Raw genomic sequence first — 55053 nt, forward strand, 5'->3', positions numbered from 1 at the left:
TCGTCAGGCAGCCGGTCGTCCCAGCCGCCGAGCCCTGCGAAATCGCGGAACAGCGGCACGTCGTGCAGCGCGTCTTCCATCGCCGGGTCGCTCAGGTTGAACCACTGCTGCATGAAGTGGATGCGCAACATCGCCTCGACGGGAAACGGCGGACGACCGCGACGGCCTTCGGGCATGTACGGCGACACCAGCGCGACCAGATCCGTCCACGGCACCACGCGCTCCATCTCGCTCAGAAACTCCCGCCGTCGCGTCCGCTTCGTCGACTGACCCAGACCCAGGCTCTGCTGCTTCATGGCCGGCATCGTCTCATCGGCTCACAGCGGGACCAAGCACATGGGCGACGGACTTTTGCAGACCGTCCCTAAGCGCCTGCGATCACCATGGGATCAAACCACAAGCCCTGCAAATCGTGGGATGGACAAGCTTCCGGCAGCATTGGCAGCAGACTTGACCGACCGCCACGCCGCGCCTACCCCCGCCGCGCCGCGTGGTAAGCCCCCGTCCCCCGCTTCACCACCCGATCCCCCACCCCGACCTCGCCCGGCGCCATCACCTCCGCCCCGCGTGTCTGCGCATACAACGGCGCAAAGTCGATGCGCGCCAGATCCAGCAGCGCGTCCAGGCTGTCGATGACGAAGTAGGTTTCCTGGAAGTCGTCGATGCGATAGTGGGTGCGCATCACCCGCGCCACGTCGAAGCCCAGGCGGTTGGGCGACGGGTCGTCCAGGCAGAAGCGGCTTTCGGTGGCCGACGAGGCGATGCCCGCGCCATAGATGCGCAGACCGTCGGCCTGCCGCACCAGGCCGAACTCCACCGTGTACCAGTACACCCGCGCCAGCATGTCCAGCACGCCCAGGCGCTGCGCCCGCAGGCCGCCTTCGCCGTAGGCCTGGATGAAGTCGGCCATGGCCGGGTGCATCAGCAGCGGCACATGGCCGAACACGTCGTGGAAGACATCGGGCTCTTCCAGGTAGTCCAGCTGGTGCGGCGCGCGGATGAACTGCCCGGCCGGGAAGCGCCGATTCGCCAGGTGCTCGAAGAACACCGCATCCGGCACCAGGCCGGGCACGGCCACCACCTGCCAGCCGGTGCGGCGCATCAGCGCGTCTGACAGGCGGCGGAAGTCGGGGATTTCATCGGCACCGATCGGCAGCGCCGCCATGCCCTGCACAAAGGCATCGCAGGCGCGGCCGGGCAGCAGCTTGGTCTGGCGTTCGAACAGCGTCTTCCAGGTGGCGTGCTGGGCCGGGGTGTAGGCGGCCCAGTCCTGGTCGATGGTCCAGTCGGCGCGGGCCGGAGCGGCGCCGTCACCGGCGGCCAGGCCGTGCTTGGGGGAGTCAGCAGCGGGCCCGGCCATGCTGCCTCACACCACCACCGGCTCCGGCTCCAGGCGGATGCCGAAGCGGCCGTACACACTCTCCTGGATGGCGCGGGCCAGCGTCATCACCTCGGCACCGGTGGCGCCGCCGCAGTTCACCAGCACCAGGGCCTGGCGCTCGTACACGCCGGCATTGCCCACGCGCTTGCCCTTCCAGCCGCAGGCGTCGATCAGCCAGCCCGCCGCCAGCTTGAAGCGGCCGTCGGCCAGCGGGTAGTGCACGATGTGCGGGTCGCGTCCGATGATGTCGCGGCACTGCTCGGCGCTGACCACCGGGTTCTTGAAGAAGCTGCCGGCATTGCCGATGGCCCGCCAGTCGGGCAGCTTGGCGCTGCGGATGGCGCACACCCAATCAAACACGGTGCGCGCGTCGGGCGTGTGGTTGCCGGTCTCGGCCATGCGGCGCTCGATGTCCAGGTAGCCCAGCACCGGCTGCCAGGGCTTGGGCAGGCGCAGGCGCACCCGGGTGATCACGCTCTTGCCTTCCAACCCGCCCTGCGCTGCCGGCTGCTTGAACACGCTGTGCCGGTAGCCGAAGTGGCAGCGCGCGGCATCCAGCGTCACGCTGCGGCCGGTCACCAGGTCCACCGCGTCCAGGCTGTCGAAGCGGTCGGCCAGCTCCAGGCCGTAGGCGCCGATGTTCTGCACCGGCGCCGCGCCCACGGTACCCGGGATCAGCGCCAGGTTCTCCAGCCCGGGCAGGCCCTGGTCCAGCGTCCAGGCCACGGCATCGTGCCAGGTCTCGCCGGCGCCGAATTCCACGATCCAGGCATCCTCCCGCTCGGCCACCAGACGCCGGCCGGGCACGGCCACGCGCAGCACGACGGCGGCCGGGTCGCGGGTCAGCACCAGGTTGCTGCCACCGCCCAGCACCAGCTTGGGCGCGCGGCCCAGTTCGGGGTGATCGAGCACGCGGCGCACGTCGGCATCGCCGTGGATGGTGACCAGGGTGTGCGCCACCGCCGGCAGGCCGAAGGTGTTCAGCGCGCGCAGGTTGGCCAGGCGGGCGATCTCCAGCGTGGGTGGCGAGGACGGCATGGCCGGATTCTGACCGACAGCCGCCACCTCCGGGCTGCACGACGGAACTGGGCCGCCGTGGTCGGGTTGTTCGGCGGCTGAGCGGGGGCTCGGGTGTCGGACACTCTCGCATCAGCCGTGTCCGCACCACCCTACAGGATTCCGCCATGTCCCAGCTGCCGCCCGCTTCCGCACCGCTGCTCCCGGCCCGCCAGGGCCTGCCCTCGCCGACGCGCCGCCGCACGCTGCGGCTGGGCCTGGCCGCCGCCACGCTGCTGGCCACCGGCGGCGCCCGCGCGTTGGCGGCGCCCAAGGGCAAGGTGGTGCTGTCGGTGGTGGGCACGCTCAGCCAGGCCAATGCCGGTGCGCGCGCCGATTTCGACATGGCCATGCTCGAGGCCCTGCCGCAGCACAGCTTCACCACCAGCACGCCCTGGTTCAAGGAGCCCAAGCGCTTCAGTGGTCCGCTGCTGCGTGATGTGCTGGCCGCCGCCGGCGCCAAGGGCACGGCCCTGCGCGCGGTGGCGCTGAACGACTACAAGGTGGAGATCCCGGTGGAAGACGCGCTGCGCCACAAGGTGCTGCTGGCCACCCGGCTCGATGGCCAGCCGATGCCGGTGCGCGAGAAGGGCCCGCTGTTCATCATCTACCCCTACGACGAAAGCGCCGATCTGCGCAGCGAGCGCTACTACAGCCGCTCGGCCTGGCAGCTGCGCACGCTGGAAGTGCGCTGAGCAGTCCCCACCCCTTGCCGATGCAGCCACCGCGCCCGCCACGCCCGCCCCGCCAGGACTGGCAGCGCCCCAGCGGCTGGCTGCTGGCCACCGGCGTGGGCCTGGTGCTGGCGCTGGCGGCCATCGGCTGGGTGCAGTGGCGCCAGGTGTCGCTGCTCAGCGGCACGGTGCGCTACGAGGGCGACAACCTGGTCTGGAGCTTCTTCCAGGTCGAAAGTGAATTCCTGCAGTTGCGTGACCTGCTGCGCGAGGCCCAGCTGGAGCCCGGCGACACCGTGCGCGAGCCGGTCACCGAGCGGGTGCGCCAGCGCTTCGAGCTGTTTGCCAGCCGGCTGCCGCTGGTGCAGCCGCAGCGGGTGGCGCATCTGGTGGACTTCGGCCAGGAGCATGTGCTGACCATGGCCGCGCTGGATGCCTTCGTGCGCAAGCACGATCCGGTGCTGGGCGAGGCCGCCACCCGGCCGCTGACGCAGCAGGCCGCGGTGGCCGCGCTGGCCGATCTGTCGACGCTGTTCGCGCCCATCCACGACCTGACGCTGCGCGCCAACCAGCGCATCGCCGAGAACGTGGGCGACCGCAACGACGCGGTGCGCGACCAGGCCCGCCTCAGCATGGGCTTGACGGCCTTCCAGAGCGTGCTGACGCTCACCTTCGCGCTGCTGACGGCACGGCAGTTCCGCAGCCTGCTGCGCCGCCGGCGCGAGCTGCAGCAGGTGGCCAACAACCTGCAGGAAGCCCGCGCCGAGGCCGAGGCCGCCAGCCAGGCCAAGAGTGCCTTCCTGGCCAACATGAGCCATGAGCTGCGCACCCCGTTCAACGGCGTGCTGGGCATGCTGGCCCTGCTCGACAGCGACCGGCTCGACGCCGAGCAGGCCGACTACCTGCGCACCGCCCGCGAATCGGCCACCCACCTGCTGGACCTGCTGAACGACATCCTCGACATCAGCAAGCTCGAAAGCGGCCGGCTCGACATCGTGCCCCACGCGCTGGACTTCCACCGCCTGCTGCGTGATGTGCAATCGCTGATGGCGCTGTCGGCCGAGGCCAAGGGCCTGGACCTGCGGGTGCATGTGGCGCCCGAGGCGCCCGAATGGGTGATGGCCGACGGCAAGCGGCTCAAGCAGATCCTGTTCAACCTGATGTCCAACGCGGTGAAGTTCACCGACGAAGGAGAGGTCTCGCTGACCGTCAGCACCCGGCCGGCACCGGCCGATGCGCTGGGCGATGCGCCGATGCACGAGCTGCGCTTCGTGGTGCGCGACACCGGCATCGGCATGAGCGAGGCGATGCGGGCGCGGCTGTTCCAGCGTTTCAGCCAGGGCGACGACAGCACCTCGCGCCGCTTCGGCGGCACCGGCCTGGGGCTGGAGATCTCGCGCAGCCTGGCCCGCATGATGGGCGGCGACATCACCGTCGACAGCAAGCCGGGCCAGGGCTCGGTGTTCACCCTCAGCCTGGACCTGCCCGGCGCACGGCCCGACCGGCTGGAGGCGCTGACCGCCCCAGGCGAGCTGCTGCCGATCGAACCCGCCGACGGCGGCGATGCCGGCGAAGGGCTGGACCTGCTGGTGGCCGACGACCACCCGGTGAACCGCAAGTTCCTGGCCATCCTGCTGCGCCGCATGGGCCACCGGGTGCGCCTGGCCAGCAACGGCGCCGAGGCCGTGGCCATGGTGACGGCACAGGTGCCCGACCTGGTCTTCATGGATGTGCACATGCCGGTGCAGGACGGCCTGCAGGCCACCCGCGCGCTGCGCACCGGGCCGGCGCCGATGAACAAGGTGCCCATCGTGGCGCTGACCGCCGACGCCTTTGCCGACACGCGCCAGCGCGTGCTCGAGGCCGGCATGAACAATTTCCTGTCCAAACCGGTGCAGCCGGACGATATCGAGGCATTGCTCAGCGCCTTGTTCGGCGCGCGTGCCCAAGGGCCGCGTGCCGGCGCAGGCGAATTCGACGACTCTGGCCTGGCGCCGCTGGCGTTGGACAACCCACCCGCCACCGCCTCTGCCCCCGTGCCTGCCACCAACCTGCCGCCCCCCCCAGCCGCTGCCCCGGCAGCGGCGCGGCGGCGATTCCGCGCCAGCGACGTGGCGCTGCACCTGGACATGGCGGTGATCGGCGACCTGTGCGTCGGCGTCACCCTGTCGGGTTACCAATCGGTGCTGGCCGGCTTCTTCAGCGATGAATCCGGCAGCTCGGCCAACCTGCTGGCCGCGCTGGACCGTGGCGAAACCGCGGTGCTCAAGAGCCTGGCCCATGCGGTCAAGGGTGCGTCAGCCAGCCTGGGCCTGCGCGCGGTGAATGCGCTGGCCCTGAAGATCGAAGCCGAGGGTGCCGGCTACGGCCCCGACGACTGCGCCGCCGCCGCCGCCCAGCTGCGCGAGTTGCTCGACACCGGCCGTGCGCTGCTGCAGCGCATGGGCTTCGCCGGCACCGCGCTGTAGCCCCGGGCGGCCGCCTGCCGGCCACCCCTGCGTGGCAAAATCCAGGCCGTTGCCCGCCTCCCAGAGCCCTGCCATGCCCAGCTTCGACACCGTGCTTGAACCCAACCTGGTGGAGCTGCGCAACGCGGTGGACCAGAGCAACAAGGAGATCGGCACCCGCTTTGATTTCAAGGGCTCGGCGGCCAAGATCGAGAGCGTGGAGGCCGGCAAGGACCGCAGCCTGCAACTGCATGCCGACAGCGATTTCCAGATCGCCCAGGTGCGCGACATCCTCACCAGCAAGCTGACCAAGCGCGGCGTGGACATCCGCTTCCTCGACTTCAGCGCCAAGATCGAGAAGATGGGTGGCGACAAGGTGCGGCAGACGGTCACCGTCAAGCAGGGCATCGACAGCGAGACGGCCAAGAAGATCCAGGGCATCGTCAAGCAGAGCAAGCTGAAGGTGCAGGCCGCCATCCAGGGCGACAGCGTGCGCATCACCGGCGGCAAGCGTGACGACCTGCAGGCCGCCATTGCACTGCTGAAGAAGGACGTCACCGACGTGCCGCTGGCGTTCAACAACTTCCGCGATTGATGCGCCGCGCGGCCGTCACCCTGGTGCTGGCGGCCATGGCCGCCGGTGCGGCCGCCCAGTCGGTCAGCCTGCAGGGCAGCATGGGGGCCCACAAGGCACTGCTGGTCATCGACGGCCAGCCGCAGATGCTGGCCGTGGGCGCCAGCGCCCGTGGCGTGACACTGCGGCGCCTGGGCGACGGTGAAGCCGAGGTGGAGGTGGGCGGCCAGGTGCGGCTGCTGCGCCTGGGCGCGGCGCCCTCCCGGGTGGGCACGGGCGGCGGCACGGCCGAGGGCAGCGGCAGCATCGTGCTGCCGATGGGCAGCGGCGGACACTTCAGCGCAGCCGGCACCATCAACGGCAAGCAGGTGACCTTCCTCGTCGACACCGGCGCCACCAGCGTGGCGCTGAGCCAGTCGGAAGCCAACCGCATCGGCTTGGACTGGAAGCGCGGCCGCCCGGGCTTGACCCACACGGCCAACGGCACAGTGCCGGTCTACGCGGTGAACCTGACCTCGGTGCGGGTGGGCGACGTGGAGATCGCCAACGTGGCCGGCGTGGTGGTGCCGTCGGACATGCCGGTGGTGCTGCTGGGCAACAGCTTCCTCAACCGCTTCAACATGCGCCGCGACAACGACGTGATGCGGCTGGAGAAGAAGCCCTGAGCTTCGCTTTGGGCTCGTTGCGGAAATTGGTTTCTGCGCGATCGCGCTGAAGATGGCGAACCGGCAAGTTCCGCTTCGAGCCCGAAGCTGCCAACCATCCCAGACCGAGCAGCAATTTGCTTTAGTTGTCAATTAAACAGCTGGCAACTATGATTCCCGGATGCGACGCCTCTGGGACATCTCTCCGCCTGTGCAGCCGGGCTCGCCGGTGTTTCCGGGTGATGCGCCTTATCAGCAAACCTGGGGTGCCACGCTGTCGGCCGATTGCCCTGTGAACGTGGCCACGCTGACGCTCAGCCCGCACACCGGGGCCCATGCCGATGCGCCGCTGCACTACAGCGCCGATGGCGCCGCCGTCGGCGCGCTGGATCTGGCACCCTTCCTTGGTCACTGCCGCGTCATCCATGCCATCGGCTGCGGGCCGCTGGTCACCTGGCAGCACCTGCAGCATGCGCTGCACCAGCTGCCGCCGCGGGTGCTGGTGCGCACCTATGCCCGCCAGCCCACAGATTGGGACGGCGCGCTCAGTGCCTATGCGCCCGACACCGTCAGCCGGCTGGCCGATGCCGGCGTGCAGTTGATCGGCATCGACACCGCCAGCATCGACCCCGCCGACAGCAAGGCCCTGCCCAGCCATCAGGTGATCCGCGCCCGCGGCCTGCGGGTGCTGGAGAACCTGGTGCTCGACGACGTGCCCGAGGGCGACTACGAGCTGATCGCCCTGCCGCTGAAGCTGATGACGGCCGATGCGTCACCCGTGCGTGCCGTGCTGCGCGCCCTCTGAAAGATGCCACCGATGACCACCCGACACGATGCCCTGGCGCTGGACGCCGATGACGCCCTGGCCCCGCTGCGCCAGCTTTTCCAGATCCCCGACGGACTGGTCTACCTGGATGGCAACTCGCTGGGCGTGCTGCCCCGCGCCACCGCCACCCGTGTGGCCCAGGTGGTGTCGCAGGAATGGGGCGAGGGCCTGATCGGCAGCTGGAACGCCGCCGGCTGGATGGCGCTGCCGCAGCAAATCGGCGACAAGATCGCGCCACTGGTGGGCGTGGGCGCCGGCGAGTTGGTGGTGGCCGATTCGACCAGCGTCAACCTGTTCAAGGTGCTGTCGGCCGCGCTGGCGCTGCAGCGCGCGGCCGATCCGGCGCGGACCGTGGTCGTCAGTGAACGCAGCAACTTCCCCACCGACCTCTACATCGCCGAAAGCCTGGGCCGCCAGCACGGCTGCACCCTGCACCTGGTCGACCGGCCCGAGGACATCCCCGCCGCCCTCGGCCCCAGCACCGCGGTGCTGATGCTCACCCAGGTCAACTACCGCAACGGCCGGCTGCATGACATGGCTGCGCTCAGCGCCGCCGCCCATGCCGCTGGCGCGCTGACGGTGTGGGACCTGGCCCACTCCGCCGGCGCGGTGCCGGTGGCACTGGCCGCCGACGGCGCTGACTTTGCGGTGGGCTGTGGCTACAAGTACCTCAACGGCGGCCCCGGCGCGCCGGCCTTCTGCTGGGCCCATCCGCGCCATGCCAGCCAGGCCTGGCAGCCGCTGGCCGGCTGGCACGGCCATGCCGCGCCGTTCGCCTTCGAGCCGGGCTACCAGCCGGCGCCGGGCATCACCCGCTACCTCTGCGGCACGCCGCCGGTGCTGGCCATGGCCGCGCTGGAATGCGGCGTCGACACCCTGCTGGCAGCCCGGCCGCTGGGCGGCATGGCGGCCATCCGCGCCAAGTCGCTGGCGTTGACACGGCTGTTCATCGACCTGGTGCAGCAGCGCTGCGGTGGGCACGGCCTGCAGTTCGCCTCGCCCGATGTCGATGCCCAGCGCGGCAGTCAGGTCTGCCTGGCCTTCTCGGCTGACAGCGCCGCCGGCCAGGCCGGCGCCGCATTTGCGGTGGTGCAGGCGCTGATCGCCCGCCGCGTGGTGGGCGATTTCCGCGCCGGCGATGCGAAGGACGGCCTGCCCGACATCCTGCGCTTCGGCGTCACCCCGCTGTACACCCGCTTTGCCGATGTGTGGGATGCGGTGGAACAGCTGCGCCAGGTGCTGGAGACCGGCGAGTGGCGCGAGGCCCGCTTCAACCAGCGCGGGGTGGTGACATGAGCGGTTGCCCGTTCGGCCATGGCGCCGATGGCGACGCCGCCGCGCCCACGCCGGCGCCGCCGGCCGCCGACCTGCAACGGCACGAGGGCGCGCAGCTCGACTTCAGCGCCGACATGAGCTACGGCGACTACCTGCACCTGGACGCGGTGCTCAGCGCCCAGCACCCGCTGTCGCCGGCACACGACGAGATGCTGTTCATCGTGCAGCACCAGACCAGCGAGCTGTGGATGAAGCTGATGTTGCACGAGCTGCGCGCCGCCGTCGCCGCCATCGCTGCCGACCAGCTGCCCACCGCCTTCAAGATGCTGGCGCGGGTCAGCCGCATCATGGAACAGCTGGTGCATGCCTGGGATGTGCTGGCCACGATGACGCCGCCCGAGTACAGCGCCATCCGGCCCTACCTGGCGCGGTCCAGCGGCTTCCAGAGCTGGCAGTACCGCTGCATCGAGTTCCTGCTCGGCAACAAGAACGCCGCGATGCTGCAACCCCATGCCCACAGCCCGCAGCGTCTGGCCGAAGTGGAGGCCGCCTGGCGCGCGCCGTCGCTCTACGACGAGGCGCTGCGCCTGATGGCCCGCCGCGGCCTGGCGGTGCCCGCCAGCCACACCGACCGCGACTGGACGCGCCCGTATGCCGCCAGCGACGCGGTCGAGCAGGCTTGGCTGGTGGCCTACCGGGCCCCCGAGGCCCACTGGGACCTGTACCAGCTGGGCGAGGAGCTCACCGACCTGGAAGACGCCTTCCGGCTCTGGCGCTTTCGCCACCTCACCACCGTCACCCGCATCATCGGCATGAAGACCGGCACCGGCGGCACCAGCGGCGCCGGCTACCTGCGCCGCATGCTCGACGTGGAACTGTTCCCCGAGCTCTGGAAGCTGCGCACCGACCTGTGAGGCCGGCACGGCCGCAGATGCCGTGCAAAAGCCCGGCTGATCCAGCGTTCATTTTGATCATTTCAGACCGGCCCGCGCCCTGCGGCCCGGCCGGCGGTGCGACACTGGCGGTTGTGTCTGCCCCACCCGCGCCGCCGCCCCGCCGGCGCCCGCCCGCGATGATGCGCACCCTGACTGCCCGCCTGTTCCACCCGTTGCCCATGCTGGCGGCCACGCTGGCCCTGGCCGCCGTGGCACCAGCGGCACTGGCCGGCCCGGTGCTCGACCGCATCCAGGCGGCCGGCGCGCTGAAGGTCTGCATCTGGCCCGACTACTATGGCATCACCTGGCGCAACCCGCGCACCCAGCAGCTGACCGGCATCGACATCGAGCTGTCGGCCGAGCTGGCGCGGGACATGAAGCTGAAGCTGGAGTACGTCGAGTCTTCCTTCCCCAAGCTGATCGAGGACCTGATCAGCGACCGCTGCGACATCGCCATGCATGCGGTGGCCGTGCTGCCGGCGCGCGCCGAGAAGCTGAAGTTCTCGCAGCCCTACCTGCAGAGCGACATCTACGGCATCACCACCCGCAGCCACCGCATCAAGACCTTCGAGGACATCGACCAGCCGGGCATGCAGGTGGCGGTGCAGGCCGGCACCTTCATGGAGCCGGTGATGGCCGCCGCGCTGAAGCAGGCCAAGCTGGTGGTGGTGAAGCCGCCGCAGACCCGCGAGCAGGAGCTGGAAGCCGGCCGCGTGGATGTGTTCATGACCGACTTCCCGTACAGCCGGCGCCTGCTCGACAACGCCGACTGGGCCCGCCTGGTGTCGCCCACCAAGGCCTTCCATGCCCTGCCCTATGCCTATGCGGTGAAACCGGGCGACGAAGCCTGGCTGCGGCGGGTGGACGAGTTCGTCGCCAACATCAAGCGCGACGGCCGGCTGGAGGCCGCCGCCCGGCGCCACGGGCTGACCGAGATCGTGGTGCGCAAGTAGCGCGCCGCCGGTGCCGCGATGACGCCTGGCGCCACCGCCAGCCCGAGCGCCCCGCTGCCGGCGTGGCTGCACAGCCGCTGGCTGCTGGGCGCCAGCGGCGCGGTGGCCGGCCTGGTGGTGGCCGCGGCGCTGGGCTTCATGGCCTACGAACGGCGCGAGCTGGAGGAGAACACCACCGAACAGGGCGCCCTGTACGCCCGGGTGCTGGAGGACCACGCCAACCGCACCTTCAATGCCGTCGACCTGGCCATGGGCGCCACGCTGGAGGCCGCCCGCCTGCAGCGCCAGCAAGGCCAGGGCATGCAGCTGTCGCCGCTGCTGCAGCAGTCGATCCAGGCCCTGCCCTTCCTGCGCAGCATCAGCCTGCTCGATGCCCAGGGCCGCGTGGTGGCCAGCTCGGCGCCGGGCAACCTGGGGCTGCAACTGCAGCGCAGCCGGCTGCTGACGGCGCCGGCCACCAGCGGCCTGGGGCCACTGCTGCCGGGGCGTGACCTGGCCGAGCTGGTCGCCCTGCCAGCCGACACCGAACTGGCCCGCCACAGCGGCGCCCGACTGATCCCGCTGCTGCTGCCGCTGCGGCCCGACGCCGACAGCGACTGGCTGGTGGCCGCCATCAACCCCGACTACTTCGCCAACCAGTACGACCTGCTGCTGCAGGGCACGCCGCTGAGCGCCTCGCTGCTGTCCTACGGCGGCCAGCTGCTGGTGCCCTCGGCCGCCAGCCGGCGCGCGCCGGGCAGCTGGCTGAAACAGGATCCGCTGTTCACCCAGGCACTGCCCGCCGGTCGCGAGCACGGCCTGCGGCTGGGCCCGGGCCTGGATAGCGCGCCGATGTACCTGGCCTGGCGCACCGCCCGCCGCCAGCCGCTGGTGGTGGTGGTGGAGACACCCGCGGCGGTGCCGCAGGCCCAGCTGCGCGAGATCGGCCTGAACGTGGCCGGCGGCTCGCTGCTGCTGCTGCTGGGGCTGGGCGCCGTCACCTTCGTGGCCTGGCGCAGCCTGCGCAGCCACGAGGCGGTGCGCATCGACCTGCAGGCCGCCCGCGGCAGCCTGGCGGCGCAGGACGCCTTCACCGACCGGCTGTTCCAGGTCAGCCCGATCCCGATGGTGGTGAAGGACGCCCGCGGCCGCTTCCTGCGCGTCAACCAGGCCTGGGAGGCACTGACCGGCATCTCAGCCGAGCGCGCCATCGGCCAGAACCTGGGCCGGCTGTACCCGCCGCAGCTGGCCGCCCCGCACGAGGCGCAGGAGCAACTGGCCATCGCCGCGCACCAGACCGTGGCCTACGAGGAGCAGATCCTCGACAACGACGGCCTGCCCCGCGACGTGATGCTGCGGGTGACGCCCTTCGTCGACGCCGGCGGCGAGGTGGCCGGCGTGATCATCTGCCTGATGGATGTGACCGAGTTCCGCGAGGTGGCCCAGCGCACCACCGAGGCCAAGGAGGCCGCCGAACGCAGCAACGCCGCCAAGAGCGAGTTCCTGGCCAACATCAGCCATGAGCTGCGCACGCCGCTGCAGTCCATCCTGGGCTTCTCCGAGCTGGGCGAGGCGCGCGGCAGTGCACAACCGCGGCTGCAGGGCATGTTCGCCAGCATCCACAGTGCCGGCCAGCGCATGCTGGTGCTGGTGAACAACCTGCTGGACCTGTCGCGGCTGGAATCCACCGTGGGCGAGATCCAGCGTGTCGCGCAGGACATCACCCCGGCGCTGCGTGCGGTGGCCGACGAGCTGCAGGGCCTGGCCCAGGCCCGCACGCTGCGGCTGCAGCTGCCGCCGCCCGGCGCGCCAGGGCTGTGGGCCGCGGCCGATGCCTTTCGCCTGCAGCAGGTGCTGCGCAATGTGCTGGCCAACGCCATCCGGTTCGCGCCCGAGGGCAGCACCATCCACATCGACTGGCAGGCCGAGCCGGGCGGCACGCACCGCATCAGCGTGCGCGACCAGGGCCCCGGCATCCCGCAGGCCGAGCTGGACAGCATCTTCGAGGCCTTCGTGCAGAGCAGCCGCACCAAAGACGGATCGGGCGGCACCGGCCTGGGCCTGGCGATCTGCCGAAAGATCATGGACGGCCACGGCGGCCGCATCAGCGCCCGCAACCACCCCGGCGGCGGCGCGGTGTTCGAGCTGGAGCTGCCGGCACTGACCGAGCCGGAGGCGCTGGCCGCCCAGGCCATGGCGCGGGCCAGGGCGCCGGCCTGAAGCCAGGCTGCGCCGGCTTCAGCTGGCTTCGCGCAGGATGGCTTCGGCGCGCAGCAGCACCGGCTTGTCGACCATCTTGCCGTCCACCGCCACCGCGGCGCCGCCGGCCGCGGCTGCGGCGGCCAGCACCCGCTGGGCCCAGGCACGCTCGACATCGCTGGGGGCCATGCCGGCGTTCACCGCGCCCACCTGCTTCGGGTGGATGCACAGCTTGCCGGCAAAGCCCAGGCGGCGGGCGCGGGCCACGTCCTGCTGCAGCCGGTCGGCATCGTCGATGGCGGTGCTGACGCCATCCACCGGCGCACCGATGCCGGCCAGCCGCGAGGCCAGCACCAGCTGCAGGCGGAACGGCAGCAGTTCCTCCTCGGTGGCATCCTTCAGGCCCAGGTCCACCTGCAGGTCGATCGAGCCGAAGGCCAGGCGCCAGACGCCCGGGGCGCGGGCGATGGCATCCAGGTTGGCGATGCCCGCCGCGCTTTCCACCAGCGGCAGCAGGCCGCGGGCACCGGCGGCACGCACCTGGGCCAGGGTATCGGGCCGCTCGGCCTTGGGCAGCATCACACCGGCCACGCCGGGGGCACCGCACAGCGCCAGGTCGGCCTGGAACCACGGCGTCTCGGCGCTGTTGATGCGGACGATCACCGCATGCTCCGGTCGGAGCCACGCCGCCAGCGTGGCGCGGGCGGACTCCTTGTCGGGCGGCGCCACCGCGTCTTCCAGGTCGATGATCACCGCGCTGGCGCCGGCGGCCAGGGCCTTGTCGAAACGGTCGGCCCGATGGCCGGGCACGAACAGCAGGCTGCGCTGCAGCGGCGCGCCGCTCATGCCAGGAAGCGCGGCACGGTCGTGGCCTGCGCCAGGCCCCAGACCTGCTGGATCACCGTCTGCATCTCGGCCGCAGTCGCACCGCCGCGGTAGGCGGCCAGGCGCTGGGCCTTGTCTTCCAGCTCGGCTCGGCTCAGGGTGTTGCCGGGGTCGCCCTTGGGCTCGTCCACCCGGGCGGCCAGCTGGCGGCCGTCGGTGGTGGTGACCTGCACCTTGCCGATCCAGCGCGCCGGGTAGGCGGTGTCCACCTCGGCATCCAGCACCATGCTGACCTTGTCGCGGAAGGCCACCACCGGCGCGGCCTTGTAGTCGGCATCGAACTCGGTCAGGCCGGCAAAGCCCTTCACCGCCACCAGGCCCAGCACCGTGCCCATCGAGAACTTGGCCTGGTGCACCGTCTGCGGGTCGACCACCGGGCCCAGCACGTCGATGGCGCCCTGGTGCACCTGCGTCACCACCTTGGCCACCTGGTCGGCGGCGATGCGGTGCTCGCGCATCAGGGTCTGCAGCGCATCGGCCGCCGGGTGGGTGTGGCGGCAACTGGCGTGGTACTTGAACGAGGTCTCGGCCAGCGCCCAGCGCTGCCCCAAGCCATCGGCCAGCTTGGCGGCATCGCTGTCGCTGCTCATGCCGGCGGCCATGCCCTGCTTGCCGTCGAAGATGGCCTGCGCGCCGGTGAAGCCGTCGGCCGCGAGGTAGGCCGCGGTCAGCCCGGCGCCGGCGGCGTGCGCGGTGTGCAACTGCTTGCTGTCGGCCGCGGTGCGCAAGAACTCCCACAGCCCCGCCGCCTGCGTGCCGGCCGAGCCGAAGGCATGGCGCATCTGGGTGGCGTCCAGCTTCAGCAGCCAACCGACCGCCGCCGCGGCGGCGATGGTGCCGGCCGTGCCGGTGGTGTGGAAGATCCGGTAGTGCGAGCGGCCAAGGAACTCACCCACCCGGATGCCGACCTCGTAGCCCACCACGCTGGCGGTCAGCAGATCGGCCCCGCTGGCGCCGATGGCCTGGGCCACGGCGAGCGCCGGCGGAAACACCACCGCCGCCGGGTGGAACACGCTGCCGTTGTGCACGTCGTCCTGCTCGGCGAAGTGCGAGGCCGCGGCGTTGGCCACCGCCGCCACCAGCGGGCTGCTGCTGCTGCGGTCGATCAGGATCTGGCTGGGCCCGCTGTCCGGCCCCATGCGGCGCATGAAGCGGGTGATGCTCTCCACCGGCCGCGCACCCTTGCCAGCCAGCGCCGAGGCGAACCAATCGAGGTACAGGTCTTCGGCCCGGCGCAGCACCGGCGCGGGGATGTCGCTGAACTTCAGGCTGGCGGCGAACTGCGCCAGCTGGGCGGTGGTGTCGGTGGTCATGCGGTGTCTCCTCAGACGGTGCCGGCGCCTGCCAGGGCGTCGATCTGTTGTTCGGTGTAGCCCAGGCCGACCAGAACGCTGCGCGTGTGCTGGCCCAGGGCGGGAACTGCATCCATGCGGGCGTCGGTGCAGCCGGGCGGCAGGAGCGCCGGCACCGGGCCGGCGGGCGTGGCCACCTCGGTCCAGCGGCCGCGCGCCTGCAGCTGCGGATGGGCCCAGACATCGGCCATGGTGTTGACCTGGGCATTGGCGATGCCGGCGGCATCCAGCCGCTCGACCACCTGGGCGGCCGTCAGCGGCGCAAAGGTCTGCTCGATCAGCGCGCGCAGCTCGGCCCGTGCCGCGGTGCGCTTGGCGTTGGCGTTGAAGCGCTCATCCGTCGCCAGTGCGGGCTGCTGCAGCACCTGCTGGCAGAAGCTGACCCATTCCCGCTCGTTCTGCAGGCCCAGCATCACTGTCTTGCCGTCGCCGGTGGCGAACGGGCCGTAGGGGTAGATGGTGGCGTGCGCCGCGCCGGCGCGCGGCGGCGGCGTGGCGCCGTCGTACGCGTAGTACAGCGGGTAGGTCATCCACTCGGTCATTGCCTCGAGCATGCTCACGTCGATGTGGCGGCCCTTGCCCGTGCGGCCACGCTGCAGCAGCGCGGTCAGGATGTTGGTGTAGGCGTACATGCCGGCGGCGATGTCGGCGATGCTGCAGCCGGCCTTGCTGGGTTCATCCGGTGTGCCGGTGATCGAGACAAAGCCCGACTCGCTCTGGATCAGCAGGTCGTACGCCTTCTTGTCGCGGTAGGGGCCGTCTTCCCCGTAGCCCGAGATGTCGCAGACGATCAGCTTGGGGTAGCGCTGGCTGAGCACCGCATAGGACAGCCCCATGCGCGCCGCCGCACCCGGCGCCAGGTTCTGAACCAGCACGTCGGCCTCGGCCAGCAGCTTGTCCAGGATCTCGGGCGCGGCCTCAGCCTTCAGGTCCAGGCTCAGGCTTTCCTTGCTGCGGTTGGTCCAGACGAAGTGGCTGGCCAGCCCGTTGACCCGCGTGTCGTAGGCGCGGGCGAAGTCACCGACACCCGGCCGCTCGACCTTGATCACCCGCGCGCCCTGGTCGGCCAGCTGGCGGGTGCAGAACGGCGCAGCGATCGCGTGTTCCAGCGTGACGACGGTGATGCCTTCCAGGGGCAATGGGCCGGCCATCAGAAGCTCCGCGGCAGGCCCAGCACATGCTCGGCCACGTAGCTCAGGATCAGGTTGGTGCTGATCGGCGCCACCTGGTACAGCCGGGTCTCGCGGAACTTGCGCTCCACGTCGTATTCGCAGGCGAAGCCGAAGCCGCCGTGGAACTGGATGGCCGCATTGGCCGCCTCCCAGCTGGCCTTGGCCGCCAGGTACTTGGCCATGTTGGCCTCGGCGCCGCAGGGCAGGTGCGCGTCGAACAAATCGCAGGCCTTCCAGCGCATCAGGTTGGCGGCTTCCACCTCGATGTAGGCCTCGGCGATGGGGAACTGCACGCCCTGGTTCTGGCCGATCGGCCGGCCGAACACCACCCGCTCGCTGACGTACTTGCTGACCCGGTCGATGAACCAGTAGCCATCGCCGATGCACTCGGCGGCGATCAGCGTGCGCTCGGCGTTCAGGCCGTCCAGGATGTACTTGAAGCCCTGGCCCTCCTCGCCGATCAGGTTCTCGGCCGGGATCTCCAGGTTCTCGAAGAACAGCTCGTTGGTCTCGTGGTTGACCATGTTCGGGATCGGCCGCACATCCAGGCCCTTGCCGATGGAATCACGCAGGTCGACGATGAAGATCGACATGCCCTCGCTCTTCTTCTTCACGTCCGACAGCGGCGTGGTGCGGGCCAGCAGGATCATCAGGTCACTGTGCTGGATGCGGCTGATCCACACCTTCTGGCCATTGACCACGTAGCGGTCGCCCTTCTTCAGCGCCGTGGTCTTGATCTTGGTGGTGTCGGTGCCGGTGGTGGGCTCGGTCACGCCCATGCTCTGCAGGCGCAAGGCGCCGGTGGCAATCTGCGGCAGATACAGCTCCTTCTGCGCCTTGGAGCCGTGGCGCAGCAGGGTGCCCATGTTGTACATCTGGCCATGGCAGGCGCCGGAGTTGCCGCCGCAGCGGTTGATCTCCTCCATGATCACGCTGGCCTCGGCCAGGCCCAGGCCCGAGCCGCCGTACTCCTGCGGGATCAGCGCGGCCATCCAGCCGGCCTTGGTCAGCGCGTCGACGAAGGCCTCGGGGTAGGCGCGGCGGCTGTCGACCTCGCGGTGGTAGCTGTCGGGAAACTCGGCGCACAGGGCGCGCACGGCGTCGCGGATCTCGGTGTAGCTGCGGTCTTGCGGGGCGGTGGTCGTCATGGCGGTGGGCAGGCTGGACAGACCTGCACTGTGCCGCCATCACCGGCGGCGCGCCATTCTCATTTGCGCAACCGGGGCTTCCGGTGGGCGGAAGCGCGCCGGCGCGCGGGCGCGCGACTCAACGGCGGCGTCGCGCCGCCAGCGCCAGGCCGCCCAGACCGACCAGCATCAGCAGCAGCGCCTGCGGCTCGGGCACCACGCTGGCCGGCAGCACTGCACCCGAGGCGGCGGCGAAATTGGCCGCCAAGGCCTGACCATGGGCATCGAAGGCCTGCAGCCCCACCAGGGTCCAGGTGTGGGAGAAGTCAGCCACAGCACCAGCGGCATAGGCGTTGATCGTCCAGCCGATCTGGTAGGTGGCCCGGCTGCCGAAGATCACCGGCAGTTCCCAGCTGGCCATGGCATCCACGGTGGTGTCGCGGAAGGCACGGTGCCGCAGCAGGGTGACGACTTCGGGCGCGCCGAAGAAGTCCGTCGTCAGCGGCAGGAACGACAGGTTGGTGGAGCCATACACCGGATCGGACTTGGCATGGTAGGCGGCAAAGTAGAGGTCGGTCTGGGCCGACATCTGCCCATCGAAGGCCACGCTGAAGCGCACCGTGCCCGCGGTGCCGGCCAGCCTGGTGTCGGTCGGTGTGGCGAGCAGCGCGTCCTGGATGATGTTGCCGGCGTGGTAGTCGCCAGCCGGCGCCGTGCTGGCCACGCGGATGGCCGCCTTCATCGAGGTGAAGGTGGTGGTGGCCTGGGCGCTGGCCTCGGCGGTGTCGCAGGACTTGCTGCCCCCCGGACTCTGCCCGCTGCTGGAACTGCTGGGGTCGCAGTCTGCAAAGGTGTAGACGTAGCTGCCCCAGTTCAGGGCCTGTGCCTGGGCAGCCACCGTGCTGCCTGCCAGCACCGCTGCCGCCGCAGCGGCGCGCAGGATCATCCATCGTTTCATCGGTTCAGCCTTGGTTGGGATCGGTCGTGTCGCGGCGCGGCCCGGTGTCTCCGGGCCGCCGCCCTTGTGCGGGGTGCACACGCCACTGCGCACCATGTTGGCAGCGTGACCCACGGGCACCATCGGCCATACGGCCGACCCCCCTCCATCCCGGGGGCTGCCGCCCTGGGTCAGTCCGCCAGGCCGCGCTTCAGCGCCTGCAGCAGCGCGGCGGCCTGCACCGGCTTGTGCAGCAGCACGGTACCGGGCTGCGCCTGGGCCGCCAGATCGGCCGCGCCGGTGTCGCCGGTGAGCAGCAGCGCGGGCACCGGGCCGCAGTGCGCACGCAGCTGCGCAATGGCCTGCAGACCGTCGCCGTCAGGCAGGCGCCAGTCGGTCAGCAGCAGTTCGGGACTCTGGGCCGGAACCTGCAGTTGCCGGTGCAGCGCGGCCAGGCTGTCCAGGGCACACACCTGCGCACCCCAGGCCGCCAGGCGGCTGGCCAGGGCGTCGCGCACCACCGGGTCATCGTCCAGCAGCCACAGTTGGCGACCCGCCAGCGGCTGGCCGGCCGGGGCTGGCAGGTCGGGCGGGGCCGAGGCCAGACCAGGCGCCAGCGGCAGCGTGATGCTGAAGGCGCTACCCCGCCCAGGCACCGAGCGCAGCGCCAGCGGATGGCCCAGCAGGTCGACTGCGCGGCGCACGATGGCCAGGCCCAGGCCCTGGCCCTGGCTGCGGTCACGCCCGGGGTTGTGCAACTGCACGAAAGGCTCGAACACCCGCTGCTGCTGGTCGGCCGGGATGCCGATGCCGGTGTCCAACACCTGCAAGCGCACACCCGCCGCACCCTGGCGGCGCGCGGCCACCAGCACACCGCCGCGGCGGGTGTGGCGCAGCGCATTGCCCACCAGATTGCGCAGCACCTGGTCGAGCAGCAGCGGGTCGCTGTCGACCGCCAGATCGGTGGACCGCAGGCGCAGCTGCAGGCCGCGCGCCTGGGCGTCGGCCTGGTGGTGCAAGGCCAGCGCGTCGAACAGCGGCTGCAGGGCCACCGGCCGGCGCTGCGGCGCATCGGTCGGGCTGTCCAGGCGCGACAGGTCGAGCAGGCCGCGCAGCAGGTCTTCCAGCGCCCGCACCGCGGCCTGCACGCGGTCGAGCATGCCGGCCTGGGCGGCATCGGGGGCCCGTTCACGCGCCAGGCCCACCAGCAGACCGATGGCGGCCACCGGCTGGCGCAGGTCATGGCTGGCGTCGGCCAGGAAGCGGGTCTTGGCAGCGTCGGCCGCCTGCAGCGCCAACGTGCGCTCGGCCACGCGCGCCTCCAGCCGGACCGCCAGGTCTTCGCTGACGGCCAGGGCGCGCACCAGGCGGCGGATCAGCACCAGGGCGAAGCTGACGCAGCCCAGTGGCACCACCAGCGGCAGCCAGTAGCTGCCGGTGATCGGCAGCTGGCCGTGAAGGAACAGGTAGTCGTGCACGCCGGCGGCCACCACCGCGGCCAGGCCGGTCACCAGCGCCGCCAGCGCCGGGCCGGGCGCGCGCCGCAGGCCGCGCAGCAGCTGCAGCATGGCCAGCCCGCCCAGCAGCATCAGCAGCGGGTAGACCCAGCGCCGCAGCAGCTGCAGCTCGCCCGCCAGGGCGAACAGCCCGCCCAGCAGCGGCAGCAGCAGGCCCAGCCCCCACAGCAGCCGGCGGGTGCGCGGCAGCCGGGCTTCGGTCAGCGCGATGACGAACAGCCCCAGCAGCAGCACGCTGGCGCACTGGGCGCTGAAGAACAGCAGATCGCCCAGCGGGCTGGGCAGCGGCGTGGCGTCGACGGTGTAGCTGTAGTTGCGCAGCGACAGCAGCAGCCACAACACGCCGAACAGGCCGATGGCCTGCTCCTGCCGGCGCTGCAGCCACACCAGCAGCAGGAAGCCGGCGAGCGCGCCCCCGGCCACGTTCATCACCTGCGGCAAGGTGTGGTCGAGCAGGCGGGCGCGGTCGTAGCGCGGCCCCAGCTGCGCGCTGGGGCCGATCAACAGCGCCGACATGCCGGCACGCGCCGCCAGCCGCCACTGCACGTCGATGCGGTTGTCGCCGGCCTGCAGCAGCTGCGCCGGAAACTCCACCAGCGCCGACACCACCCGCGGCACCCCGGTGTCGGCCGCCACCACGCCACGCTGCTGCACCAGCACGCCGTTGATGCGGATGCTGTGCACATTGCTCAGGCGGTCGATGCGCAGCGCCCACACGCCCTGCGGCGCCTGCGCCAGGCGCAGCAGCAACCGGTAGTGGCCCTGGCCGGCCAGCGGCAGACCGCGGCTGGCCCAGGTGTCGGGCAGAGCCACCGGCGTCCAGGAGGCCGGGCCCGGCCGGTCCAGCTGCACGAAGTCGGCCTGGTCCAGACGCAGCGCCTGGTGGGCCGCCGCCTGCGCCTGCACGGCCAAGGGCAGGCCGGCAAGCAGCAGGGCCCAGGCCACGGCCAGCAGCCAGCACCAGCGCAGCAGGCGGGTGTGGCCGGTGCAAGGCAGCGTGATGGAGGGTGCCGAAGGCAGCATCGGGGCCTGGGGTGTCGGCCCGGCCGCGGGACACGGAACCTGAACTTGCATTGTGCCGGCCGCCCGCCACCGGTTCTGACCCCAGGCCGGCACGCCCGCTGGGGCCCGGGTAGCATGCGCCCCGCCCGCCGCCGGGTGCGATCGATTGCAATGCATTCCCATCTGACCCTGCTGCTGGTCGACGACCACGTCCTGCTCCGCGAAGCCCTGGCCCTGCTGCTGGAACACACCTGGCCCGGCGTTCAGGTGCTGCAGGCCGGCGACCTGGAAAGTGCCTGCCAGCTGGCCGACAGCCACCCCGAACTGCAGCTGGTGCTGCTCGACCTGGGCCTGCCCGATGCCCAGGGCCTGCGCAGCCTGCAGGTGCTGCAGGCGCGGGCGCCATGGGCGCGGCATGTGGTGCTGTCGGCCCATGACCAGCCGGCGCTGGTGCTGCAGGCCATCGAGACCGGCGCGGCCGGCTTCATCCCCAAGACCGCCGACCTGCGCCAGATGCAGGGCGCGCTGCAATGCGTGCTGGCAGGCGGCATCAGCCTGCCGGCCGGCCTGGCCGCGCCGGCCGGCAGTGGCGCGCCGTCCGTGGTGCTGACCCCACGCCAGCAGGAGGTGCTGGGCCTGCTGATCGACGGCCACTCGAACAAGGCCATCTGCCGCCGCATGGGGGTCGCGAACTCCACGGTGAAGACCCACCTCGAGGCCATCTTCCGCGCCCTGGGCGTCAACTCGCGGGCGCAGGCGGTGGTGGCCGCTTCGCGGCTGGGGCTGCAGCTGCCGCTGGCGCCAGCACCGGCACCGCTGCGCTGAGGCGCGTCGCCAGCCGTCCTCAAGCCTCACGACAGGCTGCCCGGCCACGTCGTGCACTTGCACGATGTCCGGGCACAGGCCACTTCCGATGATCCGGACGCCCGCCATCCAGGCGGTGACAACCCCACGGAGGAAGCTGCCATGTCCCGATCCACAACAACAACCCGCCCACCCGCCCGGCTGCTGCTGGCGACGCCGGTGGCCCTGGCCATCGCCTCGGGCCTGCTGCTGTCCGCCTGCGGCGGCAGCGACGACGACACCCCGGCGGCACCGGCCCTGGTCGACCAGACCGTGGCGGTGATCGACGGTCCGCTGCGCGGAGCGAAGGTCTGCCTGGACCTCAACGACAACGATGCCTGCGACGCCGGCGAACCCAACGCCACCACCGCCGCCGATGGCACGGCCACGCTGACCGGCCTGGACCCCGCGGTGCTGGCCGCCCACGCCGTGCTGGCCGACGTGCCGGCCGATGCGGTGGATGCCGACCACGGCGTGGTGGGCACCGCCTACCAGCTGAAGACGCCTGCCGGCAAGCCGGCCGTGGTGAGCCCGCTGACCACGCTGGTGGCCGCGCACATCGCCAATGCCGGCGGCACCGCCGCGGCAGCCGACACTGCGCTGGCCGAGCAGCTGGGCCTGGCTGGCTCGCTGTTCGACAACTTCACCGGCAAGACCGATGCCGCGGCCACCCAGGCCGCGGTGCTGGCCCGCCTGGTGGTGGTGACCACCCAGAAGCACACCGTGGCCACCGCCGATGCCAAGGATGCCGGCGGCCAGGCACTGGCCGCCATCGACCGCACCCGCGTCGTGCAGAACGCCCTGCTCACCCAGCTGCCGGCCATGGCCGCCGCCGTGCCGGCCCTGGCCGCGGCCAGCGGCGAGGCCCGCAGCACCGCGCTGGCCGCCGCCGCCGACACCCTGGTGACCGACAGCGGCATCACCGCCGCCAACATCGCGGTGGTGGTGGCGGCTGCCAAGCTGCCGCCCGCGCCGGAGGCGCCGGCGAGCAGCCCCACCGCCGGCGTGGCGCTGCGCTGGTTCAGCTACGCCGATGCACAGAACTACCAGTACAGGATGTTCAAGTCCACGGCGGCGCAGAACACCATCGTCGATGGCCAGCGCGCCTTCACCGAGTACCGCGAGCGCTCGGTCGGCAGCAACGGCGCCGTCACCGGCTACAGCCAGTGGGGCGAGGGCCTGAGCAACCAGGTGCGCAACCAGGTCTACTGGACCGGCAGCGCCTGGCTCGCCTGCCCCACCGACTTCGTCCACAAGGCCACGCCCTGGGATGCCAAGGGCATGTCGGATTCCAACTACTGCGGCGCCTTCAAGACCACCAACAAGCGGGTGGCCCGCGACATCGCCGGCCGCACCATGGCCGACGTGGTGACCGAGATCCGCGCCTGGCCGCTGTTCGACAGCGAGGGCGACTACACCGCCTGGGGCCCCGACCCGGCGCTGCATGCCGACAAGCTGGCAGCGGTGATGCCGGCCGGCGCCAAGCTGTACGTCTACACCGGCATCGAGACTGCGCGGCCCGACCTGTACGGCACCCACCTGGCCAATGACCGCATCGTGGTCTACAACGCCGAGGTGGCCGCCGGGGGCAGCTCGGCCGCGGGCAGCGCCTGCGGTGCCGTCACGCCCAGCAACTTCAGCCGCTTCCTGATCGAGACCAGCACGCTGGACCAGGTGGTCGCCGCCAACACCGGCCTGCCCTGCAGCTACAGCGTGGGCAGCAACGTGGGCGAGTCGCGCAACGACTGGTACGGCACCACCCTGTCGATCGGTGACGTGGCCGATGCGTCGTATGTCAGCAGCACCGGATACCACGTCTCCGGCGTCAAGCGGCTGCGGGTGTCGTTCGCGCCGGGCAACGTGGCCAACTACTGGCAATGCCTGCGCCGCGCCTCCGACGGCTCGCCGCGCAACTGCACCGCCGCCGGCAGCGGCAGCTACCGCATCGAGGCGCTGGGTGATGCCCGCGTGCTGCGGCTGGCCGGCGTGCCGGCGGCCGGCTCGGCGCTGACCTACAACCGCATCATCGTCGAGCGTGAGGGCCAGGTCTGGTACGGCTCGCGCGGGAAGGTGCAGACCACCCACCAGCTGCGGCTGGACCAGGTGGCCAGCGAGGCCCTGTTCACCGCGCTGGGCCTGCCCGCACCGCGCGCGGCCGAGCCGCTGACCGCCGCGCTGCTGCAGTCGCGCTACCTCAACACCGCCGGCCCGGGCAGCTACAACCCGGCGGTGCTGGCGATGGTGGCCAACGACAACACCGCCCTGACCGGCGCCTGGCGCTTCGACGATGCCGACGCCCTGAAGCGCACCCATGACACCACGTTCTTCTTCTTCGCCAACGGCGACTACGTGATGGCCGACCCGGCCGGTGACAGCGGGCCGGATTCCTGCGGCCCGGCTGGCCTGGAGCGCGGCAGCATCGCCTGGGATGCGGCCAGCGGCGCGCTGCAGCTGGTGTCGATCGCGGCCGACACCAACCTGTGCGCCGGCCTGCACGACACCACCAAGCCCGACAGCGAGCAACTGGGCCGGGTGGTGGTGACGGCACGCCTGTCGGCCGACGGTCAGGTGCTGACGGTCACGTCGCCCGGCGAACCGGAGACCCGGCTGCGCCGGATCTCGAAGTGAGTCAGGCTGGCGCGGGCTGCAGCAGCGCCCGCGCCAGCGATTCGGCCACCTCGATGCCGTCGACGCCGGCCGACATGATGCCGCCGGCATAGCCCGCGCCCTCGCCGGCCGGGTACAGGCCGCGGGTGTTCAGGCTCTGGTGATCCCGGCCGCGGGTGATGCGCAGCGGCGACGAGGTGCGCGTCTCCACGCCGGTCAGCACCGCGTCGTCCATGTCGAAGCCGCGGATCTGGCGGCCGAAGGCCGGCAGCGCTTCGCGGATCGCGGCCAGCACATAGGGCGGCAGGCTGGGCAGGGCCTTCTGCGCCAGGTCGGTGGCGGTGACGCCGGGCTTGTACGACGGCTCCACCGACCCCAGCGCCGACGAGGCCTGGCCGCGGATGAAGTCCCCCACCCGTTGCCCCGGCGCGCGGTAGCCACCACCGCCCAGTTCAAACGCCCGGCTCTCCCAGAAGCGCTGGAAGGCCACGCCGTCCAGCGGGTTCACCGGTCCCTCGCCCGGCGTCTGCCGGTAGTCCTGCGGGTTGATGCCCACCACGATGCCGGCGTTGGCGTTGCGCTCGTTGCGGCTGTACTGGCTCATGCCGTTGGTGACGACGCGGTTCGGCTCGCTGGTGGCCGCCACCACGGTGCCACCGGGGCACATGCAGAAGCTGTAGACCGAGCGACCGTTGGCGGCGTGGTGCACCAGCTTGTAGTCGGCCGCGCCCAGGATGGGGTGGCCGGCATTCGGGCCGAAGCGGGCGCGGTCGATCACGCCCTGCGGATGCTCGATCCGGAAGCCCACCGAGAACGGCTTGGCCTCCAGGTGCACGCCGCGCTGCTGCAGCATGGCAAAGGTGTCTCGGGCGCTGTGGCCCAGGGCCAGCACTACATGGTCGGTGCGCAGCTGTTCGCCACTGGCCAGCTGCAGGCCACGCACCTGCCGCTGCCCGCTCTGCACGTCCACCAGCAAGTCGGTCACCTGCTGGCCGAAGCGGATCTCGCCGCCCAGGGCTTCGATGTCGGCGCGCATCTTCTCGACCACGCCGACCAGCCGGAAGGTGCCGATGTGCGGCTTGGCGACGTAGAGGATCTCCTCCGGTGCACCGGCCTTGACGAATTCGGTCAGCACCTTGCGGGTGAGGTGGCGCGGGTCGCTGATCTGGCTCCAGAGCTTGCCGTCGCTGAAGGTGCCGGCGCCGCCCTCGCCGAACTGCACGTTCGAGCCGGCATCCAGCACGCCCTGGCGCCACAGGCCCCAGGTGTCCTTGGTGCGCTGGCGCACTTCCTTGCCGCGCTCCAGCACGATGGGCCGCAGGCCCATCTGCGCCAGGATCAGTGCCGCGAAGATGCCGCAGGGTCCGAAGCCCACCACCACCGGCCGCGGCCGGCGGCCGGCCAGCAGATCGGTGCTGAAGTCCGCCGGCGTCCGGGCGACGAACTTGTAGCCGGTGTCGGGCGTGGGCCGGATGTGCGGGTCACCGGGGAAGCGGGCCAGCAGCGCGGCCTCGTCCACTCCGTCGGCGAAGCTGCAGTCGACGGTGTAGATCAGCACGATGGCCGACTTCTTGCGCGCATCCCAGGCGCGGCGGAAGACGGTGGCCTCGCGCAGCTGCGCCGGCTTCAACCCCAGCCGCGACAGCACCGCCGCGCGCAGGTCGGGCTCGGCATGGTTCAGCGGCAGGCGCAGTTCGGTGATGCGCAACATGGCGGGTCAACAACGAGAAACGGGCGCCTGGGCGCCCGGATGCTGAAGGCAGCGACGGATGGCGCGCCGACTGACCGGCGCAGCCGGTCAGCCTTGGTGCGGGCGCTTGCCCGGGCGCTTCTTGCTGCGGGTGTGCGAGCCACGCTCCAGGCTGCGCTTCTGGCCGCGGCCCACGGTGTAGGTCACGCCATTGGGCGCAGGCGGGCGCGGCGTGGCTTTGCGGTCGGCTTCGGTACGGATCTTGGTGGCCATGATGGATGGGTTCCTGAGCGCTGGTTTTTGGCGGGTGCGAAACCCTCAATTAGGCCACAGTTCTGGTGGCCACTCGGGATCAGACCGGCGCCACTGGCACGAACAGCTGCTCACCCGCCCGCCAGACCAGCAGCGCCACCCGCTTGGGCTTGGCCGCCAGCACCCGCTGCAGCGTCTCGACGCTGTCCACCGGCTGGCCGTTGATGGCCAGCACCACATCGCCGCGCGACAGGCCGGCGCGGGCCGCCGCGCCCTGCGCGCCCTGCACCAGCAGGCCGCGGTCGAGCTTGGCCTGGGCACGTTCTTCGGGCTGCAGCGGGCGCAGCGCCAGGCCCAGGCGGGCACCGCCGGCGGCAGCCTCGTCGCCCGCGCCGTTGGCCGGGGCGCCAGCCTGCGCGCCGTCGCCGGCGCGGCCCAGGGTCACGGTCAGGTCCACCGCCTTGCCCTGGCGCCAGATGCCCAGCGCGATGCGGTCGCCCGGCACCGCCTGGGCAATGCGCGCCGACAGCGCCCCGGCCTGCACCGTGGGCTGGCCGTCGATGCGCTGGATGACGTCGCCGGCCTGCAGGCCGGCCGCCGCCGCCGGGCTGCCGGGTGCCACCTGCGACACCAGGGCGCCATCGGGCCGCGCCAGGCCGAAGCTGTCGGCCAGCGGCTGGGTCATGTCCTGCACCGCCACGCCCAGGCGCGCATGCTGGGCGCTGCCGGTGGCGACGATCTGCTTGCTGACGCGCATCGCCACATCCACCGGGATCGCGAAGCTGACGCCCTGGTAGCCGCCGGTGCGGCTGTAGATCTGGGCGTTGATGCCGACCACGTTGCCGGCGGCGTCGAACAGCGGGCCGCCGGAATTGCCCGGGTTCACCGCGGCATCGGTCTGGATGAACGGCACCGCGCCGTCGCCCGGCAGGCTGCGGCCAGTGGCGCTGACGATGCCGGCAGTGGCCGTCTGCGCCAGGCCATAGGGCGCGCCGATGGCCAGCACCGGATCGCCCACCGCCAATTGCGCCGGGTCACCCAGGCGCACCGGCTGCAGGCCCTGCACGGGGATGCGCAGCACCGCGATGTCGGTGGCGGCATCGCTGCCCAGCACCTTGGCGGTGTACTCGCGGCGGTCGGCCAGCAGCACGGTGACGGTCTGCGCATCCTTCACCACATGGGCGTTGGTGAGGATCAGGCCGTCGGCCGCGACGATGAAGCCCGAGCCCTGGCCGCGGAAGGGCTGGGCGCCGGGCGGCACCGCCGGACGCCAGCCACGCGGCAGGGCCTGCAGGGCCTCGGCTTCGTCATCGCTGGCGCTGCGTTTGCCCTCGACCAGGATGCCGACCACCGACGGCCCGTAGCGCTGCACGATGGCGCGGTAGTTGGGCGCGTTGCCGGGCTGCAGCGCGGGCAGCGGCTCGGCCGCCGGCAGGGCCGCGGCAGTCTGCGCCGCAGGTGCGCTCTGGCCCTTGGCATGCAGCCAGGGCAGGTCGATGGCGCCGGCGCTGCCGACGACAGCCAGCCCGCCACCGAGCATGGCCCAGGCCAGAGGTTGGACGATGTTGCGCATGGATGCTGCTCCTTCCAGCCCGGGCCCCTGCCCTGGCGATGGCTGCAGTCTGCGCAGGCGCTGTGAGCGCCGCATGCGTACAAAGTGTCCGCATGTGAAGCGGGGCGCGCACGGCCCCGTTCGCCCCGTCAGGGCGGCATCGGATGGTCGTAGCGAATGAAGCCCTTGTGCACCGCCACGCGGTCGTACAGCCGGCGGGCGCGGGCATTGGTGTGGTGGGTCAGCCAGTGCAGGCGGTCGGCGCCGCGGGCTTGGGCCAGGTTGGCCAGGTGGCCGATCAGCGCGCCAGCCACGCCCTGGCCGCGCACGTCGTCGGCCGTGAACAGGTCCTGCAGGTAGCACTGGGTGTCGGCCCAGGTGCTGGCGTGGAACAGCGCATGGGCGATGCCGACCAGGCGCTCGGGCTGGCCCGGCCCGGCGCCAGGCAGCCAGACGCCCAGGCCGACCATGTCACCGCCAGCCATCAGGCGCTGCCAGGCGGCGTCGTAGCCGGCATCGTCGACCACGGTTTCGTAGAAGGTCTTGTAGCCGCGGGCCAGCGGCTCCCAGTCGGCACGGTCGATCGGGCGCAGCGGGCCCAGGCGCAGGCTGGTTGCGGGGTTGCCGGTGCTCATGCCGCACCCCCGCTCGGATCCTGCATCCAGTCGGCGAGCTGGCGTGCCGGCGCATCGCCCTGGGCCTGCAGCCCGGCCACCACGCCGGCACGGTCGGCCGCGCTGCGGTTCTGGCTGAGCTTGTACTTGCCGACCAGCGTGGTCAGCGGGATCTCGATGCAGACGATGGCGCGCAGCATGCCGGCGATGTAGTCGTCCGGCGCGTCGCCCACGGCCCAGGGCCTGGCCTGGGTGGCCTCGTGGCGGTCGGTCAGGCGTGACACCAGAGCATGCGCGGCAGCCGCCTCGTCCAGCACCACCAGCGGGCCGCGGCCCTGCACGGTGGCGTAGTTCCAGGTCGGCACCACCTTGCCATGCACCTGCTTGGCGGCATAGCCGTTGGGCGAGATGTAGCCGTCGGGCCCCTGGAACACCACCAGCACCTGCTGGCCGGCCGCGTGCCACACCGGGTTGGCCCGCGCCACATGGCCGCACAGCGTGCCCAGCGGGCCGCGGGCGGCATCCAGCATCAGCGGGATCGGGTTCGCCACCGGCGCGCCATCGCCGTCCAGCGTGATCAGCAGCGCCAGCGGATGGGCCTGCAGCAGACGGTGCAGCACCGCGGGACGGGTCTCTTCGAAGTGTTGGGGCAGGTACATGGACAGGCGGTGGGTCAGGGTGTGTCGAGGATGGGTTCGCAGCGCACATCGGTGCGCACCGAGTTGGCGATGAAGCAGGCGGCATGGGCCGCATGGTGCAGTCGGTGGATCTCGGCCGCATCGGGCTGACGCGGGCCGGCAAAGCGCACCCGCGGGCGCAGCGTCACCACCGTCATCGCCAGCTGGCCATCGGCGTTCTTCGCCAGCACACCGTCAGCCTCGTCCTGGTAGTCGTCGACCACCCAGCCGGCGCGGCAGGCGATGTCCAGGAACCACAGCAGGTGGCAGCTGGACAGCGATGCGACGAAGGCCTCCTCGGGATCGACCGCGGCGGCATCGGACAGCGGCAGCGGCACCACCTGGGGCGACGACGAGCCCGCCACCACCGCGCCGCCGTCGAAGCGCCACTGGTGGCGGCGCTGGTAGCGCTTGTCGGTGAAGGTCTGGCCGTCGCGCTGCCAGGCGATGGTGGCGGTGTAGGTGGACATCGGTGCAGAAGTTGTGGAATTGGCTTGCAGCGTAGCGAGAAAATCAGCAGTCCAAGGAGCCAATTCAGGATGCGCCACCAAGCCAATGCCGCCGTGTCCCTGCCCAAGCGGCTGCAGGTCTACCAGCAGCTGCGCGCCGCCATCGAGCAGGGCAGCCTGGCGTCGGGCAGCCGGCTGCCGCCGACCCGCAGCCACGCCCAGCTGCTGGGCGTGGGCCGCAACACCGTGCTGTGGGCGCTGCAGCGCCTGCAGGCCGAGGGCTTCGTGCAGTCGCGCGTCGGCAGCGGCAGCGTGGTGGCCGATGGCCTGCGCCAGGCGCGCCAGCCGCCACCGCAGGCGAGCGCCGCTCCGACACTGTCGCGCCGCGGTGCACAGCTGGCCGACGTGGTGCGCCTGTGGCAGCGGCCGGTGTCCGAGGTCCGGCCGCTGCGCATCGGTGCGCCCGAGGTGGCCAGCTTCCCGTTCGCGCTGTGGGACCGGCTGGCCCGGCAGTGCAGCGTGGCCCAGCGCGCCGCGCAGGCACAGTACATCGACCCCGCAGGCCTGCCGGCCTTGCGCACGGCGATCGCCCAGTGGCTGCTGGTCTCGCGCGGCGTGCGCTGCCATGCCGGCCAGGTGCTGGTGACCTCGGGCTCGCAGCAGGCCATCGACCTGGTCGGCCGGCTGCTGCTGGATGCCGGCGACGATGCCATCGTGGAAGACCCGGGCTACCCCGGCATCCGGGCCAGCCTGGCCGGCCATGGCGCGCAGGTGCGGCCGGCGCCGGTGGACGACCAGGGCCTGGACATCGCCGCCGCGGCCGCCGCCTGGCCCGCGGCGCGGCTGGCGGTGGTGACGCCCACCCACCAGTACCCGCTGGGCGTGCACATGGGCCTGGCCCGGCGGCTGGCGCTGATCGACTGGGCGCGGCGCAGCGATGCCTGGATCGTCGAGGACGACTACGACGGCGAATTCCAGTACGGCACCCACCGCACGCCAGCGCTGTGCAGCCTGCCGCATGGCGGCCGGGTGCTGTACATCGGCACCTTCTCCAAGAGCCTGCATCCGGGGCTGCGGCTGGGCTTCCTGGTGCTGCCCGAGGCGTTGCTGCCGGCCTTTGCCGGTGCCAAGGCGCTGAGCGACCGCCACAGCCCGGGCGATGCCCAGGCGGTGCTGGCCCGCTTCATTGCCGAAGGCCACATGCTGCGCCATCTGCGCCGCATGCGCGAGCTGTACCGCCGCCGCCAGGGCGTGCTGATCACTGCGCTGGCCCAGGCCAGCGGCGGCACGGTGCAGCTGGCGCCCTGTCTGCACGGCATGCACCTGGCGCTGGAGGCACCACCGGGCACCGACGATGTGGCAGTCAGCCGCGCTGCCGCCGCCCTGGGCGTGCGGCTGGCGCCGCTGTCCAGCTACTGCATGCAGGCCGATCGCCGCGGCTGGCTGCTGGGCCATGCCGCCGACGACGATGCGGCGCTGCAGGCCGCCGCGCAAGCCATCGGGCCGCTGCTGCAGCGCAGCCTGGAACCGGCCGTCAGAACAGCGTGAAGCTGATCCAGTAGGCCACCGCGGCGACGAAGGCCGACGCCGGAATCGTCAGCACCCAGGCCCAGACGATGTTGCCGGCCACGCCCCAGCGCACTGCCGAGGCATTGCGCACCGACCCGACCCCGACGATGGCGCCGGTGATGGTGTGGGTGGTCGACACCGGGATGCCCAGGCCAGTGGCGATGAACAGCGTCAGCGCACCACCGGTCTCGGCACAGAAGCCGCCCACCGGCTTGAGCTTGGTGATGCGCTGGCCCATGGTCTTGACGATGCGCCAGCCGCCGAACAGCGTGCCCGCGCCAATGGCCAGGTAGCAGGCCCAGATCACCCAGGTGGGCGGCATCTTGTCCTGCACGCTGCTGTAGCCGGCAGCGATCAGCAGCATCCAGATGATGCCGATGGTCTTCTGCGCGTCGTTGCCGCCGTGGCCCAGCGAGTAGGCACCGGCCGACACCAGCTGCAGGCGGCGGAACCACCGGTCGACCTTCAGCGGGCTGGTGCGCCGGCAGATCCAGGCCACCAGCACCATCATCAGCGAGCCCAGGGTGAAGCCCAGCAGCGGCGAGACGAAGATGAACGCCACCACCTTGGTGATGCCGGCGCCGATCAGCTTGCCGGTGCCGGCCTTGGCGATGACCGCGCCGACGATGCCGCCGATCAGCGCATGCGAGCTGCTGCTGGGGATCCCGTACCACCAGGTGATCAGGTTCCAGGTGATGGCGCCGATCAGCGCGCCGAACACCACATGGTGGTCGATCACCCCCGGCTCCGCGATGCCCTTGCCGATGGTGGCGGCCACGGTGAGGTGGAAGACGAAGATCGCCACCACGTTGAAGAAGGCGGCGAAGACCACGGCCTGGTGCGGCTTGAGCACGCCGGTGGAGACGACGGTGGCGATGGAGTTGGCGGCGTCGTGGAAGCCGTTCATGAAGTCGAACGCCAACGCCAGCACGACGAGCAGCGCCACGACCCAGAAGCTGATCTGGAGAGCGTCCATGTCAGACGGTCGGCCGGATCAGGAGTTCTCGAGGACGATGCCCTCGACGATGTTGGCGACGTCCTCGCAGCGGTCGGAGATGCTCTCCAGGTGCTCGTAGACCGCCTTCAGCTTGATCAGCTCGCGCACCTCGATGTTGTCGCGGAACAGCTTGCTCATCGCGCTGCGCATCACCCGGTCGGCGTCGCTTTCCAGGCGGTCGATCTCCTCGCAGGTCTTCAGCGCCGCCTCGGCCACGCTGGGCTTGCTCAGCTGCGGCAGCAGGCTGACCACATGCTGCACCCGCTCGCAGCAGCGCACCGAGATCTCGCCCAGGCGCAGCACGTCCTCGCTGACGTTCTTCAGGTCATACAGCGACATCACCTCGCTCGAGTCCTGCAGCAGGTCGAGGATGTCGTCCATCGCGTTGATCAGGCCGTGGATCTGCTCGCGGTCGATCGGCGTGATGAAGGTCTTGTGCAACAGGCGGTTGACCTCGGCGGTGATGCGGTCGGCCTGCTTCTCGGCACTGTCGACCTCGGCGCTGTACTTGGCGCGCAGGGTCTCGTCGCTGTAGTGCTGCACCATGGACTGGAAGGCCCGGGCGCCTTCGGCAATGTGCTTGCCGTGCGCGTTGAACATTTCGAAGAAATTGCCTTCGCGCGGCAGCAGCTTGCCGAACAGCATGGGGTGGTCTCCAGGGGGGAACGGACGCAGAACACGTCCGCGGATGTCACACGGCTGTCACCAGCCTGTCATGCGGACATTGTAGGCGGCAGGTCCAGCGGTCCCAGCCGCTGCAGCGGCTGGTCGGCGGTGGCGTCCAGGTGATCGGCCAGCGGCCCCAGCCCGGGCGCGGCCAGGCCCGGCGCGATCTCCAGCAGCGGCTGCAGCACGAAGGCCCGCAGGTGCAGGCGCGGATGCGGCAGAGTCAGGGCGGGCGTCTGTAGCACGGCATCGCCACACAGCAGCAGATCCAGGTCCAGCGTGCGGGGCGCATGGCGGTAGGGCCGCTGGCGGCCGAAGTCCTGCTCGATGGCCTGCAGCGCGGCCAGCAGCGCTGCGGGTGCCAGCGGCGTGTGCAGGGCCACCACAGCGTTATGAAAGTCGGGGCCGGCGGCATCGACCGGCGCCGAGCGGTACAGCGACGACACCGCCAGCAGGTGGCTGCCCGGCAACGCGGCGACGGCCCGCAGTGCTGAGCGCAGCGTGGCCGGCGCATCGCCCAGGTTGGCGCCCAGGCCGATGTGGGCGGTGCAGCCCGGGGACACGGCCGCGGTGGGCTGGGGCCTGGCGCTCAGCCGCCGTCGGCGGGCGCGGATGCCCCGCCGGCACCAGCCGGCTTGCGCCGGCGGCGGCGGCGCTTGCGGGCTGGCGCGCCGGTGGCGAGCTCGGCAGCGCCCTCGCCGCCTTCGCTGCCCTCGTCACCATCGTCAGCACCGTCGTCGGCGGCGTCTTCGCCACTGGCGCCACTGTCCGCTCCCGCGGCAGGCTTGGCCGTGCGCGCCGGCGCAGCCTTGCGGGCGCCGCCGCGCTGGGCTTCGCGCACGGCGGTCAGCAGGGCCTCGCGCTCGTCGTCGCTGCCCATCGAGAAGTCTTCCCACCACTCGGCCAGTTCCACCGGCGCCTCGCCCACATCGGCACGCAGGCGCAGGAAGTCGAAGCCGGCGCGGAAGCGCGGCTGCTCGATCATCGTCAGCGCGGTGTTGGCCTGCCGGCGCTCCAGCCGCGGCTGCATCATCCAGATCTCGCGCATGTCGGCACCCAGCTTGCCGCGGCCGCTGATGTCGCCAATGCGGGCGTCGAACACCGCGTCGATGGCCTGCTGCAGCGCCGGTGCCGGATGCTCGCCGGCCGCCTGGTTCTTGCGCCAGCCGGCCTGCACGTCATGCCACAGCAGACAGGCCAGCAGGAAGCTGGGCGCCACCGGCTTGCCCTCGCCCACCCGGCGGTCGGTGTCCTGCAGCGCCTGGCGGATGAAGGCCTGCTGGCGGGCGAATTCCTCCGGCGTGCTGCGGCTCTCGTCGAACACCGCATCGAGCACCGGGAACACACCGCGGTGCAGGCCCAGCGCCTTCAGCGATTCGACGCTGGCCAGCGCATGGCCGGTCTGCAGCAGCTTGACCATCTCGTCGAACATGCGCGAGATCGGCACGTTGGCCAGCAACGGCACCGTCTCGGCGATCGGCGCAGCGGTCTTCTTCTCCAGCGTGAAGCCCAGCTTGGCCATGAAGCGCACCGCACGGATGATGCGCACCGGGTCTTCGCGGTAGCGGGTGAGCGGGTCGCCGATCAGCCGCAGCAGCTTCTTCTTCACGTCGGCGATGCCGTGGTGGTAGTCGACCACCACCTGGCTCTCCGGGTCGTAGTACATCGCGTTGACGGTGAAGTCGCGGCGCGCCGCATCTTCCACCTGCGGCCCCCAGACGTTGTCGCGCAACACCCGGCCGCTGGCGTCCACCGCATGGGCGCTGCCGGCCAGCGCGGCCTTGCTGGTCTTCTCGTTGCCCTCGACCTGGGTGGCCTCGCTGTTGTCCATGTAGGCGCGGAAGGTCGAGACCTCGATCACCTCGTGGTCTCGCCCGCGGCCGTGGATCACATGCACGATGCGGAAGCGCCGGCCGATGATGAAGGCGCGGCGGAACAGCCCCTTGACCTGCTCGGGCGTGGCATTGGTGGCCACGTCGAAGTCCTTGGGCCGCAGGCCCACCAGCAGGTCGCGCACCGCGCCGCCCACCACATAGGCCTCGTAGCCGGCGCGCTGCAAGGTGCGCACCACGTTGATGGCGCGCTCGTCGACCAGCTTGGGGTCGATGCCGTGCTCGCTGGCCGGCACCTCCACCCGTTTTCCGGTGGGGATGCCGCCGGTGGGCGCGCTCGGCGCCTGCGCCATCGCGGCAGACGGCCGCGGTGCGGCGGCAGCTGCCACCGGGGCTTCGGCCTGCGGCACGGCGGCCGCGGTGGCGGCGCCCTTGCCGAGCAGGCGGCTGATGAATTTCTTGATCATGGAAACAACCTCAGGATGCGCCAGCCGCGCTGCAGGGCGATCGCTTCGAGCGCCGGGCTGGGATTGGTGGCCACCGGTTCGCTCACCAGCTCGAGCAGCGGCAGGTCGTTGGTGGAATCGCTGTAGAAGACACTGGCCGAGAAGTCGGACAGCTGGTGCCCCAGGCCGGCCAGCCACTGGTGCACGCGGGCGATCTTGCCCTCACGGAACGACGGCACGCCGTCGATGCGGCCGGTGGCCCGGCCTTCGGCATCCCGCAGCAGGCGCACGGCCAGCAGGTGCGGCACGCCCAGCGCATCGGCGATCGGCCGGGTGATGAACTCGTTGGTGGCGGTGACGATGGCGACCAGGTCACCCGCCTGCTGGTGCTGGCGCAGCAGGTCGAAGGCCGGCGGCAGCAGCTGCGGCTGCATCACCTCGGTGATGAAGCGCCGGCTGGCGGCGGCCTGCTCGGCCAGCGGCCGCTGGCGCCAGGCCCCGGTGGTGAAGGCGATGTAGGCGTCGATGTCCAGCGTGCCGGCCTGGTACTGGGCATAGAAGGCATCGTTGGCACGGCGGTGAGCCTCGGCGTCCACCCAGCCCAGCTGCACCATGAATTCACCGAAGGCGTGGTCGCTGTCGCCGGGAATCAGCGTGCCGTCGAGGTCGAACAGGGCCAGGCGGGTCATGGCGCGGGGGGCGGGTTGGGGACGAGGTCGTGGATGTTTTCGGCCATCATCTTCTTCAGCAGCGGCACGGTGATGTGGCGCTTCTCGGCCAGCGAGAAGCCATCGAGCCGGTCGAGCACGGCCATCAGGTGTGCCATGTCGCGGTCATGGTGGGTCAGCAGGTGGGCCAGCACCTCGTCGGGCAGCAGGATGCCGCGGCGGTCGGCCTCGCGGCGCAATGCGGCGCGGGTCTCACCCTCGGCCAGCGGCTGCAGCGCGAACACATGGCCCCAGCCCAGCCGCGTGCGCAGGTCGTCGCGCACCGGCAGGTCCACCGGCGGCAGGCGGCCGCCAGCGGCCCACTGCACGCCCTGGGTGCCGGCCTCGACGAACAGCGCAAACGCCGCCTGCTGGTGCGCCGCATCCAGGGCCTCGCAGCGGTCGACCACCACCAGGCTCCAGCCTTCGTCCAGCGTCCAGGGCAAGGCGGTGCCGGCGTCGAACCAGCCGATGCGCTCGCCCTGCGCCTGGTGCTGCTCGGCCAGCGCCCGCAGCAGACGGGTCTTGCCACTGCCGGCGTCGCCCCACAGGTACACCGGCGCAGCCACGCCGGCACCGGGCACCAGGCCACGCAGATGGGCCACGGCATGGTCGTTGCGGCCGACCACCAGGGCGTCGAAGCCGTCGCGCGCCGGCAGGTGCATCGGCAGAGGCAGCTGCTTCATCGGCCGCTCATCCGGTGAACAGCCGGCTGGCACGGTAGGCCACCAGGGCCCGGCGCAGCGCCACCAGGGCCACGGCGCTGGCCGGCAGCGCCACCAGCACGCCGACAAAGCCGAACAGCTGGCCGAAGGCCATCAGCGCGAAGATCACGGCCAGCGGGCCCAGGCCGATGCGCTCGCCCACCAGGCGCGGCGTCAGCACGAAGCTTTCCAGCAGCTGGCCCAGCGCATAGATGCCGGCGACCAGCAGCACGCCGCCCAGGCTGGCGAACTGCAGCAGCGCGGCCAGCAGCGCCAGCGCCAGCCCGAGGCCGAAGCCCACGTACGGGATGGCCACCGCCAGGCCGGTGAACACGCCGATGGGCAGCGCCAGGTCGAAACCCACCAGCGCCAGCGCGGTGGCGTAGTAGGCGGCCAGCGCCACCATCACCAGGATCTGGCCGCGCAGGTACTGGCCCAGCACCGCATCGCAGTCGGCAAAGAAGCCGTGCACCGCCTCGCGGGCCCGCGGCGGCACCAGGCCCTGCACCCGGGCCACCAGCTGCGGCCAGTCCATCAGCAGGTAGAACAGCACCACCGGCACCAGGATGGCATTGCCCAGCAGCGACAGCAGCACGCTGCCGCCGATGCGGGCCGAGGCCAGCGCGGCCGACAGCCAGTCGTCCATGTTGGCGTCCATCAGCTGGGTGAGCCAGGCCTTGATGCTGGCGACGTCCAGCGTGAAGTCGACGCCGAAGCGCGCCAGCAGCGGGTTGACGGTGGCGTTGAGCCGGTCCAGCAGCACCGGCACCTGGGCCTTGAGCAGCGGCAGCTCCTTGGCCATCACCGGCACGATCAGCAGCAGCACCGACACCAGCAGCAGCAGGGCCACGCCCTCGACCAGCAGCACCGCCAGCACCCGCGGCCAGCGCCTGCCGGCCAGCAGCTCGACCAGCGGATGCAGCGCATAGGCCAGCACTGCCGCCACCACGAACGGCGTCAGCACCGGCGCCAGCAGCCACAGCGCCAGCGCGGCCAGCGTGGCCAGGGCGATCCAGGTGAGGGTTTGGCGTTGGGCGGGCGACAGGGTCATCGGCAGGGCACGCCGGGGTTCCGGCGGCTGGCCGCCATGGGCTGGCGGTCAAACCAGCGATTGTAGGAGCCGTGGTCAATGCAGCCGCGGTGCGCCGTCGCGGCGCAGTTCAGCCAGGCGTTCGCGCAGCGCGGCGGCATCCTCGGCATCGGGCCGGGCCGCCAGGTAGGCGGCCAAGTCGTCGGCCGCCTCGGCCGGGCGGCCCAGCTCGGCCCAGGTGAGGCCGCGGTCGCGCTGCTCCTCGGCGGCCTGCGGCAGCAGCAGCACCAGGCGCTGTTGCACCGCCAGCAGGCGCGGCCAGTCTTCCTGGCTGCGGTGGATCTCCTTCAGGTTGTGCAGCAGCCGCGCCAGGATGTCGCGCGGCGGTGCACCCTGCAGGAACAGGCCCAGCGGCGTCTCGAAGTCGCCCTCCAGCCCGTGGCGGGCGCGGTAGGGCTGCAAGCGTTCGTCCAGCGCCTCGCGTGAGAGCGAGCGGCCATTGAACGGGTCGATCACCACCTCGCCCTGGGGCATGCGCAGCTTGATGAGGAAGTGCCCCGGGAACGACACGCCCTGCGCCTTCAGACCCAGCTGGCCGGCCAGCTCGATGTAGACCAGCGCCAGCGTGATCGGGATGCCGCGGCGCGTGGCCAGCACCTCGTGGATGTGGCTGTTGCGGCGGTCGTAGAAGTTGTTCAGGTTGCCGGCAAAGCCGAGCTCGACGAAGAAATACTGGTTCAGCGCCCGCAGCCGCCGCAGCGGCGCGGCATCGGCTGGCAGGCGGGCCTTGAGCTTGGCCGCCAGGCGGTCGATCTCGCCGAGCACGGCCTGCGGATCGAGCGCCGGGTTGTCGTCCTGGGCCACGCAGATGGCGGCCTCCAGCAGCGCGAAGCCGGCGTCCTCGGCCACCAGGCTGGCGAAATAGGCCAGCTTGGACGGGGCGTCGATCTGCCAGGGTTTCATGGCCGGAAGTCTAGGCCCGCGGGCTCACTGCTTGCGCACCAGGCTGCGCAACGGCACCCGCAGCACCGCCAGCACACCGAAGTACACCAGCGCCGACAGGCCGAGCGCCAGCGCCATGGCGCCGGCGCGCTGCAGCTCCTGCGCGCCCATGGCCAGCCAGTCGAAGCGGCGGGCGGCCCAGGCCATGCCGGCGCCCATCACCGCGCTGGCGATGGCCACCTTCAGCACCAGCGCGCCCCAGCCGCTGCCGGGGATGTAGCTGCCGCGGCGCTTCAGGCCCCAGACCAGCGCCGCCGCATTGGCATTGGCGGCCAGCCCGATCGACAGCGCCAGCGCCGCCACGCCCATGCCCAGGCCGCCGATCAGCGCAATGTTGAGCACCTGGGTCAGCACCAGCGCGCCGATGGCCACCCGCATCGGCGTGGCCATGTCCTGCTGGGCGTAGTAGGCCGGCGCGGCCACCTTCACACCCACCAGGCCGATGACGCCGGCGCCGTAGCCCATCACCGCCAGCGTGGTCATGGCCACGGCGTTGGCGTCGAAGGCGCCGCGGTGGAACAGCACCGCCACCATCGGCTGGCCGAACACCGCCAGCGCCACCGCGCAGGGCACGGCCAGCAGCAGCACCAGGCGCAGGCCCCAGTCCAGCAGGCCGGAGTAGGCCACCATGTCGCCCTGCGCCCGTGCGGCCGACATCTGCGGCGTCAGCACCACGCTCAGGGCCACACCCAGCAGTGCGGTGGGCAGCTCCATCAGCCGGTCGGCATAGACCAGGGTGGACACCGCGCCCGTGCCCATGTGGCTGGCGATCTGGGAATTGATCATCAGCGAGATCTGCGCCACCGACACGCCCACCAGCGCCGGGCCCATCTTGGCCAGGATCTGGCGCACGCCGGGGTGGCGCCAGGCCATCAGCAGCCGCGCCGGCGACAGGCCGATGCGCGGCAGCATGCCGATGCGCAGCAGCGCCGGCACCTGGATGCCCAGTTGCAGCAGCCCGCCCACCACCACGCCGACGGCCAGCGCGTAGATCGGCTCGATGCCGCGGTCACGCAGCGGCGGCACCAGCAACAAGGCCGCAGCGATCACGCTCAAGTTCAGCAACACCGGCGTGAAGGCAGGGATGGCGAAGCGCTTCCAGGTGTTGAGCACGCCAGAGGACAGCGCCACCAGCGACATGAAGCCGATGTACGGAAACATCCAGCGGGTCATCAGCACCGCAGCGCCCTCGGTGGCGGGATCGAAGCCCGACGCCAGCAGCCACACCAGCACCGGCGCGGCCACGATGCCCAGCGCGCACACCACCAGCAATGACCAGGCCAGCACGGTGGCCACGGCGTCCAGCAGGTCGCGGGTGGCGGCGTCGCCGTTGGCTGCGCGGGTGGCCGCCAGCAGCGGCACGAAGGCCTGCGAAAACGCGCCCTCGGCAAACAGCCGGCGCAGCAGGTTGGGGATGCGGAAGGCGATCTGGAACGCATCCATCATCGCCGAGGTGCCGAACAGTGCCGCACCGATCTGCTCGCGCACCAGGCCGGTGATGCGGGACAGCAGCGTGAGGGCAGAGACCGAGAAGGCGGCCTTGAAGAGATTCATGCGGGCGACGGGGCGAGGCAGGTGGTGCGGCGTAGGCGGGGCCCGGGCCGCCAGCGTGCCGCCAAAACCATCCGATTCCGCATTATAGGAACCGCCCTGCCTGTCACTTGGCTGCAGCAAATCCAGAATGCTATACTCGCGGTCTTTGCCCGGCATGGTTGGATGAATTTGGTCATCCGCTGGCTTGGCAGCCAGATCACGCTACCGTCTTCGACACAGGATTCTCACCAGCATGGCCACCGCTTCCAAAGCCAAGAAGAAAACCGTTCGCCTGGCCTCGGGCCGCAAGCGCGTCCGCCAGGACGAGAAGATCAACGCCGCCAACACGGCGCTGCGTTCGAAGTTCCGCACCGTGGTGAAGAACGTGCAGAAGGCGCTGGACAAGGCTGCCGCTGGTGGCGACAAGGCCGCGCCGGCCACCCTGTTCAAGCATGCCCAGAGCGTGATCGACTCGGTCGCCGACAAGGGCATCTTCCACAAGAACAAGGCCGCCCGCCACAAGAGCCGCCTGGCCGCCAAGATCAAGGCGCTGTCGGCTTCCGCCGCCGCCTGAGGCCTTCCGGCCCCATGAAAAAGCCCGCTGACGCGGGCTTTTTTGTTTTCTGGCCTCTCGGCCTCGGCCTCAGTCAGCCTTGGGCGGATCAGGCACCAGGCAGGCTTCGACCACCTGCAGGTCGTTGTCGCGCGCGAAGTGCATGACGAAGTCCCAGGCCATCGGCTCCAGGTCGCGCAGCGCCTCGCTGACGATCACGCACTTGATGCCGTCGATCACCCGCGGCACGCAGTAGGGCGAATAGCCGATGTGCGCGCCGATGCCCGACCCCTTGGGACGGAAGCTCGACAACGCGCCGGCCAGGCGCTCCGACCAGTCGCTCGGCCGGAAGGTCTTGCCCGCCTTGGTGACACCCTGGATGAAGAATTCGCGCGGTTGGGGGGCGGTCGACATGCGGGCCGAGAGGGATGGAGCTGGGTCAGGAGGTCCGATGGGCAGCGTCACCGGGCGCAGCTCACGCCGCACCGGTACGGGCTCAGGCACCGGGAAACCCCGCATTGTGCCGTGGAAGTGCTGCGGCGCAGCAAGCATCGCTGCCTCTGGGTGACGGTCCATCACGGGACATCGGCCGTTTCCACCGTCGCTTTAGAATCGAACCCCGGGCCGGCGCGTTGCCATGGTGGGAACCATGCGAAAAACACGCCGGCCTCTTCATTGATCCGCCGCCTTTCCCGGAGCCCCGCGATGACCTCCCACGTGATGAACACCTACGGCCGACTGCCCTTTGCGCTGTCCCACGGCCGAGGCTGCCGCGTCTGGGACACCGACGGCAAGCAATACCTGGACGGTCTGGGCGGCATCGCCGTCAACACGCTCGGCCATGGCCACCCGAAGCTGGTACCGGCGCTGCAGGACCAGGTGGCCAAGCTGATGCACTGCAGCAACTACTACGCCGCACCCCTGCAGGAGGCCCTGGCCGCCAAGCTGTGCGAACTGTCGGGCCTGCAGAACGTGTTCTTCTGCTCCACCGGCCTGGAGGCCAACGAGGGCGCGCTGAAGATCGCGCGCAAGTTCGGCCATGACAAGGGCATCGAGCGGCCCGAGATCATCGTCTACGAGAAGGCCTTCCACGGCCGCTCGATCGCCACGCTGTCGGCCACCGGCAACCCCAAGGTGCAGGCCGGCTTCGGTCCGCTGGTCGAGGGCTTCGTGCGCGTGCCGCTGAACAACCTGGATGCGGTGCGCGAGGTCGCCCGCACCAACCCGAACGTGGTGGCGGTGTTCCTGGAGACCATCCAGGGCGAAGGTGGCATCCACCCGACCCGCATCGAGATCCTGCAGGGCCTGCGCCAGATCTGCGACCAGCAGGACTGGCTGCTGATGCTCGACGAGGTGCAGTGCGGCATCGGCCGCACCGGCAAGTGGTTCGCCCACCAGTGGGCCGGCATCCTGCCCGACGTGATGCCGCTGGCCAAGGGCCTGGGCTCGGGCGTGCCGATCGGCGCCATCGTGGCCGGCCCGCGTGCGGCCAGCGTGCTGCAGCCGGGCAACCACGGCACCACCTTCGGCGGCAATCCGCTGTCCATGCGTGCCGGCATCGAGACGCTGCGCATCATGGAAGAAGACGGTGTGATGGCCAATGCCGCGGCCGTGGGCGCCCGGCTGCATGCCGCGCTGGCCGAAGGGCTGCAGGGTTTGAGCGGCGTCAAGGAGATCCGCGGCCAGGGCCTGATGATCGGCATCGAGCTCGACCGGCCCTGCGGCGCCCTGCTGGGCCAGGCCGCCGACGCCGGCCTGCTGCTGAGCGTGACCGCCGACAGCGTGATCCGCCTGGTGCCGCCGCTGATCCTGACCGCCGCCGAGGCCGACGAGATGGCGGGCATCCTGGTGCCGCTGGTGCGGGCCTTCCTCGCCACACCGCAGCCATGAAACCTGGGTACAGCCTGATGAAGCACTACCTGCAGTTCAAGGACCTGCGCGCCGAGGAATACGCCTACCTGTTCGACCGCGCGCGCATCATCAAGACGCGCTTCAAGAACTACGAGCGCTACCAGCCGCTGGCCGACCGCACGCTGGCGATGATCTTCGAGAAGGCCAGCACCCGCACCCGCGTCAGCTTCGAGGCCGGCATGTACCAGATGGGCGGCTCGGTGGTGCACCTCACGACCGGCGACAGCCAGCTTGGCCGCGCCGAGCCGGTGGAGGATTCGGCCCGCGTCATCAGCCGCATGGTCGACCTGGTGATGATCCGCACCTACGAGCAGACCAAGCTGGAGCGCTTTGCCGCCCACAGCCGGGTACCGGTGATCAACGGCCTGACCAACGAGTACCACCCCTGCCAGATCCTGGCCGACATCTTCACCTTCATCGAGCACCGTGGCTCCATCCAGGGCAAGGTGGTGGCCTGGGTGGGCGACGGCAACAACATGGCCAACACCTGGCTGCAGGCGGCCGACATCCTGGGCTTCACGCTGCACATCAGCACACCCGGCGGCTACGAGGTCGACCCCAAGCTGAGCGGCGTGGCCAACCCGGGCTGCGTCAAGACCTTCAAGAGCCCGTTCGCCGCCTGCGAGGGCGCGCACCTGGTCACCACCGACGTGTGGACCAGCATGGGCTTCGAGGCCGAGAACGAGGCCCGCCAGAAGGCCTTCGCCGACTGGTGCGTGGACGCGCAGATGATGTCGCTGGCCCAGCCCGACGCGCTGTTCATGCACTGCCTGCCCGCCCACCGCGGCGAGGAGGTGGCGGCCGAGGTGATCGACGGCCCGCAGTCGGTGGTGTGGGAAGAGGCCGAGAACCGCATGCATGTGCAGAAGGCCCTGATGGAATACCTGCTGCTCGGCCGCATCGGCTGATGGCCCCGGGCGCACCGTGAAGACCGCCTTCCTCAGCGACCTGCATGCCAACCGCGAGGCGGTGGAATCGGTGCTGGAGCATGCCCGCGCCGAGGGCGCGCAGCGCTGGGTGCTGCTGGGCGACTTCGTCGGCTACGGCGCCGACCCGGCCTGGGTGGTCGACCAGGTGCGCGACCTGGTGCGCCAGGGCGCGCTGGCGGTGATGGGCAACCACGACCAGGCGGTCGTGCGCGGCTCGGCACCTGGGATGCGGCCCGAGGCCCGCTACGTGATCGAGTGGACCCGCGCCCAGCTCGACGCCGCCCAGCTCGACTTCCTGGCCAGCCTGCCGATGACCCAGCAGCACGGCGACCAGCTCTATGTGCATGCCAACGCCTGGGCGCCCAGCGGCTGGGACTACATCCAGGCCCGGGCCGATGCGGTGCGCAGCCTGCAGGCCACCGAGGCCCGCTACACCTTCTGCGGCCACATGCACGAGCCCAAGCTTTTCAACCTGTCGGGCACCGGCAAGGCGGGCGATTTCGTGCCGACGCCGGGCGTGGCCATCCCGGTGCCGCCGCATCGCCAGTGGCTGGTGATCCCCGGCTCGGCCGGCCAGCCGCGCGACGGCAATCCGGCGGCCTGCTACGCCATGCTCGACGAAGCCGCCGGCGCCCTCACCTTCCACCGCGTGCCCTACGACCACGAGAGCGCCGGCGCCAAGATCCGCGCCGCCAACCTGCCGCAGCGCCTGGCGGCGCGGCTGGAAGACGGGCACTGAGCGCGCCATGGATTCCAAGCTCTACAGCCCCAGCCTGGGCTATGCCGGCTCGGGCGGTGACAACCCGGTCAGCGCGCTGAAGCCCGGGTCCATCGTCGACCGCTTCGAGCTGCTGGAGAAGCTGCACGTGGGCGGCATGGCCCACATCTGGCGGGTGCAGGAGGTCAACCACCAGGGTGATTCGCGCCTGCCGCTGATCATGAAGGTGCCGCGCATCAAGGGCGGCGAGGACCCGGCCACCATCGTCGGCTTCGAGGTCGAGATGATGATCCTGCCGATGCTGCGGGGCCGCCATGTGCCGCAGTTCATCGCCAAGGGCGACTTCACGCGCCAGCCCTACATCGTGATGGAGCGCATCGAGGGCCACAGCCTGCGGCCCCGGCTGGACGATGCGCCGCTGGCCATCGACGAGGTGATCGAGATCGGCTCGCGCGTGGCCACCGCCGTGCACGAGCTGCACCGCCAGAACCTGGTGCATCTGGACATCAAGCCCAGCAACATCATGTTCCGCGGCGACGGCACGGCCGTGCTGGTGGACTTCGGCCTGTCGCGCCACGACCACCTGCCCGACCTGCTGGACGAGGAGTTCACCCTGCCGATGGGCACCGGGCCCTACATGTCGCCCGAGCAGGTGCAGTTCGTGCGCAACGACCCGCGCAGCGACCTGTTCGCGCTGGGCGTGATGCTCTACCACTTCACCACCGGCGAGCGGCCGTTCGGCGCGCCCGACAGCGTGCGCGGCCTGCGGCGGCGGCTCTACATCGACCCGGTGCCGCCGCGCAGCCTGCGGCCCGACTGCCCGCCCTGGCTGCAGGAGGTGATCCTGCACTGCCTGGAGGTGCAGCCCGAGCGCCGCTACCAGACTGCCGCCCAGCTGGCGCTGGACTTGCAGGACCCGGGCCAGGTGGCGCTGACCCGGCGCGCCGAGAAGACCCAGAAGAGCGGCGCCATCAAGACCTTCAAGCGCTGGTTCTTCGCCCTCGGTGCCGAGCCGGCGCATGAGCGGGTGAAGGTGGCCGAGCAGCTGGAGCGCAGCCCGATCATCCTGGCCGCGGTCGACATCGACCATGCCACCACCGCCCTGCTGCAGCAGCTGCGCGAGACGGTGCGCCGCATCGTGCTGACCGAGCCGGGCGCGCGCCTGGCCTGCGTCAGTGTGATGAAGATCGCCCGCATCGGCGTCGATGACCTGGTCGACGCCGATGGCCGCAGCCGCCACGTCAAGCAGCTGGTGGCGCTGAAGCACTGGGCGCGGCCGATCAGCAAGGCGCTGAACCTGGACGAAGGCCGGCTGACCTTCCATGTGCTGGAGGCGCCCGACGTGGCCGACGCGCTGCTGGAGTTTTCGCAGCGCAATCAGGTCGACCACATCGTGATGGGCGCGCGGGCCAGCTCGTCGCTGCGGCGGCTGCTGGGCAGCGTGTCGTCCCAGGTGGTGGCCCAGGCCGACCGCACCGTGACCGTGGTGCGCGCCCCGGCGGCCAGCGATGCCGCCCCCCCCACGCCGACCGATGGCAGCCGCTGACCCCGCCGACAACCCCTGCACCCGCTGCGGCGCCTGCTGCGCAGGCTTCCGGGTGGACTTCGATGCCGACGAGCTGCAGAGCAACGGCGGCTGCGTGCCCGACGGCCTGGCGCTGCCGTTGACCGGCCGGCTGTGGCGCCTGCGCGGCACCGACCACGCCCGCCCGCGCTGCACCGCGCTGCAGGGCACCATCGGCGAGGCGGTGCGCTGCGGCATCCATGAATGGCGGCCGTCGCCCTGCCGTGAATTCGGCGCGCGCGCGCCGTTCGGCCAGGGCGACCCCGCCTGCGCCCAGGCGCGCCGGCGCCACGGCCTGCCGCCGCTGCCGATGTGAAGGTCAGCGGGTTCCTGGTTGCTGCGCCATGCGGCTGACCACCAGCACCGCCTGGGTGCGTGAGGCGACGCCCAGCGCCCGCAACACCGCGGCCACATGGTCCTTCACCGTGTCGACCGAGACACTCAGCTCGCGGGCGATCAGCTTGTTGGGCAGGCCCTTGAGCAGCAGGCTCAGCACATCGGTCTGGCGCGGTGTCAGGCCCAGCGTGGCCATGCTCAGCCGCGGCTGGTCTGCCAGCGTGGGCGGCGGTGCCGACGGATCGGGCATGGGCTGCAGCACGGTGGCGCCGGCCGGCGACGGCGGGGCGGGCGGCGCCTGCAGCTGCATCAGGCCCAGCAGGGCCTGCGGGATGTAGACGCCACCGGTCAGCACCAGCGCCAGGGCGGCATGCAGTTCGCCGATCGGCGTGCGCTTGGGCACGAAGGCCATCGCCCCCAGATCGACCGCCCGCACCATGTCGGCCAGCTGGTCGTTGGCCGCCATCACCACCACCGGCAGCGCCGGGTGGCGCTGGCGCAGGTCGGCCAGCAGGGCAAAGCCGTCCACGCCTTCGGCCAGCTGCGGGTCGAGCAGCACCAGGTCGGTGTCGGGCTCGCGGTCCAGCAGGTCGAAGGTCTGGTCCGGGCCGTCGGCGGTGCGCACCTGCACGCTGGCATCGAGCTTGTGGATGATGTCGGTCAGCGCGCTCAGCACCAGCGGATGGTCGTCGATCAACAGCACTTTCATTGGTCAACTCTCCGGAACAGCAGGCGGGCGCGGTGGTTCAGGTGAATCGGCGCGAGACGGCCTCGGCCACGCACACCGGCTTGGTGGCGCCTTCACGCTCGATGGTGACCTCGGTGGTCATCTGCGCGCCGCCGTCGATCGGCGTGTACTCCTTCAACGTGATGACCGCCCGCACCCGGCTGCCGGCCGGCACCGGGCCGGTGAAGCGCACGCGGTTCAGGCCGTAGTTGATGCTCATCTTGACGTCATCGATGACCATCGCGGTGGCCGTCAGCTCGGGCAGCAGCGACAAGGTGAGAAAGCCATGGGCGATCGGCGCGCCATAGGGGCCGGCCTTGGCCCGCTCCACATCGACGTGGATCCACTGGTGGTCGCCGGTGGCCTCGGCGAACAGGTTGATGCGCTGCTGGTCGACCAGCACCCAGGGGCTGGTGGCCAGCTGCTGGCCCACCAGCGCCTGCATGGCGGTCAGGTGGGGGAAGTGCACGCGGGTGTCGGTGGTGTCTGTCATGCTTTGAGCCAGGTGGTGAGGGGCAGCCATTGCTGCAGGTCACGCTCGACGCGGCCGGGGGCCACGTCGAACAGGGTCAGGCCGCGGGCGGCCAGGTGGGCGTAGTTCTGCGTGTCGCGCAGGTGGGTGACGGGGATGTTCAGCGGCGCGGGTGCCACCGCATCCAGGAATTCATGCAGGTGCTGGGTGGCGTGGGTGTGCTCCTTCACCCGCATGGCCACCAGGCCCACCGCGGCGCGGCCAGCGCGCTTGTGGCCGGCCAGCTGCTGCAGGAAGGCATGGGTGGCGGCCAGGTCGAAGGGGCTGGGCTGCAGCGGCACGACGATGCGGTCGGCGATCTTCAGCACCAGGTCCAGCCGCTTGCCGTGCAGGCCGGCGGGGGTGTCGAGCACCAGGTGGGTGCAGCCCTTGGGCGCCCGAAGCGTGCTGCCGTCGACCAGGTCCAGCGCGCGGATGGCCGGCAGCGCCGGCGGGCGCAGCGCCAGCCACTGGCGGGCGCTCTGCTGGCGGTCGAGGTCGCCCAGCGCCACCGCATGGCCCTGGCGGGCCAGCCAACCAGCCAGGTTGGTGGCCAGCGTGCTCTTGCCTGCGCCACCCTTGGGGTTGGCCACCACGAACACCGGCATGCGTTGCCCTCCCCGGCTGTGCACTGTCGAACACTGGAATGCTGCTATGTTAAGAGCGCCGCCCGGCCCGCCGACTAGAACGAACCCCCGCCACCGCCCCACCATGTCCAGACCGCCCCTGATCCTGCTGGCCCATCCGCAGCGCGCCCATTCGCGCATCAATGCCGAGATGGCCCAGGCCGCGCAGGCTGCGGGCTTCAACGTGCGCGACCTGTACGCGCTGTACCCCGACTACCTGATCGACGTGCCCGCCGAGCAGTCCGCGCTGGCAGCAGCCGACCTGGTGGTGTGGCTGCACCCGATCCACTGGTACGGCATGCCACCGCTGATGAAGCTGTGGCTGGACGAGGTGTTCAGCTTCGGCTGGGCCTACGGCCCAGGCGGCCAGGCGCTGCAGGGCAAGCACCTGTGGCTGGCCACGACCACCGGCGGGCCGGAAAGCTCGTACGCCCCGGGCGGCTACAACCGGCACTTCTTCGACGCCTTCCTGCCACCCTACGAGCAGACCGCGGCGCTGGCCGGCATGCAGTTCCTGCCGCCCTTGGTGCTGCACGGCGCCCACCGCGCGCCGGCCGACGCGGTGCAGGCCCACGTGGATGTGTGGGTGCAGCGTCTGCAGACCTGGCCGGACTGGCCCGAGCTGGCCGACATCGACACCCCGTTGTGCGAGGTGCCGGCCGACGCCCGGCCACAGGAATGACCCAACCCCGAAGCGCCTTCGGCGCTCCCCCTCAAGGGGGCGCCCCCAGCGGCCCGGCAGAGCCGGTTCCGCGGTGGCCGCTTGGCCATCGCGTCGCACATTGAAGAACCGACATGGAACACAGCTCTTGGATCTCCACCAGCCTGGTGTACCTGGCCGCTGCGGTGCTGGCGGTGCCGCTGGCGCGGCTGCTGGGCCTGGGCGCGATCATCGGCTACCTGGGCGCGGGCATCGTCATCGGGCCCTGGGGGCTGAAGCTGGTCAGCGACCCGGCGGCGATCCTGCACTTCGCCGAGTTCGGCGTGGTGCTGATGCTGTTCCTGGTCGGGCTGGAGCTGGAGCCGCGCCGCCTGTGGGCGATGCGCCGGCCGATCTTCGGCGGCGGCAGCGTGCAGCTGCTGGGCTCGGCCGCGCTGATGGGCGGCGTGGCGCTGGCGCTGGGTGTGGACTGGCGGCTGGCGCTGGTGGCCGGCCTCGGGCTGGGCATGTCGTCCACCGCCATCGGCCTGGGCGCGCTGGCTGAGCGCAACCTGATGGGCACCCGCTCGGGCCAGGGCGTGCTGTCAGTGGCGCTGCTGCAGGACATCGCCGCCATCCCCATCCTGGCGCTGGTGCCGCTGCTGGCGGTTGTTGGGCAGGTCGCCGGTGCCGCCCAGGCAGCCGACAGCGGCAGCGGCTGGCTGGCCGCGGGCAAGGCGCTGGGCGTGATCGCCGCCATCGTGCTGGGCGGGCGGCTGCTCTTGCGCCCGGCGCTGCGCTGGATCGCCCGCAGCGACACGCCCGAGATCTTCACCGCCGCCGCCCTGCTGCTGGTGGTGGCCACCGCAGCGCTGATGCAGAGCGTGGGCCTGAGCATGGCGCTGGGCGCCTTCCTGGCCGGCGTGCTGCTGGCCGAGAGCGAGTACCGGCGCGAGCTGGAGACCGACCTGGAACCGTTCAAGGGCCTGCTGCTGGGCCTGTTCTTCATCGCCGTGGGCATGAGCATCGACTTCGCGGTGGTGCTGGCCCACCCGCTGGTGATGGCCGCGGTGGTGCTGGGCTTTCTGCTGGTGAAGGCCGGCGTGCTGTGGGCCCTGGCCCGCTGGACGGAACTGCCACTGCTGGAGCGGCCGGTCTACCTGATCCTGCTGGCCCAGGGCGGCGAGTTCGGCTTCGTCGTGTTCCAGACAGCGCAGCAGGCGCGGGTCATCAGCGCCGAGCAGTCGTCCTTCCTGGTGGCGGCGGTGGCCGTCTCGATGCTGCTGACACCGCTGCTGTTGCTGCTGGCCGACCGCTGGTGGGTGCCGCGCCTGGCGCTGCGCGAGGCGCGCACCGGCGCGCCCCGGCCGGCCGAGATCAGCGAGCCACAAGCCGCACCGGTGATCATTGCCGGCTTCGGGCGCTACGGGCAGATCGTCGGCCGGCTGCTCAACGCCAGCGGGCTGAGCGCCACGGTGCTGGACCACAACGCCGAACAGGTGGAAACCGTGCGGCGCTTCGGCTGGCCGGTGTTCTATGGCGACGCCACACGGCTCGACCTGCTGCGCACCGCCGGCGCCGCCCAGGCCCGGGTGCTGGTGCTGGCCATCGACGATGTGGAGCAGAGCCTGACCGTAGCGGAGCTGGCGCGCGAACACTTTCCGCAGCTGCAGATCGTGGCCCGGGCCCGCAACGTCACCCACTACTACCGGCTGCGCAAGCTGGGCGTCACGCTGATCGAACGCGAGATGCTGGACGCCTCGCTGATGAGCGGGCGCCAGGTGCTGCAGCTGATGGGCTGGCAGCCGCACGAGGCGCGCAACCAGGCGCTGCGCTTCCGCGCCCACACCATCGAGCTGATCGAGCAGATGGCGCCGCACCTGGGCGACGAGCAGAAGCTGATCGCCCTGGCCAAGCAGGGCCGCCAGCAGCTGGAGACCATGTGGGCGCAGGAGCGCCAGCAGCAGACGGCGCGCCGCAACCGCCAGGGCTGGCAGGGCGAGAGCGATCCGCGCCCGGACGGCCGACTCGACTGATTCCCGTCAAGTCGCGGCGGGAACGGCCGAAATCCGAGCATGACCTGGTTTGCATCACCCTGCCCTGCCCGGCGCCCGCGCGTGCCGCGGCAACTGATCTGGCTGACCGCCCTGCTGGCTGCCCTGGCACCAGCCCTGGCGCCCGCTGCTGGTGACAAGCTGCTGCTCACCGGCGGCGTCAGCAGCATCGACGGCGCCGCCGGCGGCGGCCTGACGCCCTGGGCGGTGACCGGCAGCTACGCCAGCAGCGGCCAGTGGGGCGCCACCGCCTTCAGCACCACCGTGGTCACCCAGGACCACCGGCTGCAGGAAGCCGGCGCGGCCGTGGCCTGGAACGACCGGCTGGAGCTGTCGCTGGCGCAGCAGGACTTCGACACCGGCGCCACCGGCACCGCCCTGGGCCTGCCCGGCCTGCGGCTGCGCCAGGCCATCCTGGGCGTCAAGTGGCGGTTTGCCGGCGATGCCATCCTCGACAGCGACCGCCTGATGCCTGCACTGGCCGTTGGCCTGCAGGCGCGGCACCTGGATGCCGGCGGCCTGGCACCCACGCTGGCCGCGCTCGGCGCGCGCCGCCAAGGCGTCGACGTCTACATCAGCGCCACCAAGCTGCTGCTGGGCCCCGGCGTGCTGCTCAACGGCACGCTGCGCGCCACCCGGGCCAACCAGAACGGGCTGCTCGGCTTTGGCGGCAGCGGCAAGACAGCCTACAAGCTGATGCCCGAGCTGAGCCTGGCCTGGCTGCTGCGGCGCGACCTGGCCGTGGGTGCCGAATGGCGCCGCAAGCCCGACAACCTGAACCCCAGCATCCTGGGCGCCGGCCTGCGCGAGGACGACTGGGCCGATGTCTTCATCGCCTGGGCGCCCAGCAAGCGGGTGTCGGTGACGGCCGCCTGGGTGGACCTGGGGCCGATCGTGCCTGCCGTGCATCCGCGGCGCCAGACCGGCGCCTACCTGTCTGTGCAGGTGGCGCTGTGAGGGCCGGCCACCGCACCCTGCTGGCCGCCGCCCTGGCCGCCCAGCTGTGGCTGGCCGCGCCGGCGGCTGCCCAGTTGGTGGAGGCCCCGCCCACCGGGCCGGCCGAGGCCGCGCTGTTCCAGGCGCTGGGCCAGCGCGACGGGCTGGGCCAGCTGGCCGACGTGTTCGTCGACCGGCTGATCGCCGATCCGCGCATCGGCCACCACTTCAAGGGCATCCGCCCGGCGCACCTGAAGAAGCAGATCCCCGACTTCTTCTGCCTGGTGCTGGGCGGCGGCTGCGCCTACGAGGGCGACACCATGAAGCGCTCGCATGCCGACCTGAAGATCGACCGTGCCGAATTCCTGCGCGTGGTGGAGCTGCTGCAGGACAGCATGGACGAACGCGGCATCTCGTTCGCGGTGCAGAACCAGTTCCTGGCGCGGCTGGCGCCGATGCACCGCGACATCATCACCCGCTGACCGGCTCAGACCAGCTGGCAGGCCTCCTCGAAGGCCAGGCGCGGGTTGCGCGGGAACAGCTTGGACGCATCGCCCTGGCCGAGGGTGCAGATGAAGTTGGTCTTGACCGCCGTGCCGGCCCAGAAGGCAGCGTCCAGCTTGGCCGCGTCGAAGCCGCTCATCGGGCCGCAATCCAGGCCCAGCGCACGCGCCGCCAGGATCAGGTAACCGCCCTGCAGGCTGCTGTTGCGGAAGGCCGATTCCTGGATGGCCGCGGGCTTGCCGGCGAACCAGGCGCGCGCATCGGCATGCGGAAACAGCTGTGGCAGCTTCTCATGGAATTCCAGGTCCATGCCGACGATCACCGTCACCGGCGCCTGGGTGACCTTGGCCGCGTTGCCGGCCGACACGCAGCCCAGCAGCCGGGCCTTGGCCTCGGCCGAGCGCACGAACTGGAAGCGCGCCGGGCAGCTGTTGGCCGCCGTCGGGCCGAACTTCAGCAGGTCGTAGAGCTGGCGCAGGGTGTCGTCGCTCACCGGCGTGGGCAGGTAGCCGTTCTGGGTGCGGGCGTCGGTGAAGAGTTGGGCGGTGGTCAGGGTCATGGGATCTCGGTGGAGCAAGCACAGCGCTTGGGCCGACAATTGTGGGATGTTCCAGCCCTCCCAGCACGATGTGCGCCGCTTCTTCTGCGACACCTGGCGCAAGCAGCAGCAAGGCCTGCCGCTGACCCCGATGGAGGCCATGGCCGCCGACTGGGTGACCGAGCACCCCGAGTACCACGCCGACCTGGCCGACGTGGATGCCGCGGTGGCCGCCAGCTACAGCGTCGAAGACGGCCGCACCAACCCGTTCCTGCACCTGGCCATGCACCTGAGCATTGCCGAGCAGTGCAGCATCGACCAGCCCACCGGCATCCGCCAGGCGGTGGCCCTGCTGGCCGCACGCCGCAATGCCCTGCACCAGGCCCACCACGAGGTGATGGAATGCCTGGGCGAGATGATCTGGTCCAGCCAGCGCAGCGGCCTGCCGCCCGATGGCCAGGCCTACATCGACGCGGTGCGCCGGCGGGCGACGTCCTGAGGTTCAGGCCGGCGCGTAACCCTCTTCGGTCAGCGCCGCGGTGAAGGCCGCGGCCGGCTGGGTGGACTCGATGCGCACCTGGTGCGAGGCCAGGTCGATCTGCAGCGTGGCCTGGCCGTCGACCTGCTTGACGGTCTCGGTGACGGTGCGCACGCAGTGGCCACAGGTCATGGTGGGGAGGGTGAGTTCGATCATGGTGGCTCCGGAGTGTGCTGGCGCAAAGTGCGATTCTGCGCCCGGGACTAGGATGCGCCGATGGCTGAACTCCTGACCCTGCAACTGCCCATCACCGGCATGACCTGCGCCAGCTGCGTGGCCCGGGTCGAGAAAGCCATCGCCAAGGTGCCGGGCGTGCAGCAGGCCAGCGTCAACGGGGCCACCGATTCGGCCCGGCTCGTGCTCGACGGTGCCAGCGCCGGCCCCACCGCCCAGGCGGTGGCCGCGGCCGTGGCCAAGGCCGGCTACGGCATCCCGACCGAGACGGTGCGCCTGCAGATCGACGGCATGACCTGCGCCAGCTGCGTGGGCCGGGTGGAGAAGGCGCTGGAAAGGGTGCCGGGCACCAGCGCCATCAGCGTCAACCTGGCCACCAATACCGCCCAGCTCCAGCGCCTGGCCGGCAGCGCCGACGATGCCAGCCTGCTGGCCGCGGTGGTGCGTGCCGGCTACGGCGCCAGCGTGGTGGCCGATGCCACGGCCGCGCCCGCAGCCCACCGCGGTGACGATGGCTGGCGCGTGGCCGCCGCCGCGGCGCTGTCGGCCCCGCTGGTGCTGCCGATGGTGGGCGATCTGATCGGCGCGCACTGGATGCTGCCGGCCTTCTGGCAGTGGCTGCTGGCCACGCCGGTGCTGTTCTACTTCGGCGCGCGCTTCTTCAAGGCCGGCTGGGCCGCGCTGCGCAACGGCGCAGGCAACATGGACCTGCTGGTGGCCACCGGCACCAGCGCCGCCTACGGCCTGAGCCTGGCGCTGTGGGCGCAGGACCCGGACGGCATGCCGCACCTGTACTTCGAGAGCGCCGCCGTGGTCATCACCCTGGTGCTGTTCGGCAAGTGGCTGGAAGCCCGCGCCAAGCGCCGCACCCTGGTGGCGCTGGACGGCCTGCGCGCGCTGCGGCCCGATGTGGCCCGCCTGCGCCGCGATGGCGCCGAAGTGACCGTGCCGCTGGCCCAGGTGCAGCCCGGCGACACCGTGCTGGTGCGCCCCGGCGAGCGCCTGCCCACCGACGGCATCGTGCTGGAAGGCCGCAGCCACCTCGACGAGAGCCTGCTCACCGGCGAGAGCCTGCCAGTGGCCCGCCAGCCCGGTGACCGGGTGACCGGCGGCGCCATCAACGGCGAAGGTCTGCTGGCGGTGCAGGCCACCACCGTGGGCGCGGCCAGCATGCTGTCGCAGATCATGCAGATGGTCGAATCGGCACAGGCGAAGAAGGCGCCGATCCAGCAGACCGTCGACAAGGTGGCCGCGGTCTTCGTGCCGGCAGTGTTCGCCGCGGCCGGCCTCACGCTGCTGGGCTGGGGGCTGTTCGGCGATGCGGGCTGGGCCACGGCGCTGATCCATGCGGTGTCGGTGCTGGTGATCGCCTGCCCCTGCGCGCTGGGCCTGGCCACGCCGGCCACGCTGATGGTGGGCACCGGCCTGGCGGCGCGCCACGGCATCCTGGTGCGCGATGCCCAGGCGTTGGAGCTGATGCGCGACGTGGCCGTGGTCGCCTTCGACAAGACCGGCACCCTCACCGAGGGCCGCCCCACGCTGGTGGAAGCCACTGCCACGGCCGCCCTGCCCGGCGGACGGGCAGAACTTCTGGCGCTGGCGGCGGCACTGCAGGCCGGCAGTGAGCATCCGCTGGCCCGCGCCGTGGTGCAGGCGGCGCAGGCCGAAGGCGTCACGCCCCGGCAGGCC

The 55053-nt window shown here is 71.2% G+C and carries 54 protein-coding genes (1 of these 54 only partly in view); 24 read left to right on the forward strand and 30 right to left on the reverse strand.

Annotated elements, in window-relative coordinates; all coding sequences use genetic code 11:
* From FFT10_RS20470 to murB, 3 genes are all read right to left on the reverse strand, one after another.
* Window positions 1-296 (reverse strand): transposase (locus FFT10_RS20470; RefSeq protein ID WP_137734731.1); only part of this gene is annotated, 296 nt, incomplete at its 3' end.
* 176 nt (window positions 297-472) lie between these two features.
* Window positions 473-1360 carry a phenylalanine 4-monooxygenase gene (gene phhA, locus FFT10_RS20475; protein ID WP_137734732.1) on the reverse strand — a complete coding sequence of 296 codons (888 nt, stop codon included), beginning with the start codon at window positions 1358-1360 and terminating at the stop codon, window positions 473-475.
* Between the two features lie 6 nt (window positions 1361-1366).
* Entirely contained in the window at window positions 1367-2419 is a 1053-nt protein-coding gene (gene murB / locus FFT10_RS20480) for a UDP-N-acetylmuramate dehydrogenase (protein ID WP_137734733.1), read from the reverse strand.
* A gap of 146 nt (window positions 2420-2565) precedes the next feature.
* Between murB and FFT10_RS20485 the strand changes: the two genes are divergently transcribed.
* The 9 genes from FFT10_RS20485 to FFT10_RS20525 all read left to right on the forward strand — a co-directional run bounded on the left by FFT10_RS20485 (window position 2566) and on the right by FFT10_RS20525 (window position 12964).
* Window positions 2566-3132, forward strand: a complete 567-nt coding sequence (locus FFT10_RS20485; RefSeq protein ID WP_137734734.1) for a putative pterin-binding protein — start codon at window positions 2566-2568, stop codon at window positions 3130-3132.
* 20 nt (window positions 3133-3152) lie between these two features.
* Window positions 3153-5579, forward strand: coding sequence for an ATP-binding protein (locus FFT10_RS20490; RefSeq protein WP_137734735.1), 2427 nt, complete (start codon window positions 3153-3155; stop codon window positions 5577-5579).
* Between the two features lie 73 nt (window positions 5580-5652).
* A complete protein-coding gene (locus FFT10_RS20495; RefSeq protein ID WP_137734736.1) occupies window positions 5653-6153 on the forward strand; it encodes a YajQ family cyclic di-GMP-binding protein in 501 nt (166 codons plus the stop codon).
* The gene (locus FFT10_RS20500) at window positions 6153-6797 is read left to right on the forward strand and encodes a retropepsin-like aspartic protease family protein (protein ID WP_137734737.1); all 645 of its coding nucleotides are present in this window, start codon (window positions 6153-6155) and stop codon (window positions 6795-6797) included. Before FFT10_RS20495 ends, FFT10_RS20500 begins: the two co-directional genes overlap by 1 nt.
* Before the next feature lie 160 nt (window positions 6798-6957).
* Entirely contained in the window at window positions 6958-7581 is a 624-nt protein-coding gene (gene kynB, locus FFT10_RS20505; protein ID WP_137734738.1) for an arylformamidase, read from the forward strand.
* A 12-nt stretch (window positions 7582-7593) separates the two neighbouring features.
* A complete protein-coding gene (gene kynU, locus FFT10_RS20510; RefSeq protein WP_137734739.1) occupies window positions 7594-8898 on the forward strand; it encodes a kynureninase in 1305 nt (434 codons plus the stop codon).
* Window positions 8895-9791 carry a tryptophan 2,3-dioxygenase gene (kynA, locus tag FFT10_RS20515; RefSeq protein ID WP_137734740.1) on the forward strand — a complete coding sequence of 299 codons (897 nt, stop codon included), beginning with the start codon at window positions 8895-8897 and terminating at the stop codon, window positions 9789-9791. Before kynU ends, kynA begins: the two co-directional genes overlap by 4 nt.
* A 158-nt stretch (window positions 9792-9949) precedes the next feature.
* A complete protein-coding gene (locus tag FFT10_RS20520) occupies window positions 9950-10765 on the forward strand; it encodes an ABC transporter substrate-binding protein (RefSeq protein WP_373282554.1) in 816 nt (271 codons plus the stop codon).
* An 18-nt stretch (window positions 10766-10783) separates the two neighbouring features.
* Window positions 10784-12964: a cache domain-containing sensor histidine kinase gene (locus FFT10_RS20525; RefSeq protein ID WP_137734741.1), complete on the forward strand. Its 2181-nt coding sequence runs from the start codon at window positions 10784-10786 to the stop codon at window positions 12962-12964.
* Between the two features lie 18 nt (window positions 12965-12982).
* On the opposite strand, the gene FFT10_RS20530 is transcribed toward FFT10_RS20525, so the two are convergent.
* The 6 genes from FFT10_RS20530 to FFT10_RS20555 all read right to left on the reverse strand — a co-directional run bounded on the left by FFT10_RS20530 (window position 12983) and on the right by FFT10_RS20555 (window position 20956).
* Window positions 12983-13789 carry an HpcH/HpaI aldolase/citrate lyase family protein gene (locus tag FFT10_RS20530; protein ID WP_137734742.1) on the reverse strand — a complete coding sequence of 269 codons (807 nt, stop codon included), beginning with the start codon at window positions 13787-13789 and terminating at the stop codon, window positions 12983-12985.
* Window positions 13786-15141: an MmgE/PrpD family protein gene (locus FFT10_RS20535; protein ID WP_137734743.1), complete on the reverse strand. Its 1356-nt coding sequence runs from the start codon at window positions 15139-15141 to the stop codon at window positions 13786-13788. Before FFT10_RS20535 ends, FFT10_RS20530 begins: the two co-directional genes overlap by 4 nt.
* Window positions 15142-15152: 11 nt before the next feature.
* Window positions 15153-16331 (reverse strand): CaiB/BaiF CoA transferase family protein, encoded by a 1179-nt coding sequence (locus FFT10_RS20540; RefSeq protein WP_137734744.1) that lies wholly within the window; start codon window positions 16329-16331, stop codon window positions 15153-15155.
* Window positions 16331-17500 carry an acyl-CoA dehydrogenase family protein gene (locus FFT10_RS20545; RefSeq protein WP_137734745.1) on the reverse strand — a complete coding sequence of 390 codons (1170 nt, stop codon included), beginning with the start codon at window positions 17498-17500 and terminating at the stop codon, window positions 16331-16333. Before FFT10_RS20545 ends, FFT10_RS20540 begins: the two co-directional genes overlap by 1 nt.
* Before the next feature lie 118 nt (window positions 17501-17618).
* On the reverse strand, window positions 17619-18437 hold the full coding sequence (locus tag FFT10_RS20550; RefSeq protein WP_137734746.1) for a PEP-CTERM sorting domain-containing protein: 819 nt from the start codon (window positions 18435-18437) through the stop codon (window positions 17619-17621).
* A 170-nt stretch (window positions 18438-18607) separates the two neighbouring features.
* The gene (locus FFT10_RS20555) at window positions 18608-20956 is read right to left on the reverse strand and encodes a hybrid sensor histidine kinase/response regulator (protein WP_137734747.1); all 2349 of its coding nucleotides are present in this window, start codon (window positions 20954-20956) and stop codon (window positions 18608-18610) included.
* 150 nt (window positions 20957-21106) lie between these two features.
* On the opposite strand from FFT10_RS20555, the gene FFT10_RS20560 reads away from it, so the two are divergent.
* On the forward strand, window positions 21107-21760 hold the full coding sequence (locus FFT10_RS20560) for a response regulator transcription factor (protein ID WP_162520865.1): 654 nt from the start codon (window positions 21107-21109) through the stop codon (window positions 21758-21760).
* Window positions 21761-21901: 141 nt separating this feature from the next.
* Entirely contained in the window at window positions 21902-24406 is a 2505-nt protein-coding gene (locus FFT10_RS20565) for a hypothetical protein (RefSeq protein ID WP_137734749.1), read from the forward strand.
* Between the two features lies 1 nt (window position 24407).
* On the opposite strand, the gene FFT10_RS20570 is transcribed toward FFT10_RS20565, so the two are convergent.
* From FFT10_RS20570 to FFT10_RS20590, 6 genes are all read right to left on the reverse strand, one after another.
* Window positions 24408-26096, reverse strand: coding sequence for an NAD(P)/FAD-dependent oxidoreductase (locus FFT10_RS20570; protein WP_137734750.1), 1689 nt, complete (start codon window positions 26094-26096; stop codon window positions 24408-24410).
* Window positions 26097-26183: 87 nt separating this feature from the next.
* Window positions 26184-26348: a hypothetical protein gene (locus FFT10_RS27965; protein WP_162854867.1), complete on the reverse strand. Its 165-nt coding sequence runs from the start codon at window positions 26346-26348 to the stop codon at window positions 26184-26186.
* Between the two features lie 79 nt (window positions 26349-26427).
* Window positions 26428-27900 (reverse strand): Do family serine endopeptidase, encoded by a 1473-nt coding sequence (locus tag FFT10_RS20575; protein WP_137734751.1) that lies wholly within the window; start codon window positions 27898-27900, stop codon window positions 26428-26430.
* 128 nt (window positions 27901-28028) lie between these two features.
* A complete protein-coding gene (locus FFT10_RS20580; RefSeq protein ID WP_137734752.1) occupies window positions 28029-28514 on the reverse strand; it encodes a GNAT family N-acetyltransferase in 486 nt (161 codons plus the stop codon).
* On the reverse strand, window positions 28511-29152 hold the full coding sequence (locus FFT10_RS20585) for an FMN-binding negative transcriptional regulator (protein ID WP_137734753.1): 642 nt from the start codon (window positions 29150-29152) through the stop codon (window positions 28511-28513). Before FFT10_RS20585 ends, FFT10_RS20580 begins: the two co-directional genes overlap by 4 nt.
* A gap of 14 nt (window positions 29153-29166) precedes the next feature.
* Entirely contained in the window at window positions 29167-29640 is a 474-nt protein-coding gene (locus FFT10_RS20590; RefSeq protein ID WP_137734754.1) for an OsmC family protein, read from the reverse strand.
* A gap of 93 nt (window positions 29641-29733) precedes the next feature.
* Between FFT10_RS20590 and pdxR the strand changes: the two genes are divergently transcribed.
* Complete coding sequence (gene pdxR / locus FFT10_RS20595) at window positions 29734-31167, forward strand: MocR-like pyridoxine biosynthesis transcription factor PdxR (RefSeq protein WP_228027211.1); 1434 nt, start codon at window positions 29734-29736, stop codon at window positions 31165-31167.
* On the opposite strand, the gene FFT10_RS20600 is transcribed toward pdxR, so the two are convergent.
* The 9 genes from FFT10_RS20600 to murJ form a co-directional block, all read right to left on the reverse strand.
* On the reverse strand, window positions 31154-32164 hold the full coding sequence (locus tag FFT10_RS20600) for an inorganic phosphate transporter (protein ID WP_137734756.1): 1011 nt from the start codon (window positions 32162-32164) through the stop codon (window positions 31154-31156). The genes pdxR and FFT10_RS20600 overlap by 14 nt on opposite strands.
* An 18-nt stretch (window positions 32165-32182) precedes the next feature.
* Entirely contained in the window at window positions 32183-32830 is a 648-nt protein-coding gene (locus FFT10_RS20605; protein ID WP_137734757.1) for a DUF47 domain-containing protein, read from the reverse strand.
* 68 nt (window positions 32831-32898) lie between these two features.
* The gene (gene folK / locus FFT10_RS20610) at window positions 32899-33414 is read right to left on the reverse strand and encodes a 2-amino-4-hydroxy-6-hydroxymethyldihydropteridine diphosphokinase (protein ID WP_137734758.1); all 516 of its coding nucleotides are present in this window, start codon (window positions 33412-33414) and stop codon (window positions 32899-32901) included.
* A gap of 26 nt (window positions 33415-33440) precedes the next feature.
* Window positions 33441-35150 carry a polynucleotide adenylyltransferase PcnB gene (pcnB, locus tag FFT10_RS20615; RefSeq protein ID WP_373282556.1) on the reverse strand — a complete coding sequence of 570 codons (1710 nt, stop codon included), beginning with the start codon at window positions 35148-35150 and terminating at the stop codon, window positions 33441-33443.
* On the reverse strand, window positions 35147-35818 hold the full coding sequence (locus FFT10_RS20620) for a histidinol-phosphatase (protein ID WP_137734759.1): 672 nt from the start codon (window positions 35816-35818) through the stop codon (window positions 35147-35149). Before FFT10_RS20620 ends, pcnB begins: the two co-directional genes overlap by 4 nt.
* Complete coding sequence (gene hda, locus FFT10_RS20625; protein ID WP_137734760.1) at window positions 35815-36522, reverse strand: DnaA regulatory inactivator Hda; 708 nt, start codon at window positions 36520-36522, stop codon at window positions 35815-35817. Before hda ends, FFT10_RS20620 begins: the two co-directional genes overlap by 4 nt.
* Window positions 36523-36529: 7 nt before the next feature.
* Entirely contained in the window at window positions 36530-37591 is a 1062-nt protein-coding gene (locus FFT10_RS20630) for an AI-2E family transporter (RefSeq protein ID WP_137734761.1), read from the reverse strand.
* Between the two features lie 75 nt (window positions 37592-37666).
* Window positions 37667-38533 (reverse strand): SirB1 family protein, encoded by an 867-nt coding sequence (locus tag FFT10_RS20635; protein ID WP_137734762.1) that lies wholly within the window; start codon window positions 38531-38533, stop codon window positions 37667-37669.
* A 24-nt stretch (window positions 38534-38557) separates the two neighbouring features.
* Window positions 38558-40126, reverse strand: coding sequence for a murein biosynthesis integral membrane protein MurJ (murJ, locus tag FFT10_RS20640; RefSeq protein ID WP_137734763.1), 1569 nt, complete (start codon window positions 40124-40126; stop codon window positions 38558-38560).
* 232 nt (window positions 40127-40358) lie between these two features.
* Between murJ and rpsT the strand changes: the two genes are divergently transcribed.
* Entirely contained in the window at window positions 40359-40679 is a 321-nt protein-coding gene (gene rpsT, locus FFT10_RS20645; RefSeq protein ID WP_137734764.1) for a 30S ribosomal protein S20, read from the forward strand.
* Between the two features lie 69 nt (window positions 40680-40748).
* On the opposite strand, the gene FFT10_RS20650 is transcribed toward rpsT, so the two are convergent.
* Window positions 40749-41072, reverse strand: a complete 324-nt coding sequence (locus tag FFT10_RS20650; RefSeq protein ID WP_137734765.1) for a DUF3579 domain-containing protein — start codon at window positions 41070-41072, stop codon at window positions 40749-40751.
* A 291-nt stretch (window positions 41073-41363) separates the two neighbouring features.
* Between FFT10_RS20650 and FFT10_RS20655 the strand changes: the two genes are divergently transcribed.
* The 5 genes from FFT10_RS20655 to FFT10_RS20675 are packed head-to-tail and all read left to right on the forward strand — an operon-like array spanning window position 41364 to window position 46096.
* Window positions 41364-42548 (forward strand): aspartate aminotransferase family protein, encoded by a 1185-nt coding sequence (locus FFT10_RS20655; RefSeq protein WP_137734766.1) that lies wholly within the window; start codon window positions 41364-41366, stop codon window positions 42546-42548.
* The gene (gene argF / locus FFT10_RS20660) at window positions 42545-43477 is read left to right on the forward strand and encodes an ornithine carbamoyltransferase (RefSeq protein WP_137734767.1); all 933 of its coding nucleotides are present in this window, start codon (window positions 42545-42547) and stop codon (window positions 43475-43477) included. The genes FFT10_RS20655 and argF overlap by 4 nt, the downstream gene beginning before the upstream one ends.
* 16 nt (window positions 43478-43493) lie before the next feature.
* Entirely contained in the window at window positions 43494-44237 is a 744-nt protein-coding gene (locus tag FFT10_RS20665) for a metallophosphoesterase family protein (protein ID WP_137734768.1), read from the forward strand.
* Between the two features lie 7 nt (window positions 44238-44244).
* A complete protein-coding gene (locus FFT10_RS20670; protein ID WP_137734769.1) occupies window positions 44245-45762 on the forward strand; it encodes a serine/threonine protein kinase in 1518 nt (505 codons plus the stop codon).
* Window positions 45749-46096: a YkgJ family cysteine cluster protein gene (locus FFT10_RS20675; RefSeq protein ID WP_137734770.1), complete on the forward strand. Its 348-nt coding sequence runs from the start codon at window positions 45749-45751 to the stop codon at window positions 46094-46096. The genes FFT10_RS20670 and FFT10_RS20675 overlap by 14 nt, the downstream gene beginning before the upstream one ends.
* Before the next feature lie 3 nt (window positions 46097-46099).
* Here FFT10_RS20675 and FFT10_RS20680 read toward each other — a convergent pair whose 3' ends face one another.
* The 3 genes from FFT10_RS20680 to FFT10_RS20690 are packed head-to-tail and all read right to left on the reverse strand — an operon-like array spanning window position 46100 to window position 47962.
* Window positions 46100-46825, reverse strand: a complete 726-nt coding sequence (locus FFT10_RS20680; protein ID WP_137734771.1) for a response regulator — start codon at window positions 46823-46825, stop codon at window positions 46100-46102.
* Between the two features lie 37 nt (window positions 46826-46862).
* Window positions 46863-47336, reverse strand: coding sequence for a MaoC family dehydratase (locus FFT10_RS20685; protein ID WP_137734772.1), 474 nt, complete (start codon window positions 47334-47336; stop codon window positions 46863-46865).
* Window positions 47333-47962 (reverse strand): ParA family protein, encoded by a 630-nt coding sequence (locus FFT10_RS20690; protein WP_137734773.1) that lies wholly within the window; start codon window positions 47960-47962, stop codon window positions 47333-47335. Before FFT10_RS20690 ends, FFT10_RS20685 begins: the two co-directional genes overlap by 4 nt.
* 103 nt (window positions 47963-48065) lie before the next feature.
* On the opposite strand from FFT10_RS20690, the gene kefF reads away from it, so the two are divergent.
* From kefF to FFT10_RS20710, 4 genes are all read left to right on the forward strand, one after another.
* The gene (gene kefF, locus FFT10_RS20695) at window positions 48066-48662 is read left to right on the forward strand and encodes a glutathione-regulated potassium-efflux system oxidoreductase KefF (protein WP_137734774.1); all 597 of its coding nucleotides are present in this window, start codon (window positions 48066-48068) and stop codon (window positions 48660-48662) included.
* A 113-nt stretch (window positions 48663-48775) separates the two neighbouring features.
* Window positions 48776-50656: a glutathione-regulated potassium-efflux system protein KefC gene (gene kefC, locus FFT10_RS20700; protein ID WP_137734775.1), complete on the forward strand. Its 1881-nt coding sequence runs from the start codon at window positions 48776-48778 to the stop codon at window positions 50654-50656.
* Window positions 50657-50737: 81 nt separating this feature from the next.
* Entirely contained in the window at window positions 50738-51631 is an 894-nt protein-coding gene (locus FFT10_RS20705) for a DUF3034 family protein (protein WP_228027212.1), read from the forward strand.
* A complete protein-coding gene (locus FFT10_RS20710) occupies window positions 51628-52092 on the forward strand; it encodes a group I truncated hemoglobin (protein ID WP_137734777.1) in 465 nt (154 codons plus the stop codon). Before FFT10_RS20705 ends, FFT10_RS20710 begins: the two co-directional genes overlap by 4 nt.
* Window positions 52093-52097: 5 nt before the next feature.
* Here FFT10_RS20710 and FFT10_RS20715 read toward each other — a convergent pair whose 3' ends face one another.
* A complete protein-coding gene (locus FFT10_RS20715; RefSeq protein ID WP_137734778.1) occupies window positions 52098-52673 on the reverse strand; it encodes a malonic semialdehyde reductase in 576 nt (191 codons plus the stop codon).
* Between the two features lie 46 nt (window positions 52674-52719).
* Here FFT10_RS20715 and FFT10_RS20720 point away from each other — a divergent pair, with 46 nt between their 5' ends.
* On the forward strand, window positions 52720-53151 hold the full coding sequence (locus FFT10_RS20720) for a DUF1841 family protein (protein WP_137734779.1): 432 nt from the start codon (window positions 52720-52722) through the stop codon (window positions 53149-53151).
* Window positions 53152-53154: 3 nt separating this feature from the next.
* On the opposite strand, the gene FFT10_RS20725 is transcribed toward FFT10_RS20720, so the two are convergent.
* Window positions 53155-53346, reverse strand: a complete 192-nt coding sequence (locus FFT10_RS20725) for a heavy-metal-associated domain-containing protein (protein WP_137734780.1) — start codon at window positions 53344-53346, stop codon at window positions 53155-53157.
* A gap of 60 nt (window positions 53347-53406) precedes the next feature.
* Here FFT10_RS20725 and FFT10_RS20730 point away from each other — a divergent pair, with 60 nt between their 5' ends.
* A protein-coding gene (locus FFT10_RS20730) for a heavy metal translocating P-type ATPase (RefSeq protein WP_137734781.1) crosses the window boundary here: on the forward strand, window positions 53407-55053 show its 5' portion. Its footprint extends 789 nt past the window's final position; the window shows 1647 of its 2436 coding nt (coding positions 1-1647); its start codon is at window positions 53407-53409; the stop codon falls past the right edge of the window.

It is taken from the genome of Pseudaquabacterium pictum (genome assembly GCF_005403045.1).
Classification (GTDB): domain Bacteria; phylum Pseudomonadota; class Gammaproteobacteria; order Burkholderiales; family Burkholderiaceae_C; genus Pseudaquabacterium; species Pseudaquabacterium pictum.

Coding starts and splice junctions, on each gene's coding strand:
- phhA (WP_137734732.1), bottom strand. CDS start 1,360: ATGGCCGGGCCCGCTGCTGACTCCCCCAAGCACGGCCTGGCCGCCGGT.
- murB (WP_137734733.1), bottom strand. CDS start 2,419: ATGCCGTCCTCGCCACCCACGCTGGAGATCGCCCGCCTGGCCAACCTG.
- FFT10_RS20485 (WP_137734734.1), top strand. CDS start 2,566: ATGTCCCAGCTGCCGCCCGCTTCCGCACCGCTGCTCCCGGCCCGCCAG.
- FFT10_RS20490 (WP_137734735.1), top strand. CDS start 3,153: ATGCAGCCACCGCGCCCGCCACGCCCGCCCCGCCAGGACTGGCAGCGC.
- FFT10_RS20495 (WP_137734736.1), top strand. CDS start 5,653: ATGCCCAGCTTCGACACCGTGCTTGAACCCAACCTGGTGGAGCTGCGC.
- FFT10_RS20500 (WP_137734737.1), top strand. CDS start 6,153: ATGCGCCGCGCGGCCGTCACCCTGGTGCTGGCGGCCATGGCCGCCGGT.
- kynB (WP_137734738.1), top strand. CDS start 6,958: ATGCGACGCCTCTGGGACATCTCTCCGCCTGTGCAGCCGGGCTCGCCG.
- kynU (WP_137734739.1), top strand. CDS start 7,594: ATGACCACCCGACACGATGCCCTGGCGCTGGACGCCGATGACGCCCTG.
- kynA (WP_137734740.1), top strand. CDS start 8,895: ATGAGCGGTTGCCCGTTCGGCCATGGCGCCGATGGCGACGCCGCCGCG.
- FFT10_RS20520 (WP_373282554.1), top strand. CDS start 9,950: ATGATGCGCACCCTGACTGCCCGCCTGTTCCACCCGTTGCCCATGCTG.
- FFT10_RS20525 (WP_137734741.1), top strand. CDS start 10,784: ATGACGCCTGGCGCCACCGCCAGCCCGAGCGCCCCGCTGCCGGCGTGG.
- FFT10_RS20530 (WP_137734742.1), bottom strand. CDS start 13,789: ATGAGCGGCGCGCCGCTGCAGCGCAGCCTGCTGTTCGTGCCCGGCCAT.
- FFT10_RS20535 (WP_137734743.1), bottom strand. CDS start 15,141: ATGACCACCGACACCACCGCCCAGCTGGCGCAGTTCGCCGCCAGCCTG.
- FFT10_RS20540 (WP_137734744.1), bottom strand. CDS start 16,331: ATGGCCGGCCCATTGCCCCTGGAAGGCATCACCGTCGTCACGCTGGAA.
- FFT10_RS20545 (WP_137734745.1), bottom strand. CDS start 17,500: ATGACGACCACCGCCCCGCAAGACCGCAGCTACACCGAGATCCGCGAC.
- FFT10_RS20550 (WP_137734746.1), bottom strand. CDS start 18,437: ATGAAACGATGGATGATCCTGCGCGCCGCTGCGGCGGCAGCGGTGCTG.
- FFT10_RS20555 (WP_137734747.1), bottom strand. CDS start 20,956: ATGCTGCCTTCGGCACCCTCCATCACGCTGCCTTGCACCGGCCACACC.
- FFT10_RS20560 (WP_162520865.1), top strand. CDS start 21,107: ATGCATTCCCATCTGACCCTGCTGCTGGTCGACGACCACGTCCTGCTC.
- FFT10_RS20565 (WP_137734749.1), top strand. CDS start 21,902: ATGTCCCGATCCACAACAACAACCCGCCCACCCGCCCGGCTGCTGCTG.
- FFT10_RS20570 (WP_137734750.1), bottom strand. CDS start 26,096: ATGTTGCGCATCACCGAACTGCGCCTGCCGCTGAACCATGCCGAGCCC.
- FFT10_RS27965 (WP_162854867.1), bottom strand. CDS start 26,348: ATGGCCACCAAGATCCGTACCGAAGCCGACCGCAAAGCCACGCCGCGC.
- FFT10_RS20575 (WP_137734751.1), bottom strand. CDS start 27,900: ATGCGCAACATCGTCCAACCTCTGGCCTGGGCCATGCTCGGTGGCGGG.
- FFT10_RS20580 (WP_137734752.1), bottom strand. CDS start 28,514: ATGAGCACCGGCAACCCCGCAACCAGCCTGCGCCTGGGCCCGCTGCGC.
- FFT10_RS20585 (WP_137734753.1), bottom strand. CDS start 29,152: ATGTACCTGCCCCAACACTTCGAAGAGACCCGTCCCGCGGTGCTGCAC.
- FFT10_RS20590 (WP_137734754.1), bottom strand. CDS start 29,640: ATGTCCACCTACACCGCCACCATCGCCTGGCAGCGCGACGGCCAGACC.
- FFT10_RS20600 (WP_137734756.1), bottom strand. CDS start 32,164: ATGGACGCTCTCCAGATCAGCTTCTGGGTCGTGGCGCTGCTCGTCGTG.
- FFT10_RS20605 (WP_137734757.1), bottom strand. CDS start 32,830: ATGCTGTTCGGCAAGCTGCTGCCGCGCGAAGGCAATTTCTTCGAAATG.
- pcnB (WP_373282556.1), bottom strand. CDS start 35,150: ATGATCAAGAAATTCATCAGCCGCCTGCTCGGCAAGGGCGCCGCCACC.
- FFT10_RS20620 (WP_137734759.1), bottom strand. CDS start 35,818: ATGACCCGCCTGGCCCTGTTCGACCTCGACGGCACGCTGATTCCCGGC.
- hda (WP_137734760.1), bottom strand. CDS start 36,522: ATGAAGCAGCTGCCTCTGCCGATGCACCTGCCGGCGCGCGACGGCTTC.
- FFT10_RS20630 (WP_137734761.1), bottom strand. CDS start 37,591: ATGACCCTGTCGCCCGCCCAACGCCAAACCCTCACCTGGATCGCCCTG.
- FFT10_RS20635 (WP_137734762.1), bottom strand. CDS start 38,533: ATGAAACCCTGGCAGATCGACGCCCCGTCCAAGCTGGCCTATTTCGCC.
- murJ (WP_137734763.1), bottom strand. CDS start 40,126: ATGAATCTCTTCAAGGCCGCCTTCTCGGTCTCTGCCCTCACGCTGCTG.
- rpsT (WP_137734764.1), top strand. CDS start 40,359: ATGGCCACCGCTTCCAAAGCCAAGAAGAAAACCGTTCGCCTGGCCTCG.
- FFT10_RS20650 (WP_137734765.1), bottom strand. CDS start 41,072: ATGTCGACCGCCCCCCAACCGCGCGAATTCTTCATCCAGGGTGTCACC.
- FFT10_RS20655 (WP_137734766.1), top strand. CDS start 41,364: ATGACCTCCCACGTGATGAACACCTACGGCCGACTGCCCTTTGCGCTG.
- argF (WP_137734767.1), top strand. CDS start 42,545: ATGAAACCTGGGTACAGCCTGATGAAGCACTACCTGCAGTTCAAGGAC.
- FFT10_RS20670 (WP_137734769.1), top strand. CDS start 44,245: ATGGATTCCAAGCTCTACAGCCCCAGCCTGGGCTATGCCGGCTCGGGC.
- FFT10_RS20675 (WP_137734770.1), top strand. CDS start 45,749: ATGGCAGCCGCTGACCCCGCCGACAACCCCTGCACCCGCTGCGGCGCC.
- FFT10_RS20680 (WP_137734771.1), bottom strand. CDS start 46,825: ATGAAAGTGCTGTTGATCGACGACCATCCGCTGGTGCTGAGCGCGCTG.
- FFT10_RS20685 (WP_137734772.1), bottom strand. CDS start 47,336: ATGACAGACACCACCGACACCCGCGTGCACTTCCCCCACCTGACCGCC.
- FFT10_RS20690 (WP_137734773.1), bottom strand. CDS start 47,962: ATGCCGGTGTTCGTGGTGGCCAACCCCAAGGGTGGCGCAGGCAAGAGC.
- kefF (WP_137734774.1), top strand. CDS start 48,066: ATGTCCAGACCGCCCCTGATCCTGCTGGCCCATCCGCAGCGCGCCCAT.
- kefC (WP_137734775.1), top strand. CDS start 48,776: ATGGAACACAGCTCTTGGATCTCCACCAGCCTGGTGTACCTGGCCGCT.
- FFT10_RS20715 (WP_137734778.1), bottom strand. CDS start 52,673: ATGACCCTGACCACCGCCCAACTCTTCACCGACGCCCGCACCCAGAAC.
- FFT10_RS20720 (WP_137734779.1), top strand. CDS start 52,720: ATGTTCCAGCCCTCCCAGCACGATGTGCGCCGCTTCTTCTGCGACACC.
- FFT10_RS20725 (WP_137734780.1), bottom strand. CDS start 53,346: ATGATCGAACTCACCCTCCCCACCATGACCTGTGGCCACTGCGTGCGC.